At 53.3% G+C, this 54,799-nt stretch carries 61 protein-coding genes and 4 tRNA genes (1 of these 65 cut by a window edge); 31 read left to right on the forward strand and 34 right to left on the reverse strand.

Annotated features, from left to right (window positions below; all coding sequences use genetic code 11):
* The 6 genes from KWG64_RS25820 to KWG64_RS17490 form a co-directional block, all read left to right on the forward strand.
* The coding region (locus KWG64_RS25820; protein ID WP_218522632.1) for an RHS repeat-associated core domain-containing protein at positions 1-728 on the forward strand (728 nt) is incomplete at its 5' end.
* Position 729: 1 nt separating this feature from the next.
* Entirely contained in the window at positions 730-1,113 is a 384-nt protein-coding gene (locus tag KWG64_RS17470) for a hypothetical protein (RefSeq protein ID WP_218522633.1), read from the forward strand.
* 409 nt (positions 1,114-1,522) lie between these two features.
* Complete coding sequence (locus KWG64_RS17475) at positions 1,523-2,074, forward strand: hypothetical protein (protein WP_218522634.1); 552 nt, start codon at positions 1,523-1,525, stop codon at positions 2,072-2,074.
* Between the two features lie 35 nt (positions 2,075-2,109).
* A complete protein-coding gene (locus tag KWG64_RS17480) occupies positions 2,110-2,451 on the forward strand; it encodes an RHS repeat-associated core domain-containing protein (RefSeq protein WP_218522758.1) in 342 nt (113 codons plus the stop codon).
* A gap of 512 nt (positions 2,452-2,963) precedes the next feature.
* Complete coding sequence (locus KWG64_RS25825) at positions 2,964-3,809, forward strand: RHS repeat-associated core domain-containing protein (RefSeq protein WP_218522635.1); 846 nt, start codon at positions 2,964-2,966, stop codon at positions 3,807-3,809.
* On the forward strand, positions 3,802-4,251 hold the full coding sequence (locus KWG64_RS17490) for a hypothetical protein (protein ID WP_218522636.1): 450 nt from the start codon (positions 3,802-3,804) through the stop codon (positions 4,249-4,251). The genes KWG64_RS25825 and KWG64_RS17490 overlap by 8 nt, the downstream gene beginning before the upstream one ends.
* 21 nt (positions 4,252-4,272) lie before the next feature.
* Here the strand turns inward: KWG64_RS17490 and KWG64_RS17495 are convergent, their stop codons facing one another.
* The 9 genes from KWG64_RS17495 to KWG64_RS17535 are packed head-to-tail and all read right to left on the reverse strand — an operon-like array spanning position 4,273 to position 11,177.
* A complete protein-coding gene (locus tag KWG64_RS17495; protein WP_255562217.1) occupies positions 4,273-4,809 on the reverse strand; it encodes a DUF3833 domain-containing protein in 537 nt (178 codons plus the stop codon).
* A gap of 22 nt (positions 4,810-4,831) precedes the next feature.
* Positions 4,832-5,359 (reverse strand): chalcone isomerase family protein, encoded by a 528-nt coding sequence (locus KWG64_RS17500; protein ID WP_218522637.1) that lies wholly within the window; start codon positions 5,357-5,359, stop codon positions 4,832-4,834.
* Positions 5,359-5,853 (reverse strand): DUF2878 domain-containing protein, encoded by a 495-nt coding sequence (locus KWG64_RS17505; protein WP_218522638.1) that lies wholly within the window; start codon positions 5,851-5,853, stop codon positions 5,359-5,361. The genes KWG64_RS17500 and KWG64_RS17505 overlap by 1 nt, the downstream gene beginning before the upstream one ends.
* Positions 5,850-7,082: a cyclopropane-fatty-acyl-phospholipid synthase family protein gene (locus tag KWG64_RS17510; RefSeq protein WP_218522639.1), complete on the reverse strand. Its 1,233-nt coding sequence runs from the start codon at positions 7,080-7,082 to the stop codon at positions 5,850-5,852. Before KWG64_RS17510 ends, KWG64_RS17505 begins: the two co-directional genes overlap by 4 nt.
* Positions 7,083-7,084: 2 nt before the next feature.
* Positions 7,085-7,801 carry a DUF1365 domain-containing protein gene (locus tag KWG64_RS17515; protein ID WP_195822797.1) on the reverse strand — a complete coding sequence of 239 codons (717 nt, stop codon included), beginning with the start codon at positions 7,799-7,801 and terminating at the stop codon, positions 7,085-7,087.
* Positions 7,798-9,153, reverse strand: coding sequence for an NAD(P)/FAD-dependent oxidoreductase (locus KWG64_RS17520; RefSeq protein WP_218522640.1), 1,356 nt, complete (start codon positions 9,151-9,153; stop codon positions 7,798-7,800). Before KWG64_RS17520 ends, KWG64_RS17515 begins: the two co-directional genes overlap by 4 nt.
* 1 nt (position 9,154) lies before the next feature.
* Positions 9,155-9,871: an SDR family NAD(P)-dependent oxidoreductase gene (locus KWG64_RS17525; protein WP_195814088.1), complete on the reverse strand. Its 717-nt coding sequence runs from the start codon at positions 9,869-9,871 to the stop codon at positions 9,155-9,157.
* Positions 9,871-10,323 carry a nuclear transport factor 2 family protein gene (locus tag KWG64_RS17530; RefSeq protein ID WP_195814087.1) on the reverse strand — a complete coding sequence of 151 codons (453 nt, stop codon included), beginning with the start codon at positions 10,321-10,323 and terminating at the stop codon, positions 9,871-9,873. Before KWG64_RS17530 ends, KWG64_RS17525 begins: the two co-directional genes overlap by 1 nt.
* A complete protein-coding gene (locus KWG64_RS17535) occupies positions 10,323-11,177 on the reverse strand; it encodes a MerR family transcriptional regulator (RefSeq protein WP_218522641.1) in 855 nt (284 codons plus the stop codon). The genes KWG64_RS17530 and KWG64_RS17535 overlap by 1 nt, the downstream gene beginning before the upstream one ends.
* A 178-nt stretch (positions 11,178-11,355) precedes the next feature.
* Between KWG64_RS17535 and KWG64_RS17540 the strand changes: the two genes are divergently transcribed.
* Positions 11,356-11,925, forward strand: coding sequence for a helix-turn-helix domain-containing protein (locus KWG64_RS17540; protein ID WP_218522642.1), 570 nt, complete (start codon positions 11,356-11,358; stop codon positions 11,923-11,925).
* A gap of 25 nt (positions 11,926-11,950) precedes the next feature.
* Complete coding sequence (locus KWG64_RS17545; protein ID WP_218522643.1) at positions 11,951-12,520, forward strand: GNAT family N-acetyltransferase; 570 nt, start codon at positions 11,951-11,953, stop codon at positions 12,518-12,520.
* Positions 12,521-13,127: 607 nt separating this feature from the next.
* Here the strand turns inward: KWG64_RS17545 and KWG64_RS17550 are convergent.
* Together KWG64_RS17550 and KWG64_RS17555 are read right to left on the reverse strand one after the other, a co-directional pair.
* Positions 13,128-14,123 carry an ABC transporter permease gene (locus KWG64_RS17550; RefSeq protein ID WP_195814330.1) on the reverse strand — a complete coding sequence of 332 codons (996 nt, stop codon included), beginning with the start codon at positions 14,121-14,123 and terminating at the stop codon, positions 13,128-13,130.
* Positions 14,124-14,134: 11 nt separating this feature from the next.
* The gene (locus KWG64_RS17555) at positions 14,135-15,616 is read right to left on the reverse strand and encodes a sugar ABC transporter ATP-binding protein (RefSeq protein WP_218522760.1); all 1,482 of its coding nucleotides are present in this window, start codon (positions 15,614-15,616) and stop codon (positions 14,135-14,137) included.
* A gap of 294 nt (positions 15,617-15,910) precedes the next feature.
* On the opposite strand from KWG64_RS17555, the gene KWG64_RS17560 reads away from it, so the two are divergent.
* Genes KWG64_RS17560 through KWG64_RS17570 form a run of 3 tightly spaced genes read left to right on the forward strand, consistent with a single transcriptional unit; the run spans position 15,911 to position 18,169 of the window.
* Entirely contained in the window at positions 15,911-16,603 is a 693-nt protein-coding gene (locus tag KWG64_RS17560; protein ID WP_218522644.1) for a CDP-alcohol phosphatidyltransferase family protein, read from the forward strand.
* Positions 16,587-17,237, forward strand: coding sequence for a 1-acyl-sn-glycerol-3-phosphate acyltransferase (locus KWG64_RS17565; RefSeq protein WP_195822803.1), 651 nt, complete (start codon positions 16,587-16,589; stop codon positions 17,235-17,237). Before KWG64_RS17560 ends, KWG64_RS17565 begins: the two co-directional genes overlap by 17 nt.
* Complete coding sequence (locus KWG64_RS17570; protein WP_195814081.1) at positions 17,234-18,169, forward strand: phosphatidate cytidylyltransferase; 936 nt, start codon at positions 17,234-17,236, stop codon at positions 18,167-18,169. Before KWG64_RS17565 ends, KWG64_RS17570 begins: the two co-directional genes overlap by 4 nt.
* Before the next feature lie 656 nt (positions 18,170-18,825).
* Here KWG64_RS17570 and KWG64_RS17575 read toward each other — a convergent pair.
* The 13 genes from KWG64_RS17575 to rutA form a co-directional block, all read right to left on the reverse strand.
* Positions 18,826-19,686 carry a VOC family protein gene (locus tag KWG64_RS17575; RefSeq protein WP_218522645.1) on the reverse strand — a complete coding sequence of 287 codons (861 nt, stop codon included), beginning with the start codon at positions 19,684-19,686 and terminating at the stop codon, positions 18,826-18,828.
* Positions 19,679-20,788, reverse strand: coding sequence for an alkylhydroperoxidase domain protein (locus KWG64_RS17580; RefSeq protein ID WP_218522646.1), 1,110 nt, complete (start codon positions 20,786-20,788; stop codon positions 19,679-19,681). The genes KWG64_RS17575 and KWG64_RS17580 overlap by 8 nt, the downstream gene beginning before the upstream one ends.
* On the reverse strand, positions 20,785-21,861 hold the full coding sequence (locus KWG64_RS17585) for a putative FMN-dependent luciferase-like monooxygenase (RefSeq protein WP_218522647.1): 1,077 nt from the start codon (positions 21,859-21,861) through the stop codon (positions 20,785-20,787). The genes KWG64_RS17580 and KWG64_RS17585 overlap by 4 nt, the downstream gene beginning before the upstream one ends.
* A 31-nt stretch (positions 21,862-21,892) precedes the next feature.
* A complete protein-coding gene (locus KWG64_RS17590; RefSeq protein ID WP_218522648.1) occupies positions 21,893-23,512 on the reverse strand; it encodes an ABC transporter ATP-binding protein in 1,620 nt (539 codons plus the stop codon).
* A complete protein-coding gene (locus KWG64_RS17595) occupies positions 23,509-24,372 on the reverse strand; it encodes an ABC transporter permease (RefSeq protein WP_218522649.1) in 864 nt (287 codons plus the stop codon). Before KWG64_RS17595 ends, KWG64_RS17590 begins: the two co-directional genes overlap by 4 nt.
* A complete protein-coding gene (locus tag KWG64_RS17600; protein ID WP_195822810.1) occupies positions 24,369-25,328 on the reverse strand; it encodes an ABC transporter permease in 960 nt (319 codons plus the stop codon). The genes KWG64_RS17595 and KWG64_RS17600 overlap by 4 nt, the downstream gene beginning before the upstream one ends.
* A 16-nt stretch (positions 25,329-25,344) precedes the next feature.
* Positions 25,345-26,985, reverse strand: a complete 1,641-nt coding sequence (locus KWG64_RS17605; protein WP_195814074.1) for a TIGR04028 family ABC transporter substrate-binding protein — start codon at positions 26,983-26,985, stop codon at positions 25,345-25,347.
* A gap of 249 nt (positions 26,986-27,234) precedes the next feature.
* The gene (gene rutG, locus KWG64_RS17610) at positions 27,235-28,584 is read right to left on the reverse strand and encodes a pyrimidine utilization transport protein G (protein WP_218522650.1); all 1,350 of its coding nucleotides are present in this window, start codon (positions 28,582-28,584) and stop codon (positions 27,235-27,237) included.
* A gap of 23 nt (positions 28,585-28,607) precedes the next feature.
* Entirely contained in the window at positions 28,608-29,153 is a 546-nt protein-coding gene (gene rutF / locus KWG64_RS17615; protein WP_218522651.1) for an NADH-dependent FMN reductase RutF, read from the reverse strand.
* Complete coding sequence (gene rutD / locus KWG64_RS17620; RefSeq protein ID WP_218522652.1) at positions 29,138-29,977, reverse strand: pyrimidine utilization protein D; 840 nt, start codon at positions 29,975-29,977, stop codon at positions 29,138-29,140. Before rutD ends, rutF begins: the two co-directional genes overlap by 16 nt.
* A 41-nt stretch (positions 29,978-30,018) precedes the next feature.
* Positions 30,019-30,405 (reverse strand): pyrimidine utilization protein C, encoded by a 387-nt coding sequence (rutC, locus tag KWG64_RS17625; RefSeq protein WP_218522653.1) that lies wholly within the window; start codon positions 30,403-30,405, stop codon positions 30,019-30,021.
* Between the two features lie 26 nt (positions 30,406-30,431).
* The gene (gene rutB / locus KWG64_RS17630) at positions 30,432-31,181 is read right to left on the reverse strand and encodes a pyrimidine utilization protein B (RefSeq protein WP_255562219.1); all 750 of its coding nucleotides are present in this window, start codon (positions 31,179-31,181) and stop codon (positions 30,432-30,434) included.
* Positions 31,181-32,272 (reverse strand): pyrimidine utilization protein A, encoded by a 1,092-nt coding sequence (gene rutA, locus KWG64_RS17635; RefSeq protein WP_195814069.1) that lies wholly within the window; start codon positions 32,270-32,272, stop codon positions 31,181-31,183. Before rutA ends, rutB begins: the two co-directional genes overlap by 1 nt.
* Before the next feature lie 398 nt (positions 32,273-32,670).
* Here rutA and rutR point away from each other — a divergent pair, with 398 nt between their 5' ends.
* Together rutR and KWG64_RS17645 are read left to right on the forward strand one after the other, a co-directional pair.
* The gene (gene rutR, locus KWG64_RS17640; RefSeq protein WP_195822815.1) at positions 32,671-33,357 is read left to right on the forward strand and encodes an HTH-type transcriptional regulator RutR; all 687 of its coding nucleotides are present in this window, start codon (positions 32,671-32,673) and stop codon (positions 33,355-33,357) included.
* A 10-nt stretch (positions 33,358-33,367) separates the two neighbouring features.
* Complete coding sequence (locus KWG64_RS17645) at positions 33,368-34,357, forward strand: metal-dependent hydrolase (RefSeq protein ID WP_195814068.1); 990 nt, start codon at positions 33,368-33,370, stop codon at positions 34,355-34,357.
* A 53-nt stretch (positions 34,358-34,410) separates the two neighbouring features.
* On the opposite strand, the gene cycA is transcribed toward KWG64_RS17645, so the two are convergent.
* Positions 34,411-35,811, reverse strand: a complete 1,401-nt coding sequence (gene cycA, locus KWG64_RS17650) for a D-serine/D-alanine/glycine transporter (RefSeq protein WP_152325557.1) — start codon at positions 35,809-35,811, stop codon at positions 34,411-34,413.
* Positions 35,812-36,182: 371 nt separating this feature from the next.
* Between cycA and KWG64_RS17655 the strand changes: the two genes are divergently transcribed.
* Both KWG64_RS17655 and KWG64_RS17660 read left to right on the forward strand, forming a co-directional pair.
* Positions 36,183-36,258, forward strand: a tRNA-Lys gene (locus KWG64_RS17655).
* A gap of 416 nt (positions 36,259-36,674) precedes the next feature.
* The gene (locus KWG64_RS17660; protein WP_195814066.1) at positions 36,675-37,088 is read left to right on the forward strand and encodes a hypothetical protein; all 414 of its coding nucleotides are present in this window, start codon (positions 36,675-36,677) and stop codon (positions 37,086-37,088) included.
* 66 nt (positions 37,089-37,154) lie between these two features.
* On the opposite strand, the gene KWG64_RS17665 is transcribed toward KWG64_RS17660, so the two are convergent.
* Positions 37,155-38,921, reverse strand: a complete 1,767-nt coding sequence (locus KWG64_RS17665) for an EAL domain-containing protein (RefSeq protein ID WP_218522654.1) — start codon at positions 38,919-38,921, stop codon at positions 37,155-37,157.
* A gap of 192 nt (positions 38,922-39,113) precedes the next feature.
* Between KWG64_RS17665 and leuA the strand changes: the two genes are divergently transcribed.
* On the forward strand, positions 39,114-40,784 hold the full coding sequence (gene leuA / locus KWG64_RS17670; RefSeq protein ID WP_218522655.1) for a 2-isopropylmalate synthase: 1,671 nt from the start codon (positions 39,114-39,116) through the stop codon (positions 40,782-40,784).
* Here leuA and KWG64_RS17675 read toward each other — a convergent pair.
* From KWG64_RS17675 to KWG64_RS17685, 3 genes are all read right to left on the reverse strand, one after another.
* Positions 40,753-41,529, reverse strand: coding sequence for a helix-turn-helix transcriptional regulator (locus tag KWG64_RS17675; protein ID WP_218522656.1), 777 nt, complete (start codon positions 41,527-41,529; stop codon positions 40,753-40,755). The genes leuA and KWG64_RS17675 overlap by 32 nt on opposite strands.
* A gap of 3 nt (positions 41,530-41,532) precedes the next feature.
* Positions 41,533-41,703, reverse strand: coding sequence for a hypothetical protein (locus KWG64_RS17680; RefSeq protein WP_195814062.1), 171 nt, complete (start codon positions 41,701-41,703; stop codon positions 41,533-41,535).
* A gap of 117 nt (positions 41,704-41,820) precedes the next feature.
* Positions 41,821-42,045, reverse strand: coding sequence for a DUF2594 family protein (locus tag KWG64_RS17685; protein ID WP_015697982.1), 225 nt, complete (start codon positions 42,043-42,045; stop codon positions 41,821-41,823).
* Positions 42,046-42,821: 776 nt separating this feature from the next.
* Between KWG64_RS17685 and uvrY the strand changes: the two genes are divergently transcribed.
* The 6 genes from uvrY (at position 42,822) to KWG64_RS17715 (ending at position 46,363) form a co-directional block, all read left to right on the forward strand.
* The gene (uvrY, locus tag KWG64_RS17690) at positions 42,822-43,478 is read left to right on the forward strand and encodes a UvrY/SirA/GacA family response regulator transcription factor (RefSeq protein ID WP_152326324.1); all 657 of its coding nucleotides are present in this window, start codon (positions 42,822-42,824) and stop codon (positions 43,476-43,478) included.
* On the forward strand, positions 43,471-45,306 hold the full coding sequence (gene uvrC, locus KWG64_RS17695) for an excinuclease ABC subunit UvrC (RefSeq protein WP_218522657.1): 1,836 nt from the start codon (positions 43,471-43,473) through the stop codon (positions 45,304-45,306). Before uvrY ends, uvrC begins: the two co-directional genes overlap by 8 nt.
* Before the next feature lie 56 nt (positions 45,307-45,362).
* Positions 45,363-45,911, forward strand: a complete 549-nt coding sequence (gene pgsA, locus KWG64_RS17700) for a CDP-diacylglycerol--glycerol-3-phosphate 3-phosphatidyltransferase (RefSeq protein WP_152325563.1) — start codon at positions 45,363-45,365, stop codon at positions 45,909-45,911.
* Between the two features lie 147 nt (positions 45,912-46,058).
* Positions 46,059-46,134 (forward strand) — tRNA-Gly (locus tag KWG64_RS17705).
* 58 nt (positions 46,135-46,192) lie between these two features.
* Positions 46,193-46,266 (forward strand) — tRNA-Cys (locus KWG64_RS17710).
* Between the two features lie 11 nt (positions 46,267-46,277).
* Positions 46,278-46,363: transfer RNA gene (locus KWG64_RS17715), tRNA-Leu, on the forward strand.
* A 184-nt stretch (positions 46,364-46,547) separates the two neighbouring features.
* Here KWG64_RS17715 and KWG64_RS17720 read toward each other — a convergent pair.
* A complete protein-coding gene (locus KWG64_RS17720) occupies positions 46,548-46,814 on the reverse strand; it encodes a hypothetical protein (RefSeq protein WP_152325564.1) in 267 nt (88 codons plus the stop codon).
* Positions 46,815-47,040: 226 nt separating this feature from the next.
* On the opposite strand from KWG64_RS17720, the gene KWG64_RS17725 reads away from it, so the two are divergent.
* The gene (locus KWG64_RS17725) at positions 47,041-47,700 is read left to right on the forward strand and encodes a metallophosphoesterase (protein WP_218522658.1); all 660 of its coding nucleotides are present in this window, start codon (positions 47,041-47,043) and stop codon (positions 47,698-47,700) included.
* Between the two features lie 84 nt (positions 47,701-47,784).
* A complete protein-coding gene (gene deoR / locus KWG64_RS17730) occupies positions 47,785-48,549 on the forward strand; it encodes a DNA-binding transcriptional repressor DeoR (RefSeq protein WP_218522659.1) in 765 nt (254 codons plus the stop codon).
* Between the two features lie 5 nt (positions 48,550-48,554).
* On the opposite strand, the gene KWG64_RS17735 is transcribed toward deoR, so the two are convergent.
* The gene (locus tag KWG64_RS17735) at positions 48,555-49,031 is read right to left on the reverse strand and encodes a GyrI-like domain-containing protein (RefSeq protein ID WP_195814058.1); all 477 of its coding nucleotides are present in this window, start codon (positions 49,029-49,031) and stop codon (positions 48,555-48,557) included.
* Between the two features lie 182 nt (positions 49,032-49,213).
* Between KWG64_RS17735 and KWG64_RS17740 the strand changes: the two genes are divergently transcribed.
* The 3 genes from KWG64_RS17740 (at position 49,214) to KWG64_RS17750 (ending at position 50,436) form a co-directional block, all read left to right on the forward strand.
* Positions 49,214-49,720, forward strand: a complete 507-nt coding sequence (locus KWG64_RS17740) for a YlaC family protein (protein WP_195822827.1) — start codon at positions 49,214-49,216, stop codon at positions 49,718-49,720.
* A 128-nt stretch (positions 49,721-49,848) separates the two neighbouring features.
* A complete protein-coding gene (locus tag KWG64_RS17745; protein WP_195822828.1) occupies positions 49,849-50,124 on the forward strand; it encodes a hypothetical protein in 276 nt (91 codons plus the stop codon).
* A 48-nt stretch (positions 50,125-50,172) separates the two neighbouring features.
* The gene (locus tag KWG64_RS17750) at positions 50,173-50,436 is read left to right on the forward strand and encodes a hypothetical protein (RefSeq protein ID WP_226790063.1); all 264 of its coding nucleotides are present in this window, start codon (positions 50,173-50,175) and stop codon (positions 50,434-50,436) included.
* Positions 50,437-50,506: 70 nt separating this feature from the next.
* Here the strand turns inward: KWG64_RS17750 and KWG64_RS17755 are convergent, their stop codons facing one another.
* A complete protein-coding gene (locus KWG64_RS17755; RefSeq protein ID WP_152325570.1) occupies positions 50,507-50,719 on the reverse strand; it encodes a YccJ family protein in 213 nt (70 codons plus the stop codon).
* Positions 50,720-50,932: 213 nt separating this feature from the next.
* On the opposite strand from KWG64_RS17755, the gene KWG64_RS25725 reads away from it, so the two are divergent.
* From KWG64_RS25725 to KWG64_RS17765, 3 genes are all read left to right on the forward strand, one after another.
* Entirely contained in the window at positions 50,933-51,064 is a 132-nt protein-coding gene (locus KWG64_RS25725) for a hypothetical protein (RefSeq protein WP_013576285.1), read from the forward strand.
* A 251-nt stretch (positions 51,065-51,315) separates the two neighbouring features.
* Complete coding sequence (locus KWG64_RS17760) at positions 51,316-51,657, forward strand: DUF2502 domain-containing protein (RefSeq protein WP_152325571.1); 342 nt, start codon at positions 51,316-51,318, stop codon at positions 51,655-51,657.
* 427 nt (positions 51,658-52,084) lie between these two features.
* The gene (locus tag KWG64_RS17765) at positions 52,085-52,345 is read left to right on the forward strand and encodes a hypothetical protein (RefSeq protein WP_152326325.1); all 261 of its coding nucleotides are present in this window, start codon (positions 52,085-52,087) and stop codon (positions 52,343-52,345) included.
* 72 nt (positions 52,346-52,417) lie between these two features.
* Here the strand turns inward: KWG64_RS17765 and KWG64_RS17770 are convergent, their stop codons facing one another.
* Positions 52,418-52,864, reverse strand: coding sequence for a universal stress protein (locus KWG64_RS17770; protein ID WP_195822829.1), 447 nt, complete (start codon positions 52,862-52,864; stop codon positions 52,418-52,420).
* 38 nt (positions 52,865-52,902) lie between these two features.
* Positions 52,903-53,667, reverse strand: a complete 765-nt coding sequence (locus KWG64_RS17775; protein WP_218522660.1) for an IclR family transcriptional regulator — start codon at positions 53,665-53,667, stop codon at positions 52,903-52,905.
* 255 nt (positions 53,668-53,922) lie between these two features.
* Between KWG64_RS17775 and KWG64_RS17780 the strand changes: the two genes are divergently transcribed.
* Positions 53,923-54,799 carry the 5' portion of an MFS transporter gene (locus KWG64_RS17780; RefSeq protein ID WP_218522762.1) on the forward strand. 734 nt of this gene lie beyond the right edge of the window, so only the first 877 of its 1,611 coding nucleotides appear in the window; the start codon lies at positions 53,923-53,925; the stop codon falls past the right edge of the window.

A 54,799-nucleotide genomic window follows, 5' to 3' on the forward strand; every position in this document is an offset into this window, starting at 1 on the left:
AACTCAAACTGCACCTTTACCACTGCGACCACCTGGGCACGCCGGTTGCGCTGATTAATCACAAAACCGGCAAGGTGGAATGGGACGCGATTTCAGACGTCTGGGGCAACGCGGTAGATATTTTTAATCCGTACAAACTGCGGCAGCCCATAAGAATGCAGGGCCAGCATGTCGACGAGGAATCAGGGCTGCATTATAACCGCCACCGTTATTATGACCCGGCGCTGGGGCGGTATATTACTCAGGATCCGATTGGGTTGAGAGGGGGGTGGAATTTATATTCGTATCCGTTGGACCCGGTTCTGGGAATGGATCCATTGGGTCTCACGATTGCCTTTGAGGGTGATCAGGGTACTCAAGCGGCCTTAAAAGGAGCGTATAACACCCTAAATGGAACAAAACATGGACATAGCATGATCCAGAAAATGACGGACTCCGAACATAAATATATTATCACAGGAGCCAGGCCATCAGATGGAAATACATGTTATGACCCCACTGAATTTAAAATTTATATTGATGTAAAAAATGAGCTTACCGCCTGTGTAGCAACGAAAAAGAATCAACACTGCGAAATGAAAGCATCTCCGTTGAGTGTGGTTCTGGGGCATGAAATAGGGCATGTAATGGGAGATAATGATGATGGTAAAGGTATGATGAATAATGTTAAGAAGAATGAGAACACAATAAGAAAAGAATTAGGTTTACCACAAAGGACAAGGTATTGAAATGAAAGGAAACATAGTTAAGTTAATTATTGCCTTTTCAATGGTAACTCCTATGACAGTTTTGGCTAATTATAATGCATTCTATTATTTTCCGGGCCCATTTGATACGCAAACTTACAATCCTGTAACTAAGGAATCGATACTGGAGAAAACTGTTATTTATGGGGCTAGAAATGTCCCTCAAAAAAATGTGCAAACATTGAAAGTTTTATTAGATATCAATGATGATCAATTCATTGAATTTAATGATAAAGAAATACGTGCCTTGGTTGTAATTGATACAAAAATCTACTTTATAGATTCAAATGGTGCTGTTAACACCGCTGGCCACACTACAACTTTTATTAATAAACACAAGTTTACAGAATTGCTCAGCGGGATTTGAAGAAATATAACACTAAAAAATCTGGAAATGGAGTTTCAAAAATAAAATGAAAGTGGCGTGGTTTTTTGGTTTTATTATTAATGATAAGTTTCGTTGCGAGTCAAGTTATTTTAACGAATGACGAGGCTTGGGTATAGGCTAATTCATGGACATTGTTCCCCCAAAAAAAATGAGGTTTATAAATTGAAAACAGCCATGAAGTAATTGAGGTATCTTTTTTGAAGATCTCGTCTCTATGGAAAATGTAGATGTGATGGGAGGAGGTGGAGAGGTATATTTATATAAGTGTATTAAAAAGGATAGAGCATGTAATTTGGTGAGAAAATATTTAATGAGATAATAAATTGTTAGGCTGTTTAATATATTTAAATATCAACGGAAAAATCATGCAAGATGAAGGATTTCTATAATGAGTAATGAATTTTCAGTGTGCCTAATAAATAAGATGCTCCTGCCAGTCTGCTATTTTTTGATATTGCTCGCTATTTTTAGTTATCTGACACTGATCGTAAGTGGGGTTTTGGATAATGGAACCACGAATAGCTATTTTGCAACACGTAGTGAAATCCCTGAGGACGATGGGGTTAATTCTTGGTTGCCATTATTTTTCCCAGTCGATGCCGAAGATATTAATTATTTTATAAATGTCGAAGCTCATTTTTTTTATGTGTCTTTTGATCTAGAAAAAAATGAAGGTGAAAAATTCAGGAAGGAATTGATAACAAAAGCGACAACTGAAGGGCTTGGGTTTATACATGCAAAATACACAAAAGCAGACAGGGCATGGTGTAAATTAGACGTTATTCCTGAGCAAGGGCCTGAAAAACATATTTTTATCATAGGAAAGAATAAAGAAAATGACACATATTACATGGGTTCGATATCTGATAAAAGGGAACTAAGTAATACAAATCTTTACGAAAGTTGGGCAAAGTATTGTGCTTCATCGATACTGTTTTAGTGAGATAAACTTCACCAGTTAGTAAGAATGTAGGGCTGCATTACAACCGCCATCGTCATTATTACCCGGAGTTGGGGCGGTATATTACGCAGGATTCGATTGGGCTGAGAGGGGGGTGGGATTTATATGATTATTTTTACAGCAAGCCGATTCAATTGATTGAATCCCTTGGTTTGGATATATGGATAGAGGGCGCTTCACCTGATGAGCCAGAACTTCACCAAAGTATAAATATCGGAGACCCCAACGCAGAATATGATTCATATAGCTATGGGATGGATGATTTCCCCTATGGAAATGTTTATAAAGATACTGAGCATGGTGGTTCAATTAATTTTTATAAGAAAACGACCAAAGAGCAGAATGATATCTTTTAAAAAGCAATGGATGACAAAGTAGGCAAATCAAAAGACAGCATCTATGGTTATGATGATATTTGCAGAAGTTGGAGCCAGAGGGAATTCAGGAGAGCACCAGGTATAGAAGCAAAAAACATACCACAGAGACCTAATATAAAAAACACAATAGGTTTTTCTGGTTCTTCAAGTAGAGGGAGTAGTACAACCAGTAAAAGTGGAACCTCAAGATGAATATAATTATTTTTTCTTTCAATGTTATTTTCTCTCTTGTCTCTTTTTTAGTCGACAATATAACATTGGTAAATAGTAATGAATATTTTTTAATGTATTTCATATCAATTTCTAGCTCGACCATTTCCATAGCTTGTTTTTTTATTCTGAAACTAAATAAGTCAAAGCTTTTATACATTTCGTTAGTGTTTTTAATTCTTTCGATTTATGTGATAGTAGATGTTAGTAGTAGATTCCTGTCTGGATTAACATCGAGTGGTTTATGAAAAAAATATATTTAATACTGGGTGTGTCATTAGTTGTTTTTATTACATTGGTTGCTGCCGGACGCCGGTGAACTCAAACTGCACCTGTACCACTGCGACCACCTGGGCACGCCGGTGGCGCTGATTAATCACAAAACCGGCAAGGTGGAATGGGACGCGATTTTAGACGTCTGGGGCAACGCGGTAGATATTTTCAACCCGTACAAACTGCGCCAGCCAATAAGAATGCAGGGCCAGCATTACGACGAGGAATCGGAGCTGCATTACAACCGCCACCGTTATTATGACCCGGCGCTGGGACGATATATTACGCAGGATCCGATTGGGTTGAGAGGGGGGTGGAACGTTTATTCATACGTTAATAATAATCCAGTTAGCTTAATTGACCCTATGGGATTAGATACCATGGTACTGGTTGGTGGGGCAACACAAGGAAATCCGATAGGACATTCAGCGTTAGCATTCTCTGGACATGGTGTTTACAGCTATTCAACCAGAACAATGTATGGTTCGAGTACGAGTGATTATCTTAATTCTCAGGCAATGAAAAGAGATACGAAAGCATACATATTAAAAACCAACTTGGAGCAAGAGAAAAAAATGAGAGATTTTATAGAAAAAAATTATCAACAAAATGCTCGAGACTATAATAAAGCCAATCATAATTGTGCAACGATGATTAGCGATGCCTTCTCTTCTGCGAGTGTGGCAAATAATATTATGCTTGAAGCTATATTTAATGGGCTATATCCACAGCTTCCACCAACGATTGGGTATGTAGCAGGGATGGTGTCAGATAGTTCGGGGAGAAACTTCCCCAAAGGAGCTCCATTACCTTCAGATATACAAACACTTAACCCGGGAGTGCGCAATGAATAAAGGATGCTTAGCGTATATTTTATTATGCACATTCCCTTTTATCCTTGGAGGTTTGTACGTGCACCATCTATTTAGCTACGGTGAATTAGCTAATAAGTCATTGTATGCAAAACTACAAGGGTTTGCAGCGAAGCAACAATATAGCCCTCCTTTTACACTTGGTTTTAAAGTAACGCCTCTTTATATAAAAAGTGCATTTAAAAATAAAGGGTTTAGTTATGATCTTCTCGGGATTCCTACCGGAGATAGAAAGTTTCCTTATTTTTGGGTGGTGACGAATACTCATATTATGAATGATCCAACATCATCGGATACTGTTTTTATTGTGTCATCTGGAGATGACTTTAATCTATCGTGTGGTTATTTTTATGAATTGGCATCAAAGGAAAAAATCGACCCGGTTGTAAATGAATTCCTTAGGGCTCGGTGCACTCGATCATGAATACTACCCATATTTAACCCCTCACTTCTTCTCAAAGAACAGTGTCACCCGCGCCACTTCGACGCCGAATTTTCTCAGCGACGTGACGTTAAACAGATGCTGTTCGTCCTGCTGGTAAATCCAGTCGTCGAAGGTCAGGCGGTACGTGCTGCCGCCTGATTTTACGTCCATTACATATTTCCAGTTGAACGCATTCCCCGCCGATTGCCCGGTCGCGGTGCCGATAATGTCACCCGCCGTACCGGTATAACGGCCGTCCGCGAGTTTTCGGATGCGCCAGACGCGGGTCTGTTTCTCGCCGTCGTCATACACAAAATCCTCGTGCAGCGTCAGCGTATCCGCCACCACGTCACCATGAATTTTGGCGGTAAAACGCCGGGTCTGTTTATGGCTGTAATCCTGCACCATGCCGTATGCCACGGTATCACCGGCAAAATAGGTGAAGATATCCAGCGCGGGCTGCGTTTGCGCATAATCTTTGATGCTGGCACTGCAACTGGTCAGCAGCAGCGCGCAGGCCGCCAGAAGGGGAAGAAGCATTTTGCGCAGGGCAGTCATAAAACCTCCGGTCGGATGAACATTAATCGGACGCTGTCGCGCCGATGAGCTTGCTGCGTAAATCAGGATATTGCGTGGCGGGTGAAAGCCAGATCGCCAGAAATGCGTCGCGAAACGCCGGGTTGAACGGTTCGCCGATGGGTTGGATCAGTACGCTGTTGGGCGCGCGGCTGTAAAACTGGCCGCCGTTCTCATCGGCCAGAAAAACGATTTCGCTGCCGTTACTGACGTCCGGCCAGATTTTTTCAACGCGGTTCAGCCAGTCATTTTTCCGTGCCTGTTCCAGCAGTCCGAGTGCCTGCCATTGCTCTTCCGTGGCTTTGGTCAGTTCCTCGCGGTCAATGCTGCGCAGGTAGTCGATCACTAACGCCTGCGGCCATTTTTGCGCCTGATAATGGCCTTCCGGCGTCAGCAGCTGTGAGTTGTAAACTTCAAACGGCCCCCAGCTCAGCGTGGCGCGCCCGACCTGCCGCCAGTGATCCCAGGGTGTGGCGGCGAGGGTGGAGAATGAAAGCAGCAGCGGGATTGCCAGCAGTAAAAAACGTTTCATCAGGCTCTCCGCGCGTTACGCAACAATACCGGCAGGCTTACCAGTGGCAGGAAGACGGCCCATCCGGCGGCGAGTGCCAGCCAGACGTAAACCGGTGCGGCGATGAGCTGCATCGCGCCAAGCTGCATACCGAGGAAATACGCCAGCGGCCCGCTGACCGCGCCAAGCGGGATCAACCAGTACCACGCGAGACGTATTACGCCAAGCAGCCACAGCCACCACGCGCTGAACCCCAGCCAGAGCGCCATCATCCACGGCGGAACGGCCTGCGAATCCGTAAATTCAAACAGGCCGGCAATGCACCACAGCGAATCAAGCATGATGCCCAGCGTGCAGGCGACCGCCACCCATAAGCGGCGGGGCGAAGGCGTGAACGCCAGCATCAGAAAACTGCTGATCAGCAGAAAAACAATAAACCGGTCGAGCCCCCAAACGGCCAGCGTCCACCAGGCATCAAAGCCCAGCGTCAGCAGCCAGAAGCGCCACGATTTCATCCGCGTCGCTCGGCGATAAGCTGCACGGTACTGATGGTGCGGGCGCGGAATCCGGCTTCGCAGTAGCACAGATAAAACAGCCACAGGCGGCGGAAATGTTCGTCCTGAACGCCGTCCGGTTGGGCATTCCAGTAACGCTGTACCCGTTCGCGCCATTCATGCAGCGTGCAGGCGTAATCAAAGCCGATGTCGAACAGGTCACGTACCACCAGCCCGGTATACCGGGTCATGGTTTCATTCATGGCGGTGACGGACGGCAGAAAGCCACCGGGAAAAACGTAGCGCTGGATAAAATCGACTTTGCGGCTGTAGCTGGCATAACGCTGATCGGCAATGGTGATCGCCTGGATCGCCAGCCTTCCCTGCGGTTTTAACAGGGCGTTGCAGCGTTTGAAGAAAGTGGAAAGATAGCGTTTCCCGACGGCTTCGATCATTTCGATGGAAACCAGTTTGTCGAACTGGCCGCGCAGGGAACGGTAATCTTCAAACAGGACGGTGACGCGGTCGCTCAGTCCGGCTTTCTCAATACGATCGCGGGCGTACTGAAACTGCTCGCGGGAAATGGTGGTTGTGGTGACTTTGCAGCCGTACTCCCGCGCGGCAAACTCTGCCATCGCGCCCCAGCCGGTGCCGATTTCCAGCAGATGGTCGCCCGCATGCAGTTGCAGTTGCTCGCACAGGCGGCGCATTTTGGCTTCCTGCGCCTGTTCGAGCGACATCTGCGGGGTCTGATACCAGGCGGATGAATAGAGCATCTTCTCATCCAGAAAACCCTGATAAAAATCGTTGCCGAGATCGTAATGTGCGGAGATATTTTTGCGTGCCTGCGTCGGGCTGTTGCGGCGGAATAAATGAATCAGCTTGTTCAGCGGCGTACTCAGCCAGCTCAGACGCGCTTCGATTTTATCCACCAGCTTCATGTTTTCAGCCAGCAGTTGCAGAACCGCCGTCAGATTGGGCGTCGTCCAGTCGCCATCAATAAAACTTTCGCCCGCCGCGATGCTTCCCCCGAGCAAAACCCGCCGGTAAGCCCGCAGATCGTGGACTTCGATTTCGCCCTGCAAAGGGGCCGCCGCGTCGCCAAAAAAGACCGCCTCTTCACCCGGTTCACGCAGCGTTAACCCTGCGCCATTCAGATTTTTTAATACGCCGAGAATCAGTGCGCGTGCAGCCTTGCTGCGCCGGTTCATCGCCCCTTCGCGGGCGAGTTGCACTTCGGGTTGGCTCATGGTCAGTCCTTATCAACGGGAGGATGAGAATAAACAGGTGCCCGTTTCAGCCACAGTTTTACCGCCTGCCAGTAAATGGTCAGGGCGGTTTTCGCGGTCATGAGAGGCAGCCGCCACAATTGCTGGCGCAACGCGTCGCGGGTCAGCGGGCGGGCGGTCAGCGACAGGGCAGCATCGAATTCCCGTTCTTTGCGGTGATTTTCGATAGTGATATGTAATTCTTTTCCCGGGGGTGTCAGACGCCAGTGATAGACCATGTCCATCGGATTAAAGGGCGACACATGGAAGGCTTTCGGGACCGGTTGCGAACCGTCGGGCAGCACGGCGTAGGTGTGGCGTTCATTCCAGGGCGTGTTGCGCACCTCGGCCAGCATCCAGCGCAAAATTCCGGTCTTATCATAAAGGTAGTAGAAATTGACCGGATTGAAATAGCAGCCGAAATAACACAGCTGACAAAGCAACATTACCCGTCCGTCGGGGCGATCGCCGGTCAGTTCGGCAATTCTGTCCTGCGCTTTGGTTTTGATGTCGCCGCCGCCCAGATAATCTTTTCGGCGAAAGCTGGCCGGCGAAAAACGTTCCAGCTTTACGCCGAGTGCAGGCAGTTGTTCCAGCTCATCGAGATCAATCAGCGGCATGAAAATGTCGTAATCGAAACGGTGCTCGACTGGCGTAAACCGCCGGTGGCGCACGGTGCCGACGTACAACGTGCTGTTCATGACGCCTCCCGTTCGGCCTGCCCGGCGGTGTCTTCGCGTTCAAGTTGCAGGGCCAGCTGTTCGGCCACGTCGCGGGCGCTGTTAACGCCGTCTTCATGGAAACCGTTGTACCAGTAAGCGCCGCAGAACCAGGTGCGGTTGACGCCGTTGATGCGGTAACGCTGCTGCTGCGCGTGATGGCTGGCGACGTTCAGCACCGGATGCATATAGGTCGCGCGGAACAGGACTTTGCTGCCGTCAACCGGCGTCAGCGGATTGAGCGAAACGCAGAAGGTTTTCGGCGCGTCCAGCCCCTGCAAGATGTTCATGTTGTAGGTCACGCTCGCACGGCGGGTGTTCGACGGATTGCCATCGCGCATGTCGCCGCGCAGGGCGTCGCCGATCGTATTCGGCAACTGATAATTCCAGCTCGCCCAGGCACGTTTTTCACGCGGCAGCAGGCGGGTATCGGTATGCAAAATCACGTCGTTAGCCTGATAAGGCAGCTCACCGAGAATGTCGCGTTCGTCAGCCGTCGCCTGTTCGCCCAAAATCGCCAGCGCCTCATCGGAATGGCAGGCGAAAATGACCTGGTCGAAATGTGCCTCACCCTGCGCGGAATGCACAACGACACCGCAGGACGAACGGATGACCTGAGTCACCGGCGCACCCGTCAGCAGTTTCACGCTGGCCGGTAACCGCGCCTGTATGTGGCGGATATATTCCCGCGAACCGCCCGGCACCACCATCCATTGCGGACGGTTTGTCACATCAAGCAGCCCGTGGTTATCAAAGAATCTCAGGAACATCGACAGCGGAAAATTCGCCATATCGCCCAGCGAGGACGACCAGATCGCGGCACCCATCGGCAACACATAATGCAGTGCGAAAAACGGCGAAAAGCCATTTTGATCGAGCAAATCGGCCAGCGTATCTTCGTCATTGTGCGGGTTCAGCAGGCGCGCTTTGCAGAGCTTATTAAAGCGCAGGATCTCGAAAATAAAGCGCCAGAACTGAGGCCTGAAAAGATTGCGGCGCTGGGCAAACAGGCTGTTGAGAGAATGCCCGTTATATTCAAGCTTGCTGGCCGGATTGCGCACGGAAAAACTCATTTCCGTCGGCTGGCCTTCAATGCCCAGTTCGCGCAAAAGGGCGATGAAATGCGGATACGTCCGCGAGTTGTAGACAATAAAACCGGTGTCGATGGCGTAGGCTTTGCCGTCTGAAATCACGTCCTGCGTGGCAGTATGCCCGCCTAGCGTTGCCGACGATTCGAAAACCGTGATCTCGCAGCCGGGCTGGCTTTTCGCCAGCATCCACGCACAGCTCAGGCCCGAAATGCCGCTTCCCACGATCGCCACTTTTATTGTCATTTCATTTCACCATTTTCCGACATAACCATTTTTGCAGGCTCACCGGCAGCAAAGACGCCACCCTGAGGAAACCGGCAAAAAGCGGCGGGAATGCAATTTCACTGGCACCGCGCGCCAGTTTTTTTCGAATGTGCTGAGAAGCCTGCGTGACGGTCACCATCATCGGCATCGGAAAATTGTTCCGTGCCGTCAGCGGCGTTTCCACAAATCCCGGCTGGATCAGCGAAATGTGAATCTGGCGCGGAGCCAGATCGACGCTCAGTGAACGTGCGAAAAAGGCCAGTGCGGCTTTCGATGCGCCATACGCTTCACTGCGCGAAAAGGGTAAAAGCCAGGCGGTGGAACCGACGATCGCCACGCGACTTCCGGCTGCTAGACCCGGCAGCAGGGCGTCCAGGCAATTGACCGGGCCGATGAAATTGGCGTTCATCACGCGGGCGACTTTTTCGGCTTCCACTACGCCGTTATCCAGGTATTCACAGGTTCCGGCGCACAGAATCACTAAATCGGCCTGTACGTCGTGTAACGCCTGACGCGTGGCGGTCAAATCGGTGATATCAAAACACAGCGGAATAATCAGCGGGCTGGCGGCTGCCGTGCTGAGGATTTTTTCCAGGCTGCGCCCGCACGCCGTCACTTCCCAGCCTTCGGCGGCATAATCCTGTGCCAGCTGTTTTCCGATACCTGAACTGGCACCGGTAATCAGAACGCGGCGCATTATTTCAACCTGGCTTTGACTACGCGGACGGCGCCACCGAGTACCGGCAGATGCTCATACAACATCGCGCCGAGGTCGTAATAATCGCGCTGATAAATCACGCGGTTATCGCTCAGGCGGATATGGCTTGCGCCGTGCAGAAACATCGGCTGGCCTTTTTTTAGTGCAGGATGGGAAAACTCCATCTGCCAGAACAGGGACGCTTCGTCGCCCTGCAACAGCGGGGGCTGAATTTCAAAGCGGCAATAATTCACTTTCCTGAGCAACTGCGAGAAATAGCGCTCGAGCGCGTCCACGCCGTCGTAATGCGAAACCGGATCGATAAACACCACATGCGGGTGATAGATGCGTGAAAGCTGCGGCAGCTGGCTCATCTCGAGCTGATGATAAAATTCGCAAAGTCGCGACAAAACGTCGGGGGCAATGGCGGGCTCAGGAAAATGTTTAATCATTATTTTTTTCCTTCTTTGCGCACAGGCACCATCTGAAGAATGGTGTGACTTTCGTCATGCGGTAAAAGCGCCGGCTCAGGGGCTTCGTGAGATTCATCTTCTCCGGCGCTGAGAATAACCGCCGAGCTGCCCAGAAGAATGATCGAAAGCCCTTGTTCCACCCAGTTCAGAAGGCGCTGGCGCTGGATCTGCGTGAGCTTGCCTTCCGACCACAACAATATTTGCGAGCCGCTGAGGTTTTCCAGATGCGGCTCATCCAGCGGAACCGGCAGGATTTCAACCTGCATACCTTCTTCGCAACGCACAATGGCTTCGAGCCACAGCTCGGTACTGTCGGTGTGCCCCCAGCCGGTCAGCGTTGCCGGAGTTCCCGGCCGTTTACGCGCGGCATTCATGCACATGACCGCGTGCTCGATGATCAGTCCGTCGAGCTGGCTGCGCATCATCAGCAGCCGTGAATCGCCGGAACTCAGACGCTCACGCAACGGGCGCAAAATATTATTCACAAACGAGGCCGCCGGATATTCCCGCCCCAGTTCGATAATCAGCTGACGTACTTTGTTGCTGCGTCCGTCCTGAAGTGCGGTCAGAAGACGGTGTTCCCCCTGCGACCAGCCGCCGGGTAATGCCTCGACTTTGCCTTCCAGCAGGGATTTCACCTGGCCGACGGGAATGCCGCGATTGATCCAGCCCAGAATGGTGCGGATGGTGTCGAGATCATCATCGTTAAAGAGGCGGTGGCCGCCTTCGGTGCGCTGCGGTTTAAGCAAGCCATAGCGGCGTTGCCATGCGCGAAGCGTGACCGGGTTGATACCACAAATTCGGGCGACTTCGCCGATGCTGTAAAGAGACATAGTTAAATCCAAAAATATTCATCCAACTTATCGTAACTCTAGCGCCTGAACTGAAAGCTGTACAACTTTATTATTTTTGTACAACTTGGCTAATACTTTCCGCTTACATTATTTTAACTTGCGATTTTCTCAAATGAGAGATATTTTCCCTGTATTGAGATTTTGCAAGGAGAACGCAATGGAAGAAGGGCAGGACAGTCACGATCTGCGTCTGGCCGAACGGCTGGCGGAATTACGCGTCAGCCAGGGCTGGTCGCTGGAACAACTGGCGCAGCGCACGGGCATCAGCCGGGCAACGCTTTCCCGTGTGGAGCGTGCAGAAACCAGCCCGACCGCGTCGTTGCTGGGCAAACTGAGCGCGGCGTACGGGCTGACCACCTCGCGCCTCCTGATGGCGCTGGAAGATAACCCGCCGGAGCTTATCCGTGCCGCGCAGCAGCCGGTGTGGCATGACCGCGAAACCGGTTTTGAGCGCCGCTCGGTTTCCTCGCCCGCACCGGGTTTTCGCGCAGAACTGATCTCCGGCACGTTAAAAGCCGGTGCCACGATTTCGTATGATTCCCCGCCGGTGGACGGCCTCGAGCAGCATATCTGGATGCTGGAAGGCATTCTGGAGTTCACGCTTGATTCACGCACTTACCGGCTTGAGGCCGGAGATTGCCTGCGTTTCCATCTTCACGGCACCTCGTCATTCCACGTTCCCGGCCCGGCGGATGCCCGCTACGCCATTGTGATTTCACGTCCTTAAATCTGACAAAGTAAGGTTCATCATTATGCAAAACGGCAGGGCAGCAGCGATAAACGATATAGCGATAAGCGAAGTGCAGGGCGGCGTTTTGCCGGAGGCGGATCTGGACGCGCTGGCAGAAACCCTGATGCAGTCGGTGGCGCTCGGCGCAAGCATCGGGTTCATTCTGCCGTTAGGGTTTGTGCAGGCGCAGGCGTTCTGGCAAAAATTATTGCCTGCTTTTGAGCGTGGCGAAAAGCGCCTTCTGGTCGCCCGCGAAGCCGGAAAAATCATCGGTACTGTCCAGCTGGTGGTCGATCAGCCCGCCAACGGCGCGCATCGCGGCGATGTGGTGAAACTGATGGTGCATCCGCAAGGACGCCGTAAAGGTGTGGCGAAAAAGCTGATGGACGCAGTGGAAGCGCTGGCGCACCGGGAAGGTAAAACGCTGCTGGTGCTCGATACCGTGACCGGCAGCCCGGCGCAGACGTTATATGAGAATCAGGGGTTTACGCTGAGCGGCGTGATCCCGCATTACGCGATGTCGACGGGAGGCGTGCTGGAGTCGACGAGTGTGATGTTTAAGGTGCTGGCAGGGGGGGCAGGGGAGGAGTAAAGAAACTTCAACTTCAACTTCAACTTCAAGGTCGTGGGCGTCGGCCCACACCGACCAAAGACCCGGTAACGCGCGGGTCTCTGGACTCTGCGCTTTTTTAACTGCGCGCTATCGCTGGATCGATGGACATGTTCTGTTGTCCCGGCGAGTGGCGCGAAATCTTGCCGCTGCGCGGTTCCCTTACTCGGTTTCGAGCCGTGGGTCTCGAAACGCTTCGCGCGGCAAGCTTTCTGAAAGCGCCAAATTACCTCTCTAAAAGATTAAAACCTGTCTGCATTTGAATTTAAATAAGCCCCTGGCCGCTTTCAAAACGACGTTGAGTGAGTGATGAGAAAAGGCGAGAGTCTTTTTTCGAGCTGGTTCGAATCCGAAACGAAAGTACCGCGAAGCGGCGGCGTTTGCGGCAATAACAACAGTCGCTGAAACATAGCCTACGAGCGGCAGCGCGCAGTAAAAAAGACGCGAAACCGACCAGAGAGGCCCTGTCCTGGGCTTCTCTGGTCGGTTTCGGCGCGAAAAGCTATGCGATCACTGCTATTGAAAAACCGAAACTTCCTCGATCCCTTCAAAACGTCAAGCCGAAACAGCGGCGGCTAACCGCTATCTCCTACCGCTTCTGTATATACGTCAACGCCAGCGCCACCGCCAATACCAGCCCTTTAATAATATCCATCGCATAATACGGCACCGACAACATCACCAGCCCGTTCGACAAAACGCCCAGAATCACTGCGCCGAGCAGCGTTCCTAATGCATTGGGTTTGCCGGAACCGGCAAGGGAAAAACCGATATACGCGGCGGCGACGGCGTCCATCAGATAACCGCCACCGGCGTTCACCTGCGAAGAACCGATACGCGACGCCAGCAAAATGCCGCCTGCGCCTGCCAGAACTGATGAAATCACGTAAGCAATCACGCGGTAACGCGCGGTGCGGATCCCCGCAAGGCGCGCGGCCAGCGGGTTGCCGCCGATGGCGTACATGCGGCGGCCATGCTTGGTCAGGGACATAAACAGTTGTACCGCGACGGTCACGACCGCCATCACGATCACAATCACCGGTACCTGACCCAGCAGGCTAAACACCGCAGGAACGGTGCCTTCGGCCATGTCACCGCTCGGCAGTAACATGTTTTCGGTGATCGACCCGCCGTAGCTGTAGGTCATCGCCGCGCCCTGAATGACGAACAGGCTGGCGAGGGTGGCGAGCATGTCAGGGATTTTCAGGATAACAATCAGGAAGGCGTTAAACAGACCGACCAGCGTACACAATGCGAGTGTGATCAGAATCGCTTCTGTTGTGCCAAACCCGTGCCAGACAAACATCGAAATCACCAGCGCATTGGCGAGCGACGCCGTTGAACCGACCGACAAATCAAAGCCACCGACCGAAAGTGAAATCGATACGCCGATGGCAATCACCGTCACGATGGCGATGGAACGCAGAATATTGATGATGTTCGATGGTTCGAGGAAGTTGTCCGAGGCCACGCCAAAACCGGCGATCAGCAGCACAACGGTCAGCAACATGCCCCATTTATACAAAAATTCGAACAGCTGATGACGCCAGGGCTGACCCGCTGCCAATGTACTTTCTTTACTCACCACGGCTTTGCTCACGCGGGTGTTCCTCCGGTTGAATAGACTAATAAGGTTTCTTCGTCGACGTCTGCGGCGTCCAGTTCGGCCACGATGCGGCCATCCCATAACACCAGAATGCGGTCGCATAAACCGACCAGTTCGGCGAACTCACCGGAAGCATAAATAATGCCTTTTCCCTGTTGCGCCAGGCCGTCAATCAGCCTGAACACGTCCGTTTTGGCCTTGATGTCTACGCCTTTGGTCGGTTCGTCAAAAATCAACACCTGACTCTCACTGCGCAGCCATTTTCCGATAGCCACTTTTTGCTGGTTACCACCGGAAAGCCTCGCCAGCTTCTGCATCGGCCCGGAAGCGCGAATGCCTAAGCGGCTGATAATGTCTTTCGCCCACGACAGCGACTGGCGTTTACTGAAAATACTCCAGCGCGAAAACGAATCGTCAGCGGTGACGCTGAGGTTCATCGGGATATTTTCATCAATGAAAATCCCTTCCTTGCGCCGTTCTTCCGGCACTAACGCCAGACCCTGTTCGACGGAAAGATGCGGTTCTTTCGGCTTCCACGGTTTGCCGTTCAGCTCACCGCTTTCGACCTGGCTGGGCGTCGCGCCAAACAACGCTTTGCACAGCTCGGTTTTCCCGGCACCCGCCAGCCCGGCAATCCCGAGGATTTCACCCCGGTGCAGGCGCAGCGAGATATCGCGCAGTTTGTCTTTGTCATGCATGCCGTGAATATGCAGCAGCGTTTCGCCACTGTGCGGCGGACGGCGTGGCGGATAAATATCATCGAGCTGATGGCCGATCATTTTCTCGATAATCTGCTCGTTGCTCAGGCCGTCCATGCTGTCATCGCTGACCAGACGGCCGTCGCGCAGCACCGTCATGCGGTCGCAGATTTCGCGCAGTTCATGAATGCGGTGGGAGATAAAGACCACCGCCATACCCGCGTCTTTCAGCTTGCGCACCAGCGCAAACAGACGGGCGCTTTCTGCCTGATCGAGCGGGGCGGTCGGTTCATCGAGGATCAGGAAACGGCATTTATGCGATAACGCGCGCGCCAGCAATATCAGCTGTTTCTCGGCCAGCGTGCAGTTTTCGATACGGGCTTTCAGGCTGATGTTCAGGCCAAGCTGTTCGATCAGCAACTGAGCCTGACGGTATAAACGCGGCCAGTTATGCAGATGGCCGGGCTCGGAAAGCCGGTCCAGCATGATGTTTTCGGCGACATTCAGCGTCGGCACCAGCGCGACATCCACTTCCTGCTGGACCAGATGAATGCCGTGAGCGCGCGCGTGGTGCGGGAGTTTAATGTTCACCGGCTCGCCGTCGATGGTGATCTGCCCGGTGTAATGATCGTGCGTGCCGGAAAGCACAGCCATCAGCGTCGATTTTCCGGCGCCGTTTGCACCGACCAGCGCGTGGACGGATCCGCCTTCCAGCGTAAAATCAACCTGGCGAAGCGCGGGAAAACCGGCAAATGAAATCGAGATGTTGCGCATCTCAAGACGGGAAGCGGTCACTGGACGTTGGCCTTCTAAACGGGGGATGTGGAGCTTCAGACGTTTAGCCGTCTAAAATGCGGTGTAGCAGAGTTTTAACATATTGTGTGATTTAATCAACCAATTAAAAGATCTAAGGAATGCTCAAACAGGCATAAGCCGCCGGGAAGGTTTCAGGGTGAGGGCTGAACAAAAACATTTCACCGCGCAGGCAACTTCACTATTATCTGGATGCCTTACAAAGGCTTATAAAAATCAGGGTCATCAGTTTTCAGTAATAAAGGGATATTATTTATGGACTTAAATCTCAAGGATCGGCGGCCGATCGCCACCCGGGATAAACGTTGGGCCAAAAACAGTGCGGTCTGGTTAAAGAATAAAGGCATTACGCCGAACCAGATTTCCGTGGCCAGCATGGGTTTTGCGCTGGTGTCCGGGCTGTGTTTTCTGCTGGCATTTTATTGTGAAACCGCTTTCGGGCGCGGATTTCTTCTCCTGCTGGCGGCGCTGATGATTCAGGGGCGGCTCATCTGCAACCTGCTCGACGGCATGGTGGCGGTGGAAGGCGGCATGGCCAGCCCGGCAGGGCCGGTTTACAACGAATTACCGGATCGCGTTTCCGATACGCTGATTCTGGCGGGCGTCGGTTATGGTCTGGTGGCGATGCCGGAAGCAGTCACGCTGGGCTGGATTGCGGCGCTGCTGGCGCTGATGACAGCGTATTTGCGTCTGCTGGGCGGAACGTGCGGGCTGAAACAGCAATTTCTCGGGCCGATGGCAAAACAGCATCGCATGGCGATTCTGTGTGCGGGAGCGGTGATTGCGATTTTCCTGCCGTCGCAGTGGGGGCAACTTCTGCTGCTGATTTGTCTGGTGGTCATTACGCTCGGCGCACTGGTGACCTGCTGGCGTCGCGGTGCGCGTATTTTGCGTGAACTGCATGAAAAGGCCGGAACTGAGGGAGATAACGATGGAACCTCGCACTAAATTACCGCTGGACGGCCGGCTGGTGGCCGGTTTTCTGGTGCGGCTTTGCCGTCTGCTGACCGGCGTCCGCGCCCGCTGGCTGGCACCTTTGCCTGAAAAACAGGCCCGCATTTACTACGCCAATCACTCCAGCCATCTCGACGGTATGGTGATTTGGGCCAGCCTGCCCGGTCATCTGCGTCCGCAGGTTCGTCCGGTAGCGGCCGCAGATTACTGGCTCTCCTCGAAATTGCGCCGTTACATTGCGCGCCGTGTGTTTAATGCGGTGCTGATTAAACGGCGTCCTGCTGAAAAACAGTCGGAACAGCCGAACAATGCGCTGGAACTGATGAACGACCCGCTGAGAAAAGGCCAGTCGCTGATTATTTTCCCGGAAGGCACCCGTGGCAACGGCGAGGAGATCTCGGCGTTTAAAAGCGGGATCTGGCATCTGGCGAAAATGAACCCGGATGTCGAACTGGTGCCGGTTTATCTCGAAAACCTCAACCGTGTGCTGCCGAAAGGCTCCCGTCTGGTGGTGCCCATTCTGTGTTCGGCGACGTTTGGCGAACCGGTTGAAAGTATCCGGGAAGGGGAAGAGAAAGCGGAATTTCTGCTTCGTGCGCGGGCTGCTCTGGAGACACTGGCACCATGAATTTTCAGGATAAATCGTTAGTTTATTTACTGTGCGGATTGTTCGGCCTGCTGCTGATTGCCAGCATTCTGGGCTATCTGATCGCGCTGGTGAAAGGTAATACGCCGGTCGTCGCCAACCTCAATGCCCGCATCCGCGCCTGGTGGATGATGTGTATTTTATCGGTGATGGCAATGTGGTTCGGCCCGATCGGCTCGACGCTGCTGTTTGCCGTGATGTCGTTTCTGGCCTTGCGCGAATGCATCACGCTGACGCCCACCCGGCGCGGTGACCATGAAGCGCTGTTCTGGTGTTTCTTCATTATGCTGCCGCTGCAATATTTGCTGGTCGGCGAACGCTGGTACGGCACGTTTGCGATCTTCATTCCGGTCTACGCGTTTCTGTTTATCCCCACCCGCATGGCGCTGGCCGGAGACACGGTCAACTTCCTCGAACGCAGCGCGAAAATTCAGTGGAGCATGATGCTGGCGGTGTACTGCATCAGCCACGCGCCTGCCTTGCTGATGCTGAACATTCCCGGTTATGAAAACCAGAACATCAAACTGCTGCTGTTCCTGATGATTGTGGTGCAGATTTCCGACGTGTTGCAGTACGTGTTCGGCAAGCTGTTCGGCAAACGCCCGATTGCGCCGCGTCTGAGCCCGAACAAAACCCTTGAAGGCTTTGTCGGCGGCATCCTCAGCGCCACGCTGGTCGGGACGTTGCTGTGGTGGATCACCCCGTTCGCCCCGTGGCAGGCCGCACTGATTTCGCTGGTCATCACTTTACTCGGTTTCGCCGGGGGTTTGTGTATGTCGGCGATTAAACGCGACCGCGGCGTGAAGGATTTCGGCGCGATGATCGAAGGGCACGGTGGCATGATGGATCGTATTGATTCGTTGTGTTTTGCAGCACCGGTGTTTTTCCACCTGATCAGGTTTTACTTCACCTGAAGGTGAGGGCTTTGAGGGCGGCCCAAAACGGCAAGACCTTGGGTTGCCACCTAAACCGGCAAGACCTTGGGTTGCCACCCAAACCCGCAAAACCTTGGGCTCGCCGCCCAAACTGGCCCAAAGGGCGCGTTAACGCGCGCGCCCTCTGGACACCCGCGCTTTTCAACTGCGCGCTGCCGCTTGCAGGCTATGTTTCAGCAACTCCGGCTAGTGCCGCAAACGCCGCCGCTGCGCGGTACTTTCGCTTCGGGTTCGAACCTGCTCAGAAAAGACTCTCGCCGTTTCTCACCGCTCACTCAACGTCGTTTTGAAAGCGGCCACAGTTTTCTAATTCGCAACCTCACCGCTGATTGTCATTTAAAAAATAAGCAGTCGGTTTTACCAAAAGTTTAGTAAGAAAACTGAATGCCGTTGAATTTTGATAAGCCTCCAGCCGCTTTCAGAAAGCTTGCCGAGCGAAGTGTTTCGAGACCCATGGCTCGAAACCGAGTAAGGGAACCGCGCAGCGGCAAGTTTTCGCGGCAATCACTATTGTGTCTGAAACATAGCCAGCAAGCGGCAGCGCGCAGTTTAAGAGCCCGGGATTCTCAAGGGTGGTGGCGATAGACCACCCTTGAGGCCGGTTTGGGTGGCAACCCAAGGTCTTGATATTGAATTTATTCTTCGCTAAATCTCACCGCCACTCCCAGCGAATCCGCTGCGCGAACCAAAACCCGACGGTTTAAGTCACTAAACGAAATTTCCCCCACGCGCAGGCTATTGCGCACGGCATCCAGCGACCGGGTCGCAAACTCCAACCCGACCATCCGCGCACTGCCGTTTTCTCCCTCCGGCACGATGCCAAATTCAGCCTGCGCCTGTTGTGGCGTCACAAACCGGACGGTTGCGCGACCGGCGCGCAAAGTCACGCCTTCAGCATTCGTCTGTAAGGCTTCTGCGCCGAACAGTTCGCCGTACACTTTCGCGGCGGCCTGCGGGGAGGCGGCGGAAATCACAAAACAGGTGATGTCCGCGACGCCGTTAGGGTGGTTTTGCCACTCGGTGCGCCACACCAGTTCCGGGGTCAGGTGCTGGCAAAAGAAACTTCGGCCATTGGGAACGCGGTCGGCGGCCAGCGGGACCGTGCGGAACCGGGCATTGGGCGAAGTGCCGTCGTTAAGCGCCACGGGGCGGAAGAATTCTGCCGGTGCCGAACCCGCAATGTTTTGCTGTTGCAGATGATCAAACACGGCGTTCGAATTCTGCGTTTTCCACACCAGACCGGTGAGGCCTAGCGGAGCCTGCCAGAGATCTTTACGCGTATGCGCATTGCCCGGTTCGAAGCCGAGCAGTTCCAGATAGTTTTCGCCGAAAATCGCCAGATGATTGCTGGAACCGAGCGAGTGATGGCCGCGCGGTGTGAGCTGGAAACCGAGACGGCGGAACTGCTGCTCGGCACCGTTAAGCTGTTCGGCGACGTTAATCACCACGTGATCGAGCTGCGGAACCGGGCGTTGAGAAGTCTGTGAATCAGTCATTAAACGGTTCTCCCAGCGTTAACATCAGGCGGTTTGCCCAGGCGAAGAACGCCGCAGACTGCGCCAGATCGACGATTTCCAGTTCGTTCAGACCCTGATCGCGCAGTGCCTTAATGTGTTCCGGCGAGGCGACCGGCGGCGTGGCGGAGAGCGCGGCGGCGAAATCAATTTCAGCCTGCCAGCGCGGGGATTGTTCCTTGCTGAGAATGCCGCCCGGCGGGGTGTCGATCAGCCGCTGAACGTCTTCGGTTTGTTTGGAAAGCTGGCTGGCTTTACGCGAATGCACCGACGCACAGTAAATACAGCCGTTAATTTTGCTGGCCACGGTGGCCGCCAGTTCGCGCTCTTTGCGCGGCAGGCCGCCGGACGTGTAGAAAATGCCTTTGTCGGTCAGCGTGCGTTGCTCAAGCACCGGCAGGTTGCGGCCTAAAAGGCGGAAATAGTCGGAATCCGTATGGCCGAATTTCGCCAGAATCGCCTGCTGGGCTTCATCAAATTCCTCCAGCCTTTTGGACGGGATCCACGGTTCCCAGCCAAGCTCTTCCTGCGTGAAAGCCTGCGGCGCGTCGCGGCCGCTGTGGGTGTTCGGCTCAGTGCGCCAGAACGCGGCGCCAACCGGTTTATTGCTGGCGTTTTCCACCGGTTTACCGCCAATCAGACGGTAGCTGCGCAGCGCGCGGCTCTGGAAACTGACGAAAGCAATCAGCTGCGAAATCGTGACGATGGCATCCACCGACCAGCCGGCTTTTTTCAGTGCCTGCAAATGCGCAGGCGTGGCGCTGGCGGGCTTGTAACTCAGGCGTTCGCCGTGAGTCAGCGCGGCGTCGAGACGGGCGGTTTCGTCGATGTCCGGCAAATCCTGTAAACGCTCAGAATAGTGATTGGTGAGCTGTGAATCGCCGTGCCAGCGCGCGACGTTTTGCGCTAAACGCAGACGCTCGGCCAGCGTGAAATCCACGCCGTCCTGTTCGGTAAACAGCGCATCATAGCTGCCTTGCGCGTGGCGGGTCGCGGCGTCGCGGGTGTCGCGTGCCTGTTTCAGTTCAGAAGACGGCGCGATTTCAGCCAGTTTTTCCAGCAGGTCAGTCGAATAAGTGGTCATAAGTTGTCCTGTGCAGATGCAGTCTTTGAGAACGTAGGGTCGGCGGAAGAAGCGGAAACACGGCGCTGCGGCGTGCGGCGAACCCAGCCGAGGGCGGGCGCAACGTGACGCGCGATGAGTTCAATAGAACGTAAAATGTAAGGATGCGGCGGATCGATAGAATGCACCTGAAATGCCAGATCGGTGACGCGGGCCAGCGCGGTGTCGGCCTGTAGCGTGGCGGTGACCTGCTCCGCGGTGCCGAGATGCACGTCGAAGACGCGGATGTAATCGTCCAGCGTATCGCCCTGAACAATCTGCCCGCTGGCCCGGTGATTTTCGGCCTGACGGCGTAAACCTTTTTGCGCCAGTTCGCGGGCTTCGTTACCGTTTTCTGTCACAAACGCCGTGCGTGAGCCCATGATTCGCGGCGCAATGCCTTCCGGCAGCGCGTCGAGATAGGCATCGATAATCGGGTTTTGCAGTTCATCGAGGCGCAGGGCTGGCGCATTCGCCGGGCGTGGCTGGGTGCGTGAAAGCATCAGCCCGTCTCCGGATTTACCGGCGCGTGCGCCGCCGTCAACCGAGAATGTGGCCTGCCAGACGCGTTTTTCCAGATGCGGAGCCGCCGGATACAACCGGTTATCGGTGCCCGCCAGCGGTTCGCCGCGCCAGGCGGTCAGCAGGGTTTGCAGATTATGGCTGAACACCGCGCCGCGCTCGCTGCTTTCAAAGCCGAACGGCAGAAATGACGACGGCGTGCCGCCGGAACCCAGCCCGATTTCAAGCCGCCCGCCGGAAAGTAAATCCAGCACGGCGGTGTCTTCTGCCACGCGCAGCGCATTTTCCATCGGCAGCGTAATCACGCCGGTGCCGAGACGGATAAAGCGGGTATGCGCCGCGACCTGTGCAAGGAAAACCAGCGGTGCGGGCAGGCCGCCTTCCGCTTCGTGAAAATGGTGCTGCGCGACCCATGCGGAGTCAAAACCCAGCTGTTCGGCGTGAATAATTTGCTCAGTCGCCAGCCGGTAACGTTCCTGCGCGCTGGTGTTATCCAGAAGTCGTGTGAAAAACCCAAGACGTTTGCTGCTCATAATGTCCCTCTTTTCTTTTTCATGTGCTGACTCAGGCGGCGCGGTGGCGGCCGGGGATCGCATCAATCAGCTGCCGTGTGTAATCGCTGGAAGGCAGCGCAAACACGTCTTCCACGTTGCCGGAATCCACCTGTTGCCCGCGGTTGAGCACCGAGACGCTGTGGGAGATTTGCCGGACGGTCGCCAGATCGTGCGAGATAAACAAATAGGTGAGGCCGAGCGAATCCTGAAGCTGCTGAAGCAGGGTCAGAATTTGCGCCTGTACGGTGACGTCGAGCGCCGAAGTCGCTTCGTCGAGCACCAGCACTTTCGGTTCAAGGATCAGCGCGCGGGCAATCGCCACACGCTGACGCTGGCCGCCGGAAAGCTCACGCGGTTTGCGGCCCAGCAGTTCTTCCGGCAGCGCCACGCGGCGGGCGATATCCAGAACGCGCTCCCGGCGCACTGCTGACGGGATTTTTTCGAAGTTCAGCAGCGGTTCTTCAATTACGCTGAACAAGGTCTGCGACGGATCGAGCGAGGCAAACGGGTTCTGATAGACCAGCTGAATTTTACGGCGCACCTGACGCAGCGCTTCGCCTTTGAGGCGCGTGATGTCTTCGCCGTCGATCAGTACGCGGCCGCTGTCCGGTTTCTGAAAACCGAGCAGAATGCGCGCCAGCGTGGTTTTACCCGAGCCGGATTCGCCGACCAGAGAATGCGTGGTGCCGCGCGGAATGCTGAAAGAGACGTTATCAACGGCGCGGAATGCCGCCTGATGTTTACCGCCCAGTGAGAAATCATGGGTGACATTTTCGACCACCAGCACCGGTTCTGCGACGGCGGCAATATGCGCGCGATGGCGGCCTGAAAGGGCAGGGACGTCGGCAAACAGCTGGCGGGTGTATTCGCTTTTCGGCGCGTTCAGCACTTCCGCCGTCACGCCCTGTTCCTGCACTTTGCCGTTGCGAAACACCAGCAAACGGTCAGCGCGTTCGGCGGCAATCGCCAGATCGTGCGTGACCAGCAAAACGGCAGTGCCGGATTCGCGGCGCAAATCGTCAATCAAATCCAGAATGCGTTTTTGTACTGTGACGTCGAGCGCGCTGGTCGGTTCGTCGGCAATGATCAGCGCCGGTTGCAGCGCAATGGCAATGGCAATCAGCACGCGCTGTTTCATGCCGCCGGAAAGTTCGTGCGGATACTGTTTCGCGCGCTGTTCCGGGTGCGTGAGGCCTACGCGGGTCAGCAGTTCCACCACGCGTGCGTCGCGCTGAACGCGCGGCAGACGCTGGTGGATATCCAGAATTTCGGCAACCTGTGAACCGATGGTTTTCACCGGATCCAGAGAACTGGTCGGGTCCTGCGGGATCAGGCTGATGCGTGCGCCGCGCAGGGCATCCAGGCGGCGCTGCGACCACTGGCTGATGTCGGTGCCGTTCAGGCGGATTTCGCCCTGTTCGATATGACCGTTCTCCGCCAGAAGGCCGATGATCGACTGCGCGGTCGTGGTTTTACCGGAACCGGATTCGCCCACCAGCGCCAGCACTTCTCCGGCGTTAATGGAAAATGAGACGTTGTGGACGACAGCTTTGCCGTCATAGGCAATCGTCAGATTATCCAGCTCAAGAACGGGTGCGGCGTGGTTATTCAAAATCGCCTGTGTGCTCATCGTGTTCTCCTGCGCAATGACTGGCTGATGCGGTTAGCGGAAAGCACCACCAGCACCACAACGACGCCGGGGAAGGTGGTCAGCCACCAGGCGGTTGAAATGTAGTTACGGCCTTCGGCAATCAGCAACCCCCATTCCGGCGTCGGCGGCGGTGTGCCGTAACCGAGGAAACTCAGGGTGGAAATCGCCAGAATCGCACTGCCAAATTGCAATGCCGAGAAGGCGATGACCGAGGTCAGCGAGTTCGGCAGAATGTGCCGCCAGAGGATCGAGAAGAAGGTGCCGCCGCTGCCATAGGCCGCTTCGACGTAATCGCTGTGGCGTACCAAAACCACTTCGGCGCGGGCGAGGCGGGCGAAGTTGGCGACGGAGGTGACCCCGACGGCAATCGCCGCGTGAACCGTGCCGAAGCCGAGCAAAATGATGACGCTCAGTGACAACAGCAGGCCGGGAATCGACAGCAACACGTCGTTGATGCGCATGACAATTGCGTCAACAATGCCGCCGCTGGCACCGGCTGCCAGCCCTAAGGCAGTGCCGAACACCAGCCCGAGCGCAACGGCGACCAGAGCGCCGGAGAGTGAATGCGACGCGCCGTAAACGATACGGGCGTACACGTCGCGGCCGAGCTGATCGGTGCCCAGCCAGTGACCGGCCTGCGGTGCCAGACGCTGCGCGCCCGCGATGCCTTCGGTGCCGCTGTAACCGGTAAACCAGCCGGGCGCGACGGCCCATAAAATCACGGTCGCGATCACCAGCCAGGCGATGATCAGCCCCGGCTGTAAACGGGCCGGTTTCCAGCGGCGGCGCTGTATGGCGGGCAGGGAAAGCGTGCTTTTACCCAGCGGTAAGCTGCTCATGCGGTGGCTCCCTTTGTGTTTTTCGAGGCGTTAGCTTTAAGGCGCGGATCAAGCAGCGGATAAAGCAAATCGACCAGTAAATTGATGCCGACAAATGCGGCGGCGGAAATCACCACAATCGCCTGTAAAACCGCGACGTCCTGATTGTTCACCGCCTGCTGAGTCAGTTGCCCGAGTCCGTTCAGGCCAAATACCGTTTCGGTGATCAGCGCCCCGGCGATCAGTTCGCCAAACAGCAAGCCGGCGATCGTCAGCACCGGAAGCAGGGCGTTGCGCGCCACATGACGCCACAACACGCCGCTGCGGCTGGCGCCTTTGGCGCGGGCGACGGCGACGAACGGCTGGGTCTGCACCTGATCAATGCTGCGGATCAGGATCTGCGCCAGCGGTGCTGAAATCGGCACGGCCAGCGTCACCACCGGCAAAATCAGCCCGACCCATTCCCCCGGATTGATCACCGGGATCCAGCGCAGATGGAAAGAGAAAAACTGAATCAGCGCGATGCCGAGCCAGAAGGTCGGAATGGAAATAAACAGCGACGGCACCGACTGCAACAGGTTTTTCAGCCAGCCGAAATGCAGCAGGCTGGAGATAAACGCCAGCGCAAAAGCCACCACGGCGGCGAGTGCGAAACCCATCAGCGCCAGCCGCAGCGTCGGCGGAAAGTTGCTGCTGAGTAATTCAGTGACCGGTACGCCAGCCTGAATCGAATAGCCCAGATCCCCGCGCAGGAAATTCCCCAGTGTATGCAGATATTGCTGCACCAGCGGCACATCCGCGCCATAGGCCGCGCGCATATCGGCGATTTGCGCCGGGCTTAGCCCCATGTCCGGGTTCTGGAATTTAATCAGAATGGCATCGCCCGGCAGCACTTGCAGGAGAATGAAGGAAACGGTAAACGCTGCCCACAACACCAGCAAAGCCTGCCCAAAACGACCGCTAACGTATCGGTTCATGATTCACTCCTGCCTGTTAGTGCTTTTCAAGCCATGCGCCGTAGAAGCTCGGACGGCCAACGGCTTCGAAGCTCACGCCTTTGAAATAAGGCGCACCGGCAAAGACCTGCGGCTCTTCGAAAATTGGGATCACGTAAGCCTGATCGAGCAGGTAGTTCTGCACGTCACCGGCCAGCGCCAGACGTTTTTTCGGATCCACTTCGGCTGAAATCGCCACCAGCAGGTCATTCAGTTTGTCGTCACGGAAGCTTTTCACCTTGCTGCTCAGGCCACCTTTTTGCAGTAACGCATCGCGGTTGGTCGGGTAGAAGGAGCTTTTAATGACGTCCGGATCGGCGCGGCCCACTTCCACCACGTTCGCCGGCGTTTTTTCCGGATCCAGGTTGTCCGCCACGCGGCTGCCCGCATCACCGGCCAGAATGTTCAGCTTCGCGCCGACCTGATTCCACTGCTGCGAAACCAGCTGCAAGACTTCTTTGTTCTGCGGCTGCGGCAGGGATTCATAAATGGTCAGCGACAGCGTTTTGCCATCTTTCTGGCGCAGGCCGTTCGGGCCCGGTTTCCAGCCTGCTTCATCCAGCAGCTTTTTCGACAGCGTCGGGTCATACGTCAGTTTGTTGCTCAGATCCACGTAACCGGCGGCGGTTTTGGCGATGACGGAGGTGGCCTGCGGATAGTTTGGCGAGAACAGCGTATCGACCACCTGTTTGCTGTTGGTGGCGTGCAGCAGCGCCTGACGGACTTTGAGATCAGACACCAGCGCGTTGTCCGGGCGGAACGAAATGCTGTCGTTCACGCCTTTAGTTGGCGCGGCATAAATCGGGAAGTTCTGGTCTTTGGCCTGTTTCTCGTCATACGCCTGAACCTGACGGATGAAATCAGCCTGCCCGGCCAGCAGCGCGCCGATACGCACGCTGTCTTCGCCGGTGACGATCACTTTGATGCCGTCGAGATTGGCGCGGCCCTGCTGTTTGAGGTTTTTCGGCCCCCAGTTGTAATCTTTGCGCGCCGTCAGATCGACTTCACGACCGAGCGTTTCTTTGCTGACGACGAACGGGCCGGAACCGATGATGTGCGTCGCATCGCCCAGCGCATCGAAATTGCGATCCAGCGTGCTCAGTGACACCAGCCCGGAGCCGATGGTCGCCGTGCCTTGCAGGAAGCCCGGCGAGGATTTTTTGAAGTAGAACTTCACGGTCAGCGGGTCAATCACTTCGCTGTGGTCGTAGTTGTTAATCACTTCGGAAACCGGCAGATGGCGTTCTTTATTGCCCAGCCCGTAGGTGTCGAAGTTTTTCGCCACGGCGTTGGCATCAAGCGGCGTGCCGTCGGAGAAGGTCACGCCCGGACGCAGCTTGAAAGTGTATTCGGTTTTATCGGCGTTGAAGCTCCAGGACTCGGCAATCCACGGTTCGACTTCCAGCGTCTTAGGGTTCTGATAGGTCAGTTTGTCAGTGATCTGATTGAGGATGCCGCCGTTCGGGTAAAAGCCACCGGCCGGAGGATACAAATTGGTGTGCGCCTGTTGTTCGAGATAAACCAGCGTTCCGCCCTGAACCGGCGTTGGATCGGCGGCAAAAACGGCGGAAGAACTGGTGATCAATACCCCTAAAGCCAGTGCGCGTGTGACCGCGTTTTTCCGGCGAAGAATGTGCATAGTGAGACCCTTTTTATTTTTGGCGATGTCTGGCAGATGAATCACTTTTTATTCATATAGAACGAAAGTGCTGGTTCCATAACAAACCAATTTAAAGGGGAGGTGAACGAAGGAATTTCGCATTACTTAGCTGCAATGTGGGAATGTGTGAGGCGCAGAAAGAAAAAAACCAGCGGCTAATCCGGACGGGTGGACCGGATAACCGCTGGCGATCATCAAAAATGATGAGCTAAGGAGAAACTGAGGTCGTCAGTGATCTTTTAATGCAGCTTCTGTGCCAGTTTTTATTTCAGGCTGCGTTTTTACCTGTTTGCTGCGGCTGAGGAAGGCGTTCAGCAAAATTGCGCCAAACGTTGCCGTGCCGATACCGCCCATGCTGAAGCCGCCCAGACTCAGGGTAAAGTTGCCTGCGCCCAGTACCAGCGTGACCGCGACCATGATGAGATTGCCGTTAAGACCCAGATCCACCTGGTTTTGTACCCAGATGCGCGCACCGGCGACGGCAATCAATCCGAACACCACAATCGACGCACCGCCCAATACCGGGCCGGGAATGGTGTGGATCAGTGCACCAAATTTGGGCGAAAAGCCCAACACAATGGCAACGATGGCAGCAGCGACGAAAATCAGCGTGGAATAAATTTTTGTCACCGCCATGACGCCGATGTTTTCCGCGTAGGTTGTCACGCCGGTTCCGCCCGCAGAGGCCGACAATAATGTCGCCAGTCCGTCGCCGACAAACGCGCGGCCCATGTACGGATCGAGATTTTTACCGGTCATGCCCGCGACCGCTTTAATGTGCCCGAGGTTTTCCGCCACCAGAATCACGGCCACCGGCGCAATCATCAGCATCGCGTGGGTGTTGAACACCGGCGTGGTGATAGTCGGCAGGCCAAACCACGGCGCCTGCGCGACGGCGGAGAAATCCACCGGTGCGCCCAGCCCCATGACGTTTGTGACCAGCATATAAATCAGATACGCCGCCACCAGCCCGAGCAGCAGAAGTAAACGCTGCACCAGCCCGCGGGTGAAAACGGCCACCGAGCCAATACACAGCACGGTGACCACCGCCATCCAGCTGTCAAACGACGACGCCGAGACGCTGTTAATGGCAATCGGCGCGAGGTTCAGACCAATCGCCATCACCACCGCACCGGTCACAACCGGCGGCATCAGGCGTTCAATCCAGCGCGTACCGACCGCCATCACCACAAAACCAATCAGCGTATAAATGACGCCGCAGGCAATAATCCCGCCGAGCGCGACGCCGATATTCGGATTCGCGCCGTGGCCGCTGTAGCCAGTCACCGCAATCACCAGCCCGACAAACGCCGCGCTCGACCCGAGGTAACTCGGCACGCGTCCGCCGACCACCAGGAAAAACAGCAGGGTGCCGATGCCGGACATCAGGATCGCCATGTTGGCGTCAAACCCCATCAGCAGCGGCATTAATACCGTCGCGCCGAACATGGCGACGGTATGTTGCAGACCCATAATCACCGTCGGCCCTAACGGCAGCCGTTCGTCCGGCGCAATAACGGCGCCATCCAGATTGCCTTCTCTTTTACGCCACTTTGGAAACCAGGAAGTATTAGCCATTCTTAATTTGACCTTCAGATGAGTTAACAGGCTGACTGCCGCTTCAGCGGGTGATAGCGGCGGTCGAAATACACCAGTCCGTGGCGTTCGTCGTTGCGGGTGATCGCGACGGCTTCGCAAAACAAAATATCGTGGGTGCCGACGCGGGTGACTTGCGTGATTTTGCAATCAAACGAGACCAGCGCATCGGTGAGAATGGGAGAACCGGTGGAAAGGGATGACCATTCGGCGGCGTCAAAGCGTTGTTCCATTGGCGTTTTTCCGCCGAATAAATTGGACAGCGATTCATGGCAGTCAGCCAGTGTGTTGACGCAGAGCACCTGATTTTCGGTAAAGGCCGGATACACCGACGCCGAGCGGTTCAGGCAAACGAGCAGGGTCGGCGGTGAGTCGGTGACGCTGCACACGGCGGATGCGGTAAAGCCTGCGCGACCGCCGGAGCCATCGGTGGTGATGATGTTAACGGCAGAACCGAGATGCGCCATCGCATCGCGGAACGCCTGTTTTTCAACGGCGGGTTGTTTTTCAATGGCCGGTAAAGCCGGCGTGGCGGTTAATGTTTCGGCCATGTTGTCTCCGTGGGCAGGCGATGGGAAGGCGCGGCAGGTTTTTGCGATGAATGCCGTTGCAGCCATTCCAGTAAAATCGGGTTAAACGTTTCCGGGGCGGTCACGCTCATGGCATGGCCGCCGTACAGCATTTGTGTGTGTTCGCCGTTCGGCAGGCGTTCGGCGAGATCGGCAGAACGCATCCACGGCACCAGCAAATCATCTTTGCAGCTGAACGCCAGCGTGGGCGCGATGACCTGCCCGAGCGTTTGGGTCAGGTCGGAATTCATCAGCGCCTGTAAACGGTGAAGCAGATTTTCCATTCCCTGAAAATGCGTCACCTGATGCTGGCGCTCATCCTGAAGTAATGCGTCGTTGGCCGACAGCCAGTCGCCCGGATACAGAAACAGCGGTTGTGCCTGTACGTAGGCATCGACGCCGCTGTTGAGCATTAAATTCTGGCGGACTTCAAAGCAGCGGCGCGTCTGGTTGTCGAGCTTCGCCCAGCCGTTGATCACCACCAGGCTTTGCAGCAGCGCGGGATAACGCAGTGCCAGATGCAGGCCAATAATGCCGCCGAGCGCGTGACCCACCAGATGGCAGCGGGTGATATCCAGTTCGTTGAGTAGTCCGGCGAGTTCATCCGCCATATCTTCCATCCGGTAACCGGCGGGCACTGTGCCTTTGCTGACGCCAGTTCCGTGCTGGTCATAAATGATGACGCGGAAATACCCGCTCAGCATCTCCAACTGGGGTTGCCAGAAACTGCCTAAACCGCCGAGGCCGGAGGAAAGCACCACGGTTTCGGCGTCTGCATTATTCTTACCCAATACCTTGTAATACATGATGTTTCCTCAAGGTTTTCAGGAGAACGGATCCCGGTGTTTTACTTGCCGATGTGCGCGATGGTCGCGATTTCAATCAGTGCGCCCGGTTTGACCAGCCCGCACTGAATGCAGAATCGCGCCGGTTTTTCGCCCGGAAAATACTCAGCGTAAACCTGATTCACGGCGGCGTAATTCGCCCAGTCGGTAATGAAAATCGAGTTCATGGTGACGTCATCCATTGTGCCGCCCGCGGTTTCAATCACGCTTTTGATGGTTTCCAGCACATGGCGGGTTTGCGCGGCGGCATCGCCCGGATGCACGACGTTATTGTCTTTATCAAAAGGCAGTGTGCCGGAGACGTAGACCACGCCGTCGGCCAGCGTTCCCGGAACAAACGGTGCCAGCGGAACGCCGCTGCCAGCCGGAATAATGGCACTTTTAGGCATATTGCTATTTCCTTTTCATAAAGCCGTTATGCGGCGTTTTGTTTAGCGTCATAACCCACGGCGTCGCAGAAGCTGCGGACGCTGGAGACCCAGCCAAAGAACGTTTCGATGTTATAAATCGCCGCTTTTTGCGCGAATTCCGGGCCAGCCTGATGGGTGGCGTCTTCTAGCACCACGCCGAAATATTCGAGGAAGAAACCGTCACGCAGCGTGGATTCCACGCACACGTTGGTGGCGATGCCGGTAAACACCAGATGGTGAATGCCGTAACTGCGCAGCAGGCTGTCGAGCTGGGTGTTGAAGAATCCGCTGTAGCGCGGTTTTGGCAGCACGATGTCGCCCGGCTGTGGCCGGAGTTCATCCACCAGGTCGTAATCCCAGTCGCCTTTTGCCAGTAATTTTCCCATCAGCTCCGGGCGTTTACGCATGGTTTTCAGCGCGTTGGATTTGTGGAAGTTTGGTGAACCGGCACCACCGGCCTCAACGTACTGGTTGTCCCAGCCGTTCTGGAAGAAGATCACTTTGATGCCTGCGGCGCGCGCGGCGGCAATGGCCACTTTGATGTTGGCGATCACCGGCGCAGTGGCGGAAACGTCAAAACCGGCTAAATCCAGATAACCGCCCTGTGAGGCGTACGCATTCTGCATATCCACCACAATCAGCGCCGTTTGCTGTGGCGTAAACGCAATGGCTTCCGGGCGGGCCGTGAGAATGGTTTCCTCGCCGCTGTTCTCAGGTTCACGGCGGACAATGGTCTGATTTTCAACAATGTTCATTACGCCACCTCTTTCTGCTGCGTTGCGATGTGCTGGCGGGTTTTCATTAACGGCTGGATGAAACGGCCAAAGTTTTCGATGCCTTCCACAAAATCGTCGAAGGTCAGCAGGACGCCACCTGCGCCGGGTACGCTGTCGATTTCATCAAGCATTCTGGCGACGCTGGCGTAGGAGCCGACCAGCGTGCCCATGTTGATATTGACCGCTGACGTGGGGTCGGCCATCTGGCGGACATTGGTGTCGGCACCGGATTTGGTATCTTTGCTGCTCTGATCGGTGAGCCACGCCAGTGCGTCAGCATCGGCGCCTTCTTTATACAGTTCCCATTTGGCACGGGCGGCGGCGTCGGTTTCATCCGCAATGACCATAAAGAGCACGTAAGAGGAGACGTCGCGGCCTTCGGCTTCCGCCGCCGTTTTCATGCGCGCGGCGGTCGGCGCAAACGCGGTTGGCGTGTTAACGCCTTTGCCAAAGCAGAAGTTGAAATCGGCGTGTTTAGCAGAGAACGCCATACCTGCGTCGCTTTGTCCGGCGCAGATCACTTTCATTTCAGACTGCGGGCGCGGGCTCACGCGGCAGTCGTCCATCTTGAAGAATTCGCCGTCGAGCGTGCAGTGGCCGGTGCCCCACAGGTCGCGCAGGACGCTGACATATTCGGTCAGATAGTCATAACGGCGGCTGAAATAGTCGTCGCCCGGCCACATGCCCATTTGTTCGTATTCCGGCTTCTGCCAGCCGGTGACGACGTTCACGCCAAAACGGCCGTTGGAGATGGAATCAATCGTGGCGGCCATGCGCGCTACAATCGCCGGTGGCATCACCAGCGTGGCGGCGGTGGCGTAAAGCTGGATGCGGGAGGTCACGGCGGCAAGGCCCGCCATCAGCGTGAACGACTCCATGTTGTGTTCCCAGAATTCGGTTTTACCGCCGAAGCCGCGCAGTTTGATCATCGAGAGCGCGAAGTCGAAATGGTAGTGTTCCGCCTTCTGCACGATGGTTTTGTTCAGTTCAAAAGTCGGTTTGTACTGTGGCGCGGTTTCAGAAATTAACCAGCCGTTGTTGCCGATAGGAATGAAGACACCGATTTTCATAGCTCACCTCAGTTGAAGATTCATTTTTCAATACAAGGGCTTGCGAAAATCTCTGCGCGGCTTGAGTGCGTCCTGCGGGTTCCGAATTGCACCGTGCTGAAATTTCCTAACGGGGTGAGTATTGCAAGGGCAGTGCCACTTTTTTAAATGTGATGGTTATCAATAAGTTAAAAATATGTTCTGATCTGGGGTGGAGCAAATGGTCTGTTTCAGACCATCTGGTCAAAACAAACTGCACATAAATCAGGCAGGAATGTCCGCAAATGGTGCGTTTTTGTTAAATAACGCAATTGGTGTGGTTATTTATTTGTTGTCTAATTGGCCCGGCTTATAGCGATAGTCGCGTTTATCCCTATTTGTTATGATTTCCCCCTCGCTGTTTGTCTCAGGAAATCCTTGTGAAGCCATTGGTCGAACCTCCTCAGCCCGCCGGGGACAGTCAGTCCCGCAAAACCGGGGTGAAAGCACCGACGCGCCGCTCGCGGGCTGTCGCCGCCAAACGTGGCAATATCATGGCCGCCGCGCTGGAGTTTTTCTCGCTGTACGGTATTCACGGCACCAGCCTGGATCAGGTCGCTGAGCGTGCCGATGTCTCAAAAACCAATCTGCTGTATTACTTCCCGTCGAAAGAAGATCTGTATATCGCCGTGCTGAAAGGGCTGCTGGATATCTGGCTGGCACCGCTGAAAGCGCTGCAACGGGATCAGCATCCGCTTGAAGCAATACGTGAATATATCCGCCTGAAACTCTGTGTTTCCCGCGATCATCCGCAGGCGTCGCGCCTGTTTTGTCTGGAGATGGTGCAGGGCGCGCCGCTGCTGAAACAGGAACTTGGCGGCAGCCTGAAAACGCTGGTGGAAGACAAATCGGATGTGATCCGCGGCTGGATCAAAGATGAATTAATTGCGCCGGTTGACCCGATGCAGCTGATTTTTATGCTGTGGGCAACCACGCAGCATTACGCCGATTTTGGTGTGCAGGTGGAAGCCATCACCGGCAAAACGCTCAACGATCCTGAGTTTTTCGAACTGACCGTGAGCAATGTGCAGCGCATTATTACCGAAGGCATACAGCTTCGGGCTTGAAGAGGTCAGGATGGATTCGGTTTCACAATTAGTCTTGGGCGCCGCCGTGGGTATCGCGGTGATGGGTAAGCGGACGCCGGTGTGGAAATCCGCGCTGGCGGGCGCGGTCTGCGGAACGTTGCCGGATCTGGATGTTTTCTACGATCACGGTGACGCCATCAGCAATATGACGCAGCACCGCACGGACACTCATGCGTTGTTGTATCTCACGCTGGTTTCGCCGCTGCTCGCCTGGATGATGGCGAAAATTTTCAGCGCCGGGCAGCACTTCAGACGCTGGTGCGGCACGGTCTGGCTGGCGCTGATCACGCATCCGCTGCTCGATTTAATGACGGTCTATGGCACGCAGCTGGGTATCCCTTTTACGCATTATCCGTTTGCAGTCGGCAGCATTTTTATCGTCGATCCGTTGTATACGTTGCCGCTGATCATCGGTGTCGGGCTGGCGCTGTACCGTGAGCAACAGCGCGGGATTATGTGGAATAACGTGCTGCTGGGCGTGAGCTGTTTGTATCTGGTCTGCACGGTTATCGAGCAGCATCAGGTGACGGTGCACGTCAGCGAAGAATTGCAGCGGCAGAACATCGAAAGCACGCAGGTTCTGGTGACGCCGACGCCGCTCAACTCACTGGTGTGGCGCGTGGTGGTGATGAATAAAGACAGCTACGGTGAGGGTTTTACATCGCTGCTGCACCCGGATTCCCCGATCCGTTTCCGCTTTTATCCGCGCGGAGAAGCACTCTACGAAGCGCATAAAGACAATGCGTTTCTTGCCCGCGTCGCGTGGTTCAGTCACGGATTTTTCAGTGTAAAAGAGCAGGGCGGGCATATTCTGGTGAGCGATTTACGCATGGGTCAGGAACCGGATTACACCTTTGTATTTGATCTTGGCGAGATGAAAGCCGGAGAACCGCCTGAATTACCGGTCAAAGTGGCCTCGGTCAGACCGTCAGCGCTTAAAATGTGGCGGCAGTTCAGACAGGCGCTGGATGTTGAGTAAGTCACCTAAGAGAAAGGAGCCGTAAAGGCTCCTTTCTGCTATTACTGGTTCGCTCAGGCGCGGCGGCTTCTGCTTCGCAGCCAGTAGCCAATGCCGAGGATCACGAACCAGAGCGGCGTAACCATCAGCGCCTGACGGGTGTCATCCTGCAAAGTCAGCAGCACAAGCACGAAGGCGAAGAACGCCATGCATACCCAGCACATGATTTTGCCGAGCGGCATTTTGTAGATGGAGGCTTCGTGAAGTTGCGGACGTTTACGACGGTAGACCAGATACGAGCAGAGGATGATGGTCCAAACGAACATAAACAGAATCGCAGAAACAGTGGTGACCAGCGTGAAGACCGTCACCACGTTCGGGATCAGGTAAATCAGCACCACACCGCCAAGCAGGCAGATGCAGGAGAAGGTCAGCCCGTTAGACGGCACGGCGCGGGAAGAGAGTTTGCCGAACGCTTTCGGCGCATTGCCTTCCTGAGCCAGACCAAACAGCATGCGGCTGGTGGAGAATACGCCGCTGTTGGCGGAAGAAGCAGCAGAGGTCAGTACGACAAAGTTGATGATGCTCGCCGCAGCCGGCAGACCGGCCAGAACAAACAGCTCAACAAACGGGCTTTTATCCGCAACAACGTGGCTCCACGGTGTGACTGACATAATCATGATCAGCGAGAAAACGTAGAACATGATGATGCGCAGCGGGATTGCGTTGATGGCGCGTGGCAGCGATTTCTGCGGATCTTTCGTCTCGGCAGCCGTTGTGCCCACCAGCTCAATCCCGACAAAGGCGAACACCGCAATCTGGAAACCGGCGAAGAATCCGCTGACACCTTTCGGGAAGAATCCGCCATCGTTCCACAGGTTACTGAAAGCAGCGACGGTGCCGGTAGGGGTCTGGAAATGCGTCAGAACCATTACCAGCCCGGCAATAATCAGCCCGACAATGGCGACGATTTTGATCATCGCGAACCAGAATTCCATCTCACCAAACATTTTGACGGTGGCCAGGTTCAGGCTGAGGAGAACCAGAACGCAGAGCAGCGAGGCGATCCATTGTGAAAGACCGGGGAACCAGAATTGTGCGTAGGCGGTGATGGCGACGACGTCGGCGATGCCGGTAACGACCCAGCAGAACCAGTATGTCCAGCCGGTGAAATAGCCGGCCCACGGACCGAGAAGGTCGGCGGCAAAATCGCTGAAGGATTTGTATTCAAGATTGGAAAGGAGCAGTTCGCCCATCGCACGCATGACGAAAAACAGCATAAAGCCGATGATCATATACACGAAGATGATGGAAGGACCGGCGAGACTGATGGTTTTTCCGGAGCCCATAAACAGGCCGGTACCGATGGCACCGCCGATGGCAATAAGCTGAATATGGCGGTTAGAGAGGTTTCGCCGCAAGCCTTCTGCGTTCTCTTCCTCTGACTGTGTGAGGATTTTTGACTCTTCTTGCATGTTGTATTGATTCCTGTTTTTTGCTTTTGCGTATGAACTCCGCCATATCGCATTTATTTATGTCAGTAAATTGAGCTCTCAATGGCTCTTTTGTCAGCCCATCTGGAACGACAGCGGGGATGACCGGTGTAATAGTAATGTTATATGCGCATTTATTATAACTGGCATGAAAAATGCCGCCGAAAAAAATGTATCGTATTTTTTACAACGTGGATAACTGAGTGTTAATTAATCAAATATCAGTGACTGCGACGCGAATAATACCGTTTTTCACTGTGATGGGCTTCACAATTATCACTGAGAATAACTGCAAAAAAAGTATGGATAAGCGTTTGACATCATCCGTTGAGAAGAGAATAATCCGTCCCGTTGGGTCGTTAGCTCAGTCGGTAGAGCAGTTGACTCTTAATCAATTGGTCGGCGGTTCGAACCCGCCACGACCCACCAACATTTTAGTTATCAATGAGTTGTGATTCCCCTTTTCGTCATTCCTTTCTGTAATATTTTCCTGATTCTTCAATACCCTTATTTCGTTCTAATTCCGGAAATAAAAATTCGTGTGTTGCCTTAAATTTAATCGGTGAGTTCGGATTAGTTTTACTGTGGTTGAATAGGGTGAAATGCGGGATATAAGTTTTATGTAGCGGCTGTTTAACTTTACGGGTTCAGTATCTTCATTTTTGTGACAGGGAATATTAAGGTTTTCTTTGGCATGGCATTAATTTCCCGATGCTTTAACGTTGCAATCATGGATGTGATTTTGTTTTGCCCTGCCTGCTTCCGGTGCAACAATCTCTCCTAAAAAGAGTCGGACAAATGCGCGCACGCTGCTATTATTCGTGCATAAACTCAGGGAGATAACGATGAAAAAAACACTGGTGGCCTTGGCTGCTCTACTTTTAGCCGGGTGCGCAGCTAATCCTTACGAGCCGACACTTCAGGTCAAATCGTCGTTTGCCAATGCCAGCACCACACCGCCGGCGGGGCAAACGCATGTCAGATTGCACCGCATCGAGCAGTGGTCGGTGATACCTTTTGAAAAAACCTGTCCGCTGATCGTGATTTTAGATGGTCAGACCGTTGCATCGCTGCACTTTAATCAGTATGTGGATTTAAATGTGCCAAACGGCATGCGAACCATCGACGTGCGTCTTGCCTGTGCACTAACCAAAACGACCGGTTCGATTACTGTGGATGCGAACGGGAAACCTGTCAGTCTGGAAACAGACCGCAGTTTCTTCGGAACCTACAATATCCGGCAGAAAACCGCCGAATGACCGAAATGAAAAACCCGCTCCGGCGGGTTTTTTTTGGCTATTTTCGCAATGATTACGCGGGGAATATCAGGTATACGGTTTTGACCATTCCAGTATCTGATCGTGATGCAGCGGGCGGGAAAAATAGAAGCCCTGCACGGAATCACAACGCAGTTCTTCCAGACACATCAGCGTGTCGTTGTCTTCCACGCCTTCGGCGACGACCTGGTAACTCAGCGCGTGCGCCATTTCAATCATCGATTTGACGATCACTTTGCTTTTGCTGTCATTGCTGATGCCCTGAATCAGTGACTGATCCAGCTTTAACGTATCCGCCGGAATTTTTTGAAGGTAATTCAGGTTGCTGTAGCCGGAACCGAAATCGTCCAGCGCAATGCTGATACCCATTTGCCTCAGGGCATCCAGCGATGCGACGGCGTGCGGATTATTCGCCAGCGTCTGGGTTTCCAGACACTCGATTTCCAGCATCGACGGGGAAACCTGATGCAGGATCAGCGCGGTATGAATACGCTGAACCAAATCCTGTTCCACCAGATTATTGGCTGTCAGATTAATGGAAACCTGAATCTGCGCGCCGCGTTTTTGCCATTCGGCAATCTGCATTACGGCCTGAGTAATCACCCAGTTAGTCAGCGGCGTAATCAGCGGGGTTTTTTCTGCCAGAGGAATGAACTCTGAAGGTGAAATGACCCCGAGTGTCGGGTGCTGCCAGCGGATCAGCGCTTCCACACCCTGGAATTTTTTGTCAGCCAGACGAATTTTTGGCTGATAAACCAGATGAAAATCTTCGCAGGAGGCGACGGTCGCCATCAGGTCATTTAGCAAATTGAAGGCACGCAGCTGGATAACATCGGATTCCCGCTGATACGGCATCACCAGCTGATTATTGCTGATGGCTTCATGCAGGGACGACATACCCTGTCGCATGGTGGTTTCCGCGCAGGAAGAGGTTGACGAAAAGACGGTGTAACCCGCGTGCAAGCGGACATTAATCGGGATATCGCTGGTAATGCTGCGCTGGATTTTAGCGGCGGCGATTTCCAGCTGATTGAAGATCTCCTGCTGTTCATCGAGCCGCTTAATCAGCGCAAAGCGGCCGAGCATCAGGCTGTAAACTTTGTCGTTTTCATTCAGTTCGCTGCGCAGGAAAGCCCCGACGTCTTTCAGAATGTTTTCGACTTTCGGAATGCCAATTGAGCGCCCGATGTCGTAGGCATAAAGCGTGTCGAGCGTATCAATCAGGATCAGCAGATAGGACGTATTGTCCGGCGTTTTGATCAGTTGCGCGATATCTTCCATCAGCCGCTGGCGGTTAGGCAGGCGCGTAACGATATCCACAAAGCTCATCGAGCTGCGCGATTCAATAATATCAATGACGATAGCGGCGAGATCCGAGAGCATTTCCATTTCCTGCACGGAAAAATCTCTCGGTTGTTTGTCGGCCAGACACAGGCTGCCGACGGCAAAACCATCGCGCGTGATTAGCGGGGCACCCGCGTAGAAGCGCATTCCCTCATCGGCGGTGACCAGCGGATTCTCGCTGAAACGTGGATCCTTTGTAGCATCGTTGACGACCATCACCGATGAAGAGCGGATGGTGTGATCACAAAACGCAATATCACGTGCGGTGTACTGTGTTGCCGTATTGGTTTTGGATTTAAACCACTGACGGTGCTGGTCAACCAGAGTAATGATGCAAATAGGAATATCGAAAATTTGCTGAGTCAGACGGGTAATCAGATCAAGCACTTCATCCGGATTGCTGTCCGCAATCTTGAGTTTTTGCAGCGCCGCAAGCCGTTTATTTTCGTTTGGATTCAGAACCCTTTTCATTCTGTACGACCTCTGATCGCCGATCTGGACGCGTTTAGTTATGCACTATAGCGTGACTCTGATTCATTTATCATTTTCTTTTTGTCCGTTTTGCGAGGGTTGCTGTCAGTTAGCAAGGCGCAGAAAGATATCGTTTGCGTACTATGGAATCCGCAGAGCATTGCCGCTCACTTTATTCCTAAGGAGATTCGTATGTTAAACGACCCGTCACAGAAATATCGCCCGTTCCCCCCGGTGAACTTACCGGACCGCCAGTGGCCGGGGAATACGCTCGATAAAGCGCCGCAATGGTGCTCAAGCGATCTGCGTGACGGAAATCAGGCTCTTGCGGAACCGATGGATAATGCACGTAAACGCCAGTTTTTTGACCTGCTGGTGCGCTGTGGGTTTAAGCAAATTGAAGTGGCGTTTCCCTCTGCATCACAAACCGATTTTGATTTCGTACGCGGGCTGATTGAAGACAATCTGATCCCTGACGATGTGGTGATTCAGGTGCTGACACCGTCGCGCCCGGATCTGATTGCCCGCACGTTTGAAGCCCTGAAAGATGTGCCGCGCGCCATCGTACATTTATATAACGCCACGGCGCCGGTTTTCCGCGAAGTGGTCTTCAGTCAGGATAAGGCCGCCACCCGCGAGCTGGCCGTGCGCGGCGCGCAGCAGATCCGCCAGCTGTGCGAACAATATTCTCAGACGCAATGGACGTTCGAATATTCCCCGGAAACCTTCTGTTTTACCGAGCTGGAATTTTCACTGGAAGTCTGTGAAGCGGTAGCGAATGTCTGGGAGCCCGGCGCTGAGCGTCCGATGATTATCAACTTACCGGCCACCGTGGAAGTCAGTACGCCGAATATTTACGCCGATCAGATTGAATGGTTTTGCCGGCATTTCAGCCGCCGTCAGCAGGTTTCTGTCAGCGTGCATCCGCATAATGACCGCGGAACCGGCGTGGCGTGTGCCGAGCTGGCGATGCTGGCGGGCGCCGATCGCGTGGAAGGTTGTTTGTTCGGGAACGGCGAACGTACCGGGAATGTGGATATCGTGACGCTGGCGCTGAATCTCTATACCCAGGGCGTAAACCCTCAACTGGATTTCAGTAATTTGCAGGCGATTGTCGAAGCGGTTGAGGAGTGTAATCAGCTGCCGGTACATCCGCGCCATCCTTATGCTGGTGAACTGGTGTTCACCGCATTCTCAGGTTCACATCAGGATGCCATCAAAAAGGGTTTCGCGGCGCAGAAAACCTCAGACAGTGACGTCTGGCGGGTGCCTTATCTGCCGCTCGATCCTGCTGATGTCGGGTGCAGTTACGAGGCGGTGATCCGCGTGAACAGCCAGTCGGGCAAAAGCGGGGCGGCCTGGTTGCTGGAACAGAATCACGGGCTGAAACTGCCGCGTGGCCTGCAAATAGATTTCAGCAAAGCCGTGCAGCGCGAAACCGATACGCACGGTAAGGAAATGAGCACCAGCGATATCTGGCGGCTGTTCCGTGCGCGTTACGGCCTGACCGAGCAACCGGTGGTGAAACTGCTGAGCTACGATATCCGCAGTGATGAGCAAAATGTCTGTCATTTCAGTGCGCGTATCCGCTACCGCAATGAAGAGCAGCAAATTACCGGCAGCGGCAACGGGCTGTTGTCCGGCGCGGTCGATGCCTTGCGCCGCAGTTTTGACGTGGAGCTGGAAATTGGTGATTACCACGAACATACGTTAGGGCATCAGAGCCACAGCCGCGCCGTTGCGTACCTGAGTTGTCAGGGGCGTCATGGTGAAACCCGCTATGGCGTGGGTATCGACAGCGATGTCTCCAGCGCTTCTGTGCAGGCGCTGTTTAATGCGGCTGGCGGGATTCTGTCTGACTAAAATATTCGCTGGGCGAAACGCCAAGGGAACGGCGGAACATCGCGCTGAATGCACTCGGGCTGTCATAGCCGAGTGCCAGCGCGACATCAATCACCGAGAGACCCGCGGCCAGCTGGTTAATCGCTTCGAGTAATTTTGCCTGTCTGACCCAGTCACTGAACCGCAACCCGGTTTCGCGCTGAAAGCGGCGCGAGAGCGTCCGGCTGCTGATATCCAGACGCTGAGCCACTTCCTCAAGCTCCCATGACGCACACAACTCGGCGCGAATTTGCTGGCTGAGCACAAGTAACTCCGGTTCTTTGGGCTCGGGCAAATGAAGCGGCAACGTCGGCAGCAACCGAAGTTCGTCGAGCAGCAATTCCATTATCCGTTCATCACGGCCGCCCGGCAGATAATCGTGAGGGATCGTCAGAGACGTCAGAATCAGTTCGCGGAGCAGGGGGGAAATCTGAACCACCTGACACTGCGCAGGTAAATCGGCGCGGGCGAGGGGATCGACAAATAAGGTGCGGGCTTTTACGCCACCGATAAAACGCAGGCTGTGTTCGACGTTTGCGGGCAGCCAGACGCCGCGACCCGGCGGAACCATCCAGGTGCCGAGCGCGGTGTTGACTTCAACAACGCCAGATAATGTATGGATCAGCTGCGAACAGGTGTGGCTGTGTGCCGCTTCGCTGTCACCATGCTGATAATCAATGGCCAGCGGCGCGATGGCTTGATGAGGTGCAAGGAAGTTGCGGTGCATTGATCAGTGGTGTTTCTGATTCTTGGCGTCTTCGACGGCCTTTTTGGCTTCTTCAGCCGCTTTCTCAATCTCTTCTTCTGTCAGTTGTTCGGCAGCTTCAATCAGTTCTGCCAGTCCGTCGCTGACATGGACCTCGTCTGCCTTGCTTTTGTTTTCTTTATTATTTTCGCTCATAACGGTTGTCCTGATGATGTGAATACAGGGCTCTATTATAGCAGAATATAGGGCGGAAGCCGGGAGGTCGTGCGGGGAAAGCGCGGAGCCCGCCAGGCGGCAGGCTCCGGAATGTTCTTACTGGCGGTAAGCAAACTTGATTTGTTGCAGGGAGTTTTTGAAGACTTCAGCCTGTTGCTCGTCTTCCATCTGCGCCACAAAACGTTCCATATTCAGCATGACTTTACCTGCATCAGCCTGACCAATGGCTTTCAAAATCAGGGTCAGCGTGGCTTTCAGGCAGGCAACTTCGGTCGCCAGTGTTTCAACGTTTGCTTCAGTCGTAAAATCGCAATTACTCATTATTTAAATCTCCTCAGACAGGCTGACAGGCAGCACGCCGAATTCTGAACGGTAAAAAGAACAGGGCGAAAAATGAACTCACCCGCTATGAAGGGTGAAAAGTGGCAGCATTTTAGCATAGTTGGCACGGTTTAGTGCAGCGCGGACCGGTTGCCGTTAAAACAGCCAAATAGGATTATTCATACGGAATATTATGGGCGCCGTAAAGAATACTAAACGTAATAGCAAGCTGAGAACCTTTCATGCGGATGTGCAGACTTATTCATATAAACCATCAGCAATTCGTGCTATCCAAAATAATAATCGGATATATCATAGATATATGAAAGGGCCACGTTGACGGATAAATAAGCAGTCTAAGAAAATGCCTGTTTTAGACCTGAAAATTCCGGTGTTATTATTTTTTTACTGCTGAAAACATCGGACCTCTGATCAGCCTTTTCTTTGATTAGACAGGTTTTTTTAATGAATTATTAATACAGGTGATGGCACTTCTCATTTACATTCAGCAAAGTAGTTTTTTTCAGACATTCCTTGGTCAGGACGGCATGATAGAGTAAAATACGCGGGCTATAATAATGCTTTCGTCTTCCTGATTTAAAACACTGCCGATGAGCGGTAGTGGGGCGAGTTTGTTAATGCTGGCCTCTAATTGCCACCTCCTCTTCGTTTATAAGCGGTCTGAGAACACTATTAATGTTCAGCGTGCATGATTACGTTAAGACGGGCTTGAAGAACCTGACGGTGTGTCGCCCTTATTTTTTGGAGAATTCTCTTTGATTAGCGTTCTTCTTGTTGATGACCATGAACTGGTGCGCGCAGGGATCCGACGCATTCTTGAAGATATCAAAGGCATCAAAGTCGTTGGTGAAGCGCAGTGCGGTGAAGATGCCGTCAAATGGTGTCGCGCCAACGATGTTGATATTGTCCTGATGGATATGAACATGCCGGGTATCGGCGGGTTAGAAGCGACGAAGAAAATCATTCGTTTTTCGCCCGACATCAAGATAATCATCCTGACGATTTATACCGAAAATCCGTTACCCGCCAAAGTGATGCAGGCCGGGGCTTCGGGCTATCTGAGTAAAGGGGCTGCGCCACAGGAAGTGGTAAATGCTATCCGCTTGGTTGATTCGGGTCAGCGCTATATTGCGTCTGACATCGCACAGCAAATGGCACTCAGCCAGATTGAACCCCAATCTGAAACGCCTTTTGATTCCTTATCCGAGCGTGAATTACAGATCATGCTTATGATTACTAAAGGGCAAAAGGTGAATGAAATTTCAGAACAGCTGAACTTGAGCCCGAAGACAGTTAACAGTTATCGTTACAGGATGTTTAGTAAATTAAATATCAGCGGCGATGTTGAGTTAACCCATTTGGCTATCCGGCACGGCTTGTTCAACGCGGAGACTTTATCAGGCAGTGAGTGATGAGCGTTTCGACCCCAAAGCCTTTCTGAAAACGGTCACCAGCCAGCCGGGCGTCTACAGGATGTATGACGCCAGTGGCACCGTAATCTATGTAGGTAAAGCCAAAGACCTTAAAAAACGTCTTTCAAGCTATTTTCGCGTCCAGGTTTCCAGTCGTAAAACGGAAACGCTGGTCAAGAATATCGCGCAAATCGATGTCACCGTAACGCATACGGAAACCGAAGCGCTGCTGCTCGAACACAACTACATCAAACTGTATCAGCCGCGCTACAACGTTTTGTTGCGCGATGATAAGTCGTATCCGCTGATTTTCCTCAGCGCGGACAACCATCCTAGAATTACCGTTCACCGTGGCGCGAAGCATGCGAAAGGCGAATATTTCGGGCCTTTCCCCAACTCTTACGCTGTTCGCGAAACGCTGGCGCTGTTGCAGAAACTTTTCCCCATCCGCCAGTGCGAAAACAGTGTTTACAGCAACCGCTCACGTCCGTGTCTGCAATATCAGATTGGCCGTTGCCTGGGCCCGTGTGTTAAAGGGCTGGTCAGCGATCAGGAATACAACGATCAGGTAGATTACGTTCGCCTGTTCCTGTCCGGTAAAGATAAGCAGGTTGTTACGCAGCTGGTCAACCGTATGGAAGAAGCCAGCAAAGATTTGCGATTTGAAGATGCCGGGCGGATCCGCGATCAGATTCAGGCCGTCCGTCGCGTCACAGAACGTCAGTTTGTATCGGGCAACAGCGAAGATCTGGACGTCATCGGCGTGGCCTTTGAGTCGGGAATGGCCTGTCTGCATGTGCTGTTTATCCGTCAGGGTAAAGTGCTTGGCAGCCGCAGCTATTATCCGAAAGTGCCGGGCGGCACCGATCTGGGCGAAGTGGTGCAGACATTTGTCGGGCAGTTTTATTTGCAGGGGAGCCAGATGCGTACGCTTCCCGGTGAAATTCTGCTGGATTTCAGCCTGCCAGAAAAAGATTTGCTGGCGGAATCCCTCAGTGAAATGGCCGGACGTAAAGTTCAGATTCAAAGTAAGCCCCGCGGTGACCGCGCACGTTATCTGAAACTGGCGCGTACCAACGCGTCCACCGCGCTGACAACAAAGCTTGCGCAGCAATCCACCATCCATCAGCGGCTGGCAGAATTGGCAAAAACACTCCATCTTGCCGAAATTAACCGCATGGAATGCTTCGACATCAGCCATACTATGGGCGAGCAAACGGTCGCTTCCTGCGTTGTTTTTGACGGCAACGGCCCGGTGCGTTCGGAATACCGCCGCTATAACATCACGGGTATCACACCGGGCGATGATTATGCGGCGATGGCTCAGGTGCTGAACCGCCGTTATGGCAAAGCGCTTGATGAAAAGAAAATCCCTGATGTCATCTTTATTGACGGCGGGAAAGGTCAGCTCGGCATGGCGCGCGATGTTTTTGACTCGCTGAATGTTGAGTGGGATAAATCTAAACCGCTGCTGATTGGTATCGCCAAAGGTGCTGACCGCAAAGCCGGGCTGGAAACGCTGTTTTTCGTGCCAGAAGGTGAGGGGATTGCGTTACCGGCGGATTCTCCGGCATTGCATGTGATTCAGCATATCCGCGATGACTCGCACAATCATGCGATCACCGGCCACCGTCAGCGCCGCGCTAAAGTGCGTACGACCAGTGCACTGGAAGAAATTGAAGGCGTCGGGCCAAAACGGCGTCAGGTTTTACTGAAATACATGGGAGGCATTCAGCCATTACTGAATGCCAGCGTAGAGGAAATTGCACAGGTGCCGGGTATTTCTAACGCATTGGCAGAAAAGATTCATAATGCGTTGAAACACTAAAGGCAATGTAGCAACATACTCATAATATCCACACCGGACAAACAGTTACCTTCGCTATGCAATTTAATATACCTACGTGCCTTACCCTGTTCCGCGTTGTACTGATACCGTTCTTTGTGCTGGCTTTCTATCTGCCTTATCCATGGGCATCACTGGCCTGCGCGCTGATTTTTGTTTTTGCAGCGGTGACTGACTGGTTTGATGGATATCTTGCCCGTCGTCTGAAGCAAACAACGCGTTTTGGTGCATTTCTGGATCCGGTCGCAGACAAAGTGATGGTCGCCATCGCGCTGGTGCTGGTCGCAGAATACTTCCATTCATGGTGGATTACGTTGCCGGCAGCGACGATGATTGCACGTGAAATTATCATTTCGGCGTTGCGCGAGTGGATGGCGGAAATTGGTAAGCGGAGCAGCGTTGCGGTGTCCTGGATTGGTAAAGTGAAGACAACGGCGCAAATGTTGTCCCTGGTCGCGTTATTGTGGCGTCCGGATAACATCGTGGTGGGTGTCGGTGTGGTTGCGCTTTACATTGCTGCGGTGCTGACTTTCTGGTCAATGTTCCAGTATTTGAACGCTGCGCGCCACGATTTGCTGGAACCCTGATCAAACTGACGTAAAAAACGTCAAACGATCGCATGAACCTGATAATTTTATTGACTCAATCCGTCAGGTCAGTAGAATGCAACGCATCGGAAGGCAGCCAGTTATACGCCAGAAGATAGTTAAAAAAATCAGTACGTTCTGATTAAAGCGGGAATAGCTCAGTTGGTAGAGCACGACCTTGCCAAGGTCGGGGTCGCGAGTTCGAGTCTCGTTTCCCGCTCCAAATTTTCTTAAACTGGTTCGTGAATTGGTTTAAGTGCAAGACAAGTAGTAAGATTTAAGGCGCGTTAACAAAGCGGTTATGTAGCGGATTGCAAATCCGCCTAGTCCGGTTCGACTCCGGAACGCGCCTCCAATTTTCCCGGAGCCCGGGTGGTGGAATCGGTAGACACAAGGGATTTAAAATCCCTCGGCTTATGGCTGTACGAGTTCAAGTCTCGTCCCGGGTACCATGGAAAATTAGCTGAATAATCAAAAGCAATAAAGTAGTAATGTCGTTATAGCCACCTTCGGGTGGTTTTTTTATGTCTGAAATTCGGCAAGCCACAAGAATACGCAATGATGCTTTTTCATGTGGCGTGCAGGGGAGCAGGTGTAAGAAGGGAATTAAAACAGCCCCGAGGGGCGTTTTTAGGGTCAGAACTCACCCGGTGAATCAGTGTTGCTCAGTGCCCTGATAGATAAAGGCAGATGGTAGTTGGGCTGGCTGGTGAAAAACGCCTGCAGGGCAACGCGTTTCTTCCGGTCTATAGAAATTTCTTCCATAGTTTTGCGGAAGATACTGTAACGGCCGCAAGAAGTGCAGGTCACGGTGACAATTTTCGCCGACATATTCACCGACGTCTTATTCGTGCTTTGGCACAACGGACACTCGTCTTGAGCGCTTACAACGGTGGAACTCATAAAACCTCCGGTTTTACTTAGAGCGGGCAGTAGTCTAGCACAAAAAGGCGGCAGTTACTTAACGATAATTTAATTATCAGTGGATTTCATCGCCAACTACGTGTAGAGAGCGCTCAAACCGCTGACGGGCAGCGAAAATTTTCTTCTTAGCCGCACGCATTCTTTCCTCCTTCTTTTCATACGTTACACTTAAAGAATTCACTGCTTTTATGGATTTCTGTTTCGTATGACGTCTGCTTTATATCAGCGTATCGATGGCTCGCTTTACCACCGCATTTTTGTCGTGGGGGATCTGCACGGATGTCTCAGCCTGCTCGGGCATGAACTGGCGAAGATAGCGTTCGATCCGCAACGCGATTTGCTGTTGTCCGTCGGCGATCTCGCCGATCGCGGTCCCGACAGCGTCGGATGTCTGCGCCTGCTCAATGAGCCTTGGTTTTGCTGTGTACGTGGCAATCACGAGCAGATGGCGATTGACGCGATCCATGAAGAGAATGTTTCAAGATGGCTGCGTAACGGCGGCGACTGGTTTTATGCACTGGAAGATGAGGTTCAGGCGCAGGCAAAACAGCTGATTTTGCAGGCAGACAAATTGCCGCACGTTCTCGAACTCAACACGCGCGAAGGGAAACGCATCGTCATTGCGCATGCAGACTACGTTTCGGACGAATATGTTTTCGGAAAGCCGCTCGACAGTTATGAAATTATCTGGAACCGCGACCGTATTAACTACGCACTTGCCGGACGTTACGGGCCGATATCCGGCGCTGATGCTTTCTATTTCGGGCATACGCCGGTTGAACCTGCACTGCAATTTGCCAACCTGTTTTATATCGATACCGGCGCAGTCTTTGGCGGTTATCTGACGATACGGCAATTGCAATAATATCAGGCTACGGGCGGGTTTGCGGTGGTTGCGTGGCAAAGGTATAGTGAACGGCTGCGAACGGGAAAGGCGTAAGATAACACCATGGAAAATAAGCGTGAAGACAGGATCCAGCGTCTGTTGCTGGCATTAAAAAAGACCGACAAAATTCATCTGAAAGAAGCGTCTTTACTGCTTAATGTTTCCGAAATGACGATACGCCGTGACCTTAACGTGGCGCCTGCGCCGGTTATTTTGCTGGGTGGCTACATTGTCATGGATCCCAAGAATAACCCGGCGACGCATTATTTCGTCAGCGAACAGAAAATGCGTCAGGTTGCGGAGAAAAGACGCCTGGCCTCACGCGCTGCGGGGCTGATTCAGACGAATGACACGGTATTTTTTGATTGCGGCACCACAATGCCTTACGTCATAGAAAGCATTCCCGAAACCCTCGTTTTTACGGCAATCTGCTATTCGCTTAATACCTTTCTCGCATTGCAGGAAAAGCCTCACTGTGAAGTGATTTTGTGTGGTGGCGCGTTCAAATCCAGCAACAGTATTTTTACCCCGTTAGGGCGCAGCAGTGAGCTGGATTATATCCGTCCGTCCAAAGCTTTTATTTCGGCGGCCGGTGTCAGTATTGAACACGGCGTCACTTGCTACAATTTTGATGAGTTGCTGATGAAACATCAGGCGATGGAGCGTTCTGCGCAAAGTATTCTGGTGGCAGACAGCACGAAGTTTGATCAGGTGCGACCGGCGGCAATCGCACCTCTTGCCCGATTCAATGTACTGGTCAGCGACGCTGAGCCACCGCGGGCTTATCTCGATTTTTGCAGTCAGTCTGACATTCCGCTTCTGGTCTGAGCCTTTTAGCGGATGGCGGGAATTTTCTCCACAGACTGATAAAGTACAACTTCCCAGATGCCATTTTTCGAACCATCACTGAGATAGTGTTCGAAACAGGCTTTTCCGTCCGGCCGGTAGTGCGCACTGGTCAGCAACTGAGCATAAAAATCGCGCCAGGCTTTCTCAAAATTACCGTCGGCAATAGTGGTGTGATAGGCCGCATAAGTGCCTCCTGGCAACGTTTGCAGCGACAGACCTTCTGCTTCATCCAGAATAAAATTATCAGCGACGCAAACCGAAGGATCGGCCCGCAAAGCCTCTGCCGGCGTGGTATCAGGGTTATCATGAAACCAGGTCAGCCATTCGGTACGCGGCTGATGATGCCGCGCAACCCATTTGGTCAGTTGCTGAAAGCCGCTGTGGATTGACTGCTGATAAGGGCCGACAACCCGGTAGCTCACCAGCTTTTTGGCCGGTCTTTCTACGATTGATAATGCCACGATGATCTCCTTTTATCTGACATAGATTGGGTGGTTTCCATGTGGGTAAAACGTCAATGCCAAGCTTATCTATAACAGTTCACCGTTTTACTCACGGTAACTGCTCTACGCGCTATAACAGTTGTCATGATAAAATTATGTAATCAGATTGCATTATAGTCGTGACGCAGTGAGGTTATGAGATGGACGTAATCAAAAACGTATTAAACAGTGAAATTGATCGGATCAATCGTCAGGAAGGCCGTGACGGAAAGGCGCGCATCAATGGAGAGTTCTTCGTGAACCATCCGTGGTTATGCCTGGCGATGCTGGTCGGCTATATCGCCGTCGGCGTGGTGATGTATGTTTCACCGTACATGGGCATCGGCTGGTTTATCGGCTTCACCGCATTTCTGGTGTTTATGTCGGCGATGCTGCTGCTCGAAATCAAACCGGTTTACCGTTACGAAGACATCGGCGTGTTAGATCTTCGCGTTTGCTATAACGGCGAATGGTATTTCAGCCGTGAATTATCCGGTGATGCGGTTAGGCAAATTTTGAGCGCCGGCAGCGTAAGTTCGCGCATCAAAAATCGCATTGAATCGATCGTACGCAACAAAGGCTCGATCGACTTTTATGATGTATACGATCTGGCTCGTCTGGAAAGTCAGCAGCAAGATCCCACCAGAACAGCACAGTTAGCTCACTGATCGCGCCCTTAAACATGGCTTCTGCCCATGACGTTACCCTGCATGCTCTGATAAAATAGCGGCTGGATATCATTTTCGTGAATGAATCAAACATGCGAAAAATGATGCCAGCCGTTACAGGAGCGACAGTGGAACGAATCAAACTCACTATTCATCATCTGCACAAAATCATTTCCGGTGAAAAACAGGATGCACAGGCGACCGCGCGCATTTATGCTGGCGATGAGCTGTTGCTGACTGAAACAATGACCGGGCAGGCGATGCATTTTGATCGCTTTATCAAAGCCGAAAACGACAATGGCAAACCTTTACGGGTGGAATGGGACAGCGACGGCAGCGCCGCGATGTCGGTTTCCCGTGCCGAAGTGTGCCCTTGCTGCGGTGGCGATACCCTGCACCATTGAATAAATCCGGTCCTGACCGCATGTTAAGTAAAAGCCGAACAGGGGTGAATGATGAAATTTATCAGCAACGAATTTGAATACCGTCAGTGGATCATGGACGAAATATTCCAGGCAAGTGCGGTAGGCGAAACCTCTGAGTTTGCCGATCAGGAAGTGGAAGATTTTATCTTTGACGCGCGTCCGGTAGCTTATCCCTGCGTCGCAGTGATGATTCAGACGCCCGGTGAGCCTGGCGTGTGTGAACCCCGATTCTTCTATAAAGAACAGGTGTTTGAGTGGGCACACAAAATGGGCTTTGGTTTTGACAGCTAACGGCGCATCCGGTTAACGCAAAAACCCCGGGAAGACCCCGGGGGTTCGTGGCGAATGGCCGGGCTACTGTTCAGACATTTTTCCTGTCGATCTTCTCTTCACCCCAGAACAAATAGTCGTCCTTGGTTTTTGCGAACGCGATGGGCAAGACTTCATCGCTGCCTTCTTCCCAAATTTTCTGCGCCAGTTTCTCATCATTTTTAGCCAGTTCGAAAATGGCTTCAGCGATTTCATGAGAGGTTTCACGTGTGTTGGCCCAGGCTTTGATGTTTGACGTCGTCATCCGGTTCTCCTCGTATTTTGTGCGCAACGGTGTCTCCATGACACGATCATATTCAGGTTAACTATGGTTTCTGCGCGGGGTTAATGCAAATCCACGGGGCAGGATAGGGCAGAAAAGCCGTGATTATTGCCGGTGCAGGGCACAAAAAAACCGGCACCGGGCGGGGACTGTCGTTTATACTGAACGCGATTTTGAATAATTAAGGTGATGAGAATGAGCGACGATATTTTTGATTTTGACATTGATGCTGCACTTGAAACAGCTGAAGTAAAAGCGGCTGAAAAAGCGGCAGAAGTGCCTGAAGCCGTTCAGGACGAAAGCGACTGCGAAGGCTGCAAAATCTGATTTTGCACAACTTAGCAGCAAACAGAAAACCGCTTCGGCGGTTTTTTTGTATCTGTCATTTATTCTTATCCGGCCATTTCTGGCTGAATCTCCTTTCCCGACATAGTGTTGCATCGCAGTCCCCCGACATCGCTTCTGACGCAACTGTAAGGATAGCGTCAGGACATTTTTTTTGGGATAAATTCCTATAGAACAGGAAGATAGCTGGCGGTACTTTGTCACCACCTGATAAGCAGGTCGTGAGGTTCACAATGAAAAAACTAATTTTTGTTCTCGCCGTTTTGCTCACTTTGCCCGCTATCGCACAGGCAGACGTCGAGGTAGGGCTTAATATGCCGGGGCTGTCACTGCATGTCGGTGACCGCGATAATCGTGGGTATTACTGGGACGGTGGTGACTGGCGTCCGCCAGGCTGGTGGGATAACCATTATCGTGATGAAGGCCGCGGACATTGGGTTTATTACGAACCGGCTCCGCCGCCACCGCCGCGCTACTGGCATCACGAGCACTGGCATGAAGGTCCGCCTCCGGGCTACTGGCGCGATGGCCCTCCGGGGCACTGGCGTGAAGGCCCGCCTCCTGGCCGCTGGTAATCACGATTTACAGAACGGCTAAGCGTCAGAATACGAAATAACAGTAACGACAGATTTTGGGAACAGGGTTGGCAGTGGCGATGCGAGGCATCCCCAATGTCAGTTCTGTTCCTTTCGTTTTTAATCGGTTTTAAAACCTTCGCCGCTGATAATTTCCTGCAGAATTAATCGCATGCTGAATATTTAAAATATAAATCATTCACGAAAATTATATTTAAAGCCGATTATTGTGAGGAATGGCAATAAACGCTCATCCCATAAACTTTTCAGAGAAAGTGCTGCTTGCTAAGTGTCACTATTGTGTTAATTTCTTGTTATATGAAATCAGCAATGGAAGGCCTGAACGCAATGCGTGCCTGATATCATATTGACGTGTTATGGATTTTTTACTCAGGTGCGCTATTTGTCATTTACTGAGATTACCGCTATGCGCCTGATTAAAAACGATTTTGAGTTCCGTCTCTGGATGTTAGATGCCTATTTTTATCAGGATAAGATAGAAGGCGATACATTGCTGACCGACGAAGAGATGGATGAGTTTTTATTTGAATGCCGTCCGCAGGAATATCCGTGTTTAGGAACGGTCACGCCATCCAAAGAATGTTCACTGGAATTTGATATTGCCTTTTTCTATCGCGAACACATCACGGAATGGGCAAAATCGATGGGATTAATGAACACGAAATAGTGTTGTTTCCCGACATTAAAAAAGCGCCTTCGGGCGCTTTTTGCATTTTTACTTGCAGGGATTGCAGAAGGATCAGTTTCCCCGCACTTCTACCATTACCGGGCAGGGCGATCGCGCAATAACTTCTGCACTGACCGAACCTTTCATTATGCGGCCAAAAGCTGAAAGCTGCCGGTGGCCCATCACGATGACCGATGCCTGTCTTTTCACGGCTTCCGCCACCAGCGCTTCTCCGGCGTTACCGACAATAATATTGCCTTTGGCCTGAACTCCCGCATTCGCCAACGTTTTTAATGCCTGGCCGACCACGGCGCGGGCGGTGTTTTGCTCTTCTTCGGCGGGCGGATAATCGATAACTTCGCCGGGCATATCGCCGTTTTCTTCCAGCGCATAAGACTCATCAATGCAACAGGTGACATAGACCGTTGAGTTGTGGCCGGTGGCAAGCTGGCGGCTTAAATCCACTACGAATCCCGTTTGTCTGGAGCCATCTACGGCTAACAAAATGACGTCAAACATTTGTATTCCTTATACAACCTGATTTTTAAGGTTCGAAGTTACTTGCCAATTTCGCTGGTCAGCGCTTCTTTGCACTCAAGCAGAGCGGTGCGGATCACGTCCTGTCTGGCCTCAAGACGCGAAGTGGGAACCAGAACGGAAACCGAATAGCGCCCCAAAATCGTGTCGATGGCAATCGCAATAGTGGATACACCTTCCACCGTTTCGCCCGTTTCAATCGAGTAACCGTTGCGGCGAACGTCGGCAACGATATCGAGCAGTGCGCCGAGCGTGCTGACGGTATTTTTCGTCGCAGGCTCCAGCACTTCACCGACAATAATTCGAATCTCCTCATCGGTTTTCAACGCCAGCAAGGCACGGCCCGAGGAAGTGCTGTAAATCGGCAAATTCAGGCCCACGCGGGGAACAATACGTAACTCTTTTTCCGCCACAATGCAGTGAATATTGGCAATCTGACGACCGCTGGCGCGGCCAATGGCGACGGTCTCCCCGGTAATTTCGTTCAGATGACGGAGAAAAGGTGTGGCGATGGCGATCATGTCGGTGTGTACCGTGGACGCCAGTTTCAGCAACGTCGGCCCGAGCCGGACACCGCCATTGCCTTCCGAACGCACCAGCCCTTCTTCTGCCAGTGCGGCAACGATGCGCTGAACCGTCGAGCGCGGAAGATCGACATCATTCGCGATGGCTCCCAGGCTCATGCCCTGAGGATGTTTGCCCAGTGCATTAAGCACTGATGCCGCCCGCGAGATCACCTGGATCCCACCGCTGCGCTCTTCATCTGCCGGAATATCCTGCGCCATTCGTTTTCCTTATTCATTATCCGGTGTCATCCGCCAACACCTTGTCTTGCCAATGTAATGGCTGAACCGGTGAAAAACAATTCCTAATCACATTGCAATACACTGTACCGTATTATAGTATTTTGTGATGTATCACGATGCGGTGCATTGCATCGAAATATAAGTGACATTGCTCACTGAACCGCGCGTTCCCGGCGCAGACCTGCCTTCTCACTGTCGGCGCAACATAAAGCGGCGAAGTTAATGAGCACAACTATGAATCAGCCAGTTTCACAGGCACCGGCCGCCAGCAGCGCCGGAATGTCCGGACCACCGCCGTTTACCGCGAGGCTGGTCACCGGATTAGCGGGCGTATTGATCGTCGCACTTTGCTCCGGCCTGAACGACCGTGTCACGGATATTGCTTTGGCTGATGTTCGTGGCGCTTTGAGTATCAGTAATGATCCCGGTTCATGGCTGATCGGCTCCTACCAGGCTGCTGAAGTGGCGGCCATGATGATTGCTCCGTGGCTGGCGGTGACGTTTTCGCTGCGCCGCTTCACGCTGTTCGTGACGTTGGGCTTTTTGCTGGTCGCCGCCGTTTTACCGTATTCACCCAACCTGCCGGTGTTTATTACGCTGCGTGCGGTTCAGGGACTGTTTGGCGGGGCGATGCCGCCTTTGCTGATGACGGCGGCGCTGCGCTTTATGCCGCCACAGTACAAACTTTACGGGCTGAGTGCTTATGCGCTGACCGCTACTTTTGGGCCGAACATCGCGACCTCCATGGCGGCCATCTGGACCGACTATGTCGGCTGGAAGTGGGTATTCTGGCAGGTCATTCCTCCGTGTGTGCTGGGGTATTTGCTGATTGGTTACGGATTGCCACAAGATCCGCAGCGTTTTGAGCGTTTTAAACAGATGGATATTGTCGGCATGGTGACGGGATGCAGCGGCATTTCCTTGCTGGTGCTGGTTCTTCAACAGGGCGAACGGCTGTACTGGTTCAACTCGCCGCTGATAACCGTCATGTTTTTCGCCTCTCTGGCGCTGCTAACGATTTTTCTGGTTAACGAATGGCATCACCCGTTGCCGCTGTTCAAATTGCAAATGTTGAAACGCCACAATCTGGCGCACGGTTTAATCACGCTGT

The organism is Rahnella sp. PD12R (genome assembly GCF_019200965.1).
GTDB classification, from domain to species: Bacteria; Pseudomonadota; Gammaproteobacteria; order Enterobacterales; family Enterobacteriaceae; genus Rahnella; species Rahnella laticis.

What these genes read in the sequence shown, in the direction of transcription:
- KWG64_RS17470 (WP_218522633.1), top strand. Translation starts at nt 730, where the DNA reads ATGAAAGGAAACATAGTTAAGTTAATTATTGCCTTTTCAATGGTAACT.
- KWG64_RS17475 (WP_218522634.1), top strand. Translation starts at nt 1,523, where the DNA reads ATGAGTAATGAATTTTCAGTGTGCCTAATAAATAAGATGCTCCTGCCA.
- KWG64_RS17490 (WP_218522636.1), top strand. Translation starts at nt 3,802, where the DNA reads ATGAATAAAGGATGCTTAGCGTATATTTTATTATGCACATTCCCTTTT.
- KWG64_RS17495 (WP_255562217.1), bottom strand. Translation starts at nt 4,809, where the DNA reads ATGACTGCCCTGCGCAAAATGCTTCTTCCCCTTCTGGCGGCCTGCGCG.
- KWG64_RS17500 (WP_218522637.1), bottom strand. Translation starts at nt 5,359, where the DNA reads ATGAAACGTTTTTTACTGCTGGCAATCCCGCTGCTGCTTTCATTCTCC.
- KWG64_RS17505 (WP_218522638.1), bottom strand. Translation starts at nt 5,853, where the DNA reads ATGAAATCGTGGCGCTTCTGGCTGCTGACGCTGGGCTTTGATGCCTGG.
- KWG64_RS17510 (WP_218522639.1), bottom strand. Translation starts at nt 7,082, where the DNA reads ATGAGCCAACCCGAAGTGCAACTCGCCCGCGAAGGGGCGATGAACCGG.
- KWG64_RS17515 (WP_195822797.1), bottom strand. Translation starts at nt 7,801, where the DNA reads ATGAACAGCACGTTGTACGTCGGCACCGTGCGCCACCGGCGGTTTACG.
- KWG64_RS17520 (WP_218522640.1), bottom strand. Translation starts at nt 9,153, where the DNA reads ATGACAATAAAAGTGGCGATCGTGGGAAGCGGCATTTCGGGCCTGAGC.
- KWG64_RS17525 (WP_195814088.1), bottom strand. Translation starts at nt 9,871, where the DNA reads ATGCGCCGCGTTCTGATTACCGGTGCCAGTTCAGGTATCGGAAAACAG.
- KWG64_RS17530 (WP_195814087.1), bottom strand. Translation starts at nt 10,323, where the DNA reads ATGATTAAACATTTTCCTGAGCCCGCCATTGCCCCCGACGTTTTGTCG.
- KWG64_RS17535 (WP_218522641.1), bottom strand. Translation starts at nt 11,177, where the DNA reads ATGTCTCTTTACAGCATCGGCGAAGTCGCCCGAATTTGTGGTATCAAC.
- KWG64_RS17540 (WP_218522642.1), top strand. Translation starts at nt 11,356, where the DNA reads ATGGAAGAAGGGCAGGACAGTCACGATCTGCGTCTGGCCGAACGGCTG.
- KWG64_RS17545 (WP_218522643.1), top strand. Translation starts at nt 11,951, where the DNA reads ATGCAAAACGGCAGGGCAGCAGCGATAAACGATATAGCGATAAGCGAA.
- KWG64_RS17555 (WP_218522760.1), bottom strand. Translation starts at nt 15,616, where the DNA reads ATGCGCAACATCTCGATTTCATTTGCCGGTTTTCCCGCGCTTCGCCAG.
- KWG64_RS17560 (WP_218522644.1), top strand. Translation starts at nt 15,911, where the DNA reads ATGGACTTAAATCTCAAGGATCGGCGGCCGATCGCCACCCGGGATAAA.
- KWG64_RS17565 (WP_195822803.1), top strand. Translation starts at nt 16,587, where the DNA reads ATGGAACCTCGCACTAAATTACCGCTGGACGGCCGGCTGGTGGCCGGT.
- KWG64_RS17570 (WP_195814081.1), top strand. Translation starts at nt 17,234, where the DNA reads ATGAATTTTCAGGATAAATCGTTAGTTTATTTACTGTGCGGATTGTTC.
- KWG64_RS17575 (WP_218522645.1), bottom strand. Translation starts at nt 19,686, where the DNA reads ATGACTGATTCACAGACTTCTCAACGCCCGGTTCCGCAGCTCGATCAC.
- KWG64_RS17580 (WP_218522646.1), bottom strand. Translation starts at nt 20,788, where the DNA reads ATGACCACTTATTCGACTGACCTGCTGGAAAAACTGGCTGAAATCGCG.
- KWG64_RS17585 (WP_218522647.1), bottom strand. Translation starts at nt 21,861, where the DNA reads ATGAGCAGCAAACGTCTTGGGTTTTTCACACGACTTCTGGATAACACC.
- KWG64_RS17590 (WP_218522648.1), bottom strand. Translation starts at nt 23,512, where the DNA reads ATGAGCACACAGGCGATTTTGAATAACCACGCCGCACCCGTTCTTGAG.
- KWG64_RS17595 (WP_218522649.1), bottom strand. Translation starts at nt 24,372, where the DNA reads ATGAGCAGCTTACCGCTGGGTAAAAGCACGCTTTCCCTGCCCGCCATA.
- KWG64_RS17600 (WP_195822810.1), bottom strand. Translation starts at nt 25,328, where the DNA reads ATGAACCGATACGTTAGCGGTCGTTTTGGGCAGGCTTTGCTGGTGTTG.
- KWG64_RS17605 (WP_195814074.1), bottom strand. Translation starts at nt 26,985, where the DNA reads ATGCACATTCTTCGCCGGAAAAACGCGGTCACACGCGCACTGGCTTTA.
- rutG (WP_218522650.1), bottom strand. Translation starts at nt 28,584, where the DNA reads ATGGCTAATACTTCCTGGTTTCCAAAGTGGCGTAAAAGAGAAGGCAAT.
- rutF (WP_218522651.1), bottom strand. Translation starts at nt 29,153, where the DNA reads ATGGCCGAAACATTAACCGCCACGCCGGCTTTACCGGCCATTGAAAAA.
- rutD (WP_218522652.1), bottom strand. Translation starts at nt 29,977, where the DNA reads ATGTATTACAAGGTATTGGGTAAGAATAATGCAGACGCCGAAACCGTG.
- rutC (WP_218522653.1), bottom strand. Translation starts at nt 30,405, where the DNA reads ATGCCTAAAAGTGCCATTATTCCGGCTGGCAGCGGCGTTCCGCTGGCA.
- rutB (WP_255562219.1), bottom strand. Translation starts at nt 31,181, where the DNA reads ATGAACATTGTTGAAAATCAGACCATTGTCCGCCGTGAACCTGAGAAC.
- rutA (WP_195814069.1), bottom strand. Translation starts at nt 32,272, where the DNA reads ATGAAAATCGGTGTCTTCATTCCTATCGGCAACAACGGCTGGTTAATT.
- KWG64_RS17645 (WP_195814068.1), top strand. Translation starts at nt 33,368, where the DNA reads ATGGATTCGGTTTCACAATTAGTCTTGGGCGCCGCCGTGGGTATCGCG.
- cycA (WP_152325557.1), bottom strand. Translation starts at nt 35,811, where the DNA reads ATGCAAGAAGAGTCAAAAATCCTCACACAGTCAGAGGAAGAGAACGCA.
- KWG64_RS17660 (WP_195814066.1), top strand. Translation starts at nt 36,675, where the DNA reads ATGAAAAAAACACTGGTGGCCTTGGCTGCTCTACTTTTAGCCGGGTGC.
- KWG64_RS17665 (WP_218522654.1), bottom strand. Translation starts at nt 38,921, where the DNA reads ATGAAAAGGGTTCTGAATCCAAACGAAAATAAACGGCTTGCGGCGCTG.
- leuA (WP_218522655.1), top strand. Translation starts at nt 39,114, where the DNA reads ATGTTAAACGACCCGTCACAGAAATATCGCCCGTTCCCCCCGGTGAAC.
- KWG64_RS17675 (WP_218522656.1), bottom strand. Translation starts at nt 41,529, where the DNA reads ATGCACCGCAACTTCCTTGCACCTCATCAAGCCATCGCGCCGCTGGCC.
- KWG64_RS17680 (WP_195814062.1), bottom strand. Translation starts at nt 41,703, where the DNA reads ATGAGCGAAAATAATAAAGAAAACAAAAGCAAGGCAGACGAGGTCCAT.
- KWG64_RS17685 (WP_015697982.1), bottom strand. Translation starts at nt 42,045, where the DNA reads ATGAGTAATTGCGATTTTACGACTGAAGCAAACGTTGAAACACTGGCG.
- pgsA (WP_152325563.1), top strand. Translation starts at nt 45,363, where the DNA reads ATGCAATTTAATATACCTACGTGCCTTACCCTGTTCCGCGTTGTACTG.
- KWG64_RS17720 (WP_152325564.1), bottom strand. Translation starts at nt 46,814, where the DNA reads ATGAGTTCCACCGTTGTAAGCGCTCAAGACGAGTGTCCGTTGTGCCAA.
- KWG64_RS17725 (WP_218522658.1), top strand. Translation starts at nt 47,041, where the DNA reads ATGACGTCTGCTTTATATCAGCGTATCGATGGCTCGCTTTACCACCGC.
- deoR (WP_218522659.1), top strand. Translation starts at nt 47,785, where the DNA reads ATGGAAAATAAGCGTGAAGACAGGATCCAGCGTCTGTTGCTGGCATTA.
- KWG64_RS17740 (WP_195822827.1), top strand. Translation starts at nt 49,214, where the DNA reads ATGGACGTAATCAAAAACGTATTAAACAGTGAAATTGATCGGATCAAT.
- KWG64_RS17750 (WP_226790063.1), top strand. Translation starts at nt 50,173, where the DNA reads ATGATGAAATTTATCAGCAACGAATTTGAATACCGTCAGTGGATCATG.
- KWG64_RS17755 (WP_152325570.1), bottom strand. Translation starts at nt 50,719, where the DNA reads ATGACGACGTCAAACATCAAAGCCTGGGCCAACACACGTGAAACCTCT.
- KWG64_RS25725 (WP_013576285.1), top strand. Translation starts at nt 50,933, where the DNA reads ATGAGCGACGATATTTTTGATTTTGACATTGATGCTGCACTTGAAACA.
- KWG64_RS17760 (WP_152325571.1), top strand. Translation starts at nt 51,316, where the DNA reads ATGAAAAAACTAATTTTTGTTCTCGCCGTTTTGCTCACTTTGCCCGCT.
- KWG64_RS17765 (WP_152326325.1), top strand. Translation starts at nt 52,085, where the DNA reads ATGCGCCTGATTAAAAACGATTTTGAGTTCCGTCTCTGGATGTTAGAT.
- KWG64_RS17770 (WP_195822829.1), bottom strand. Translation starts at nt 52,864, where the DNA reads ATGTTTGACGTCATTTTGTTAGCCGTAGATGGCTCCAGACAAACGGGA.
- KWG64_RS17775 (WP_218522660.1), bottom strand. Translation starts at nt 53,667, where the DNA reads ATGGCGCAGGATATTCCGGCAGATGAAGAGCGCAGCGGTGGGATCCAG.